Source organism: Nocardioides sp., from assembly GCF_047607185.1.
GTDB lineage: Bacteria > Actinomycetota > Actinomycetes > Propionibacteriales > Nocardioidaceae > Nocardioides.
The window spans coordinates 1-56,703 of record NZ_JASGDQ010000136.1 but is presented as its reverse complement, the minus strand read 5'-3'; the positions used below and the strand labels follow the sequence as shown (position 1 = coordinate 56,703).

Annotated in this window: 53 protein-coding genes (1 of these 53 only partly in view); 12 read left to right on the top strand and 41 right to left on the bottom strand. The window is 70.8% G+C overall.

The window, feature by feature from the left end:
* Positions 1-14, top strand: partial view of a putative protein N(5)-glutamine methyltransferase gene (locus QM595_RS16100; RefSeq protein ID WP_415172594.1) — the final stretch only. It extends 712 nt beyond the left edge of the window; the window shows 14 of its 726 coding nt (coding positions 713-726); its start codon lies beyond the left edge, outside the window; its stop codon occupies positions 12-14.
* Between the two features lie 99 nt (positions 15-113).
* Here the strand turns inward: QM595_RS16100 and QM595_RS16095 are convergent, their stop codons facing one another.
* Together QM595_RS16095 and QM595_RS16090 are read right to left on the bottom strand one after the other, a co-directional pair.
* Positions 114-1,208, bottom strand: a complete 1,095-nt coding sequence (locus QM595_RS16095; protein ID WP_415172593.1) for a PLP-dependent cysteine synthase family protein — start codon at positions 1,206-1,208, stop codon at positions 114-116.
* Between the two features lie 44 nt (positions 1,209-1,252).
* Entirely contained in the window at positions 1,253-2,167 is a 915-nt protein-coding gene (locus QM595_RS16090; protein WP_415172592.1) for a universal stress protein, read from the bottom strand.
* A gap of 151 nt (positions 2,168-2,318) precedes the next feature.
* On the opposite strand from QM595_RS16090, the gene QM595_RS16085 reads away from it, so the two are divergent.
* Complete coding sequence (locus tag QM595_RS16085; protein WP_415172591.1) at positions 2,319-3,830, top strand: malate:quinone oxidoreductase; 1,512 nt, start codon at positions 2,319-2,321, stop codon at positions 3,828-3,830.
* A gap of 264 nt (positions 3,831-4,094) precedes the next feature.
* Here the strand turns inward: QM595_RS16085 and QM595_RS16080 are convergent, their stop codons facing one another.
* The 8 genes from QM595_RS16080 to QM595_RS16045 all read right to left on the bottom strand — a co-directional run bounded on the left by QM595_RS16080 (position 4,095) and on the right by QM595_RS16045 (position 12,054).
* Positions 4,095-5,177 carry an acyl-CoA dehydrogenase family protein gene (locus QM595_RS16080; protein WP_415172590.1) on the bottom strand — a complete coding sequence of 361 codons (1,083 nt, stop codon included), beginning with the start codon at positions 5,175-5,177 and terminating at the stop codon, positions 4,095-4,097.
* A 4-nt stretch (positions 5,178-5,181) separates the two neighbouring features.
* Positions 5,182-6,333 carry an acyl-CoA dehydrogenase family protein gene (locus QM595_RS16075; RefSeq protein ID WP_415172589.1) on the bottom strand — a complete coding sequence of 384 codons (1,152 nt, stop codon included), beginning with the start codon at positions 6,331-6,333 and terminating at the stop codon, positions 5,182-5,184.
* Between the two features lie 39 nt (positions 6,334-6,372).
* On the bottom strand, positions 6,373-6,825 hold the full coding sequence (locus tag QM595_RS16070; protein WP_415172588.1) for a MaoC family dehydratase: 453 nt from the start codon (positions 6,823-6,825) through the stop codon (positions 6,373-6,375).
* 20 nt (positions 6,826-6,845) lie between these two features.
* A complete protein-coding gene (locus QM595_RS16065) occupies positions 6,846-7,328 on the bottom strand; it encodes a nuclear transport factor 2 family protein (protein WP_415172587.1) in 483 nt (160 codons plus the stop codon).
* Positions 7,325-8,530 (bottom strand): ABC transporter substrate-binding protein, encoded by a 1,206-nt coding sequence (locus QM595_RS16060; RefSeq protein WP_415172586.1) that lies wholly within the window; start codon positions 8,528-8,530, stop codon positions 7,325-7,327. The genes QM595_RS16065 and QM595_RS16060 overlap by 4 nt, the downstream gene beginning before the upstream one ends.
* A 172-nt stretch (positions 8,531-8,702) precedes the next feature.
* Positions 8,703-9,173 (bottom strand): Zn-ribbon domain-containing OB-fold protein, encoded by a 471-nt coding sequence (locus tag QM595_RS16055; protein ID WP_415172585.1) that lies wholly within the window; start codon positions 9,171-9,173, stop codon positions 8,703-8,705.
* Between the two features lie 5 nt (positions 9,174-9,178).
* Positions 9,179-10,348 (bottom strand): acetyl-CoA acetyltransferase, encoded by a 1,170-nt coding sequence (locus tag QM595_RS16050; protein WP_415172584.1) that lies wholly within the window; start codon positions 10,346-10,348, stop codon positions 9,179-9,181.
* Positions 10,349-10,443: 95 nt separating this feature from the next.
* Positions 10,444-12,054: a class I adenylate-forming enzyme family protein gene (locus QM595_RS16045; RefSeq protein WP_415172583.1), complete on the bottom strand. Its 1,611-nt coding sequence runs from the start codon at positions 12,052-12,054 to the stop codon at positions 10,444-10,446.
* Positions 12,055-12,273: 219 nt separating this feature from the next.
* Between QM595_RS16045 and QM595_RS16040 the strand changes: the two genes are divergently transcribed.
* A complete protein-coding gene (locus QM595_RS16040) occupies positions 12,274-13,182 on the top strand; it encodes an SDR family NAD(P)-dependent oxidoreductase (protein WP_415172582.1) in 909 nt (302 codons plus the stop codon).
* Positions 13,183-13,293: 111 nt separating this feature from the next.
* Here QM595_RS16040 and QM595_RS16035 read toward each other — a convergent pair whose 3' ends face one another.
* From QM595_RS16035 to QM595_RS16005, 7 genes are all read right to left on the bottom strand, one after another.
* Positions 13,294-14,502: a cytochrome P450 gene (locus tag QM595_RS16035; protein WP_415172581.1), complete on the bottom strand. Its 1,209-nt coding sequence runs from the start codon at positions 14,500-14,502 to the stop codon at positions 13,294-13,296.
* 29 nt (positions 14,503-14,531) lie between these two features.
* On the bottom strand, positions 14,532-14,882 hold the full coding sequence (gene fdxA, locus QM595_RS16030; RefSeq protein ID WP_415172580.1) for a ferredoxin: 351 nt from the start codon (positions 14,880-14,882) through the stop codon (positions 14,532-14,534).
* A 53-nt stretch (positions 14,883-14,935) separates the two neighbouring features.
* Complete coding sequence (locus QM595_RS16025) at positions 14,936-16,291, bottom strand: FAD-dependent oxidoreductase (protein WP_415172579.1); 1,356 nt, start codon at positions 16,289-16,291, stop codon at positions 14,936-14,938.
* A gap of 90 nt (positions 16,292-16,381) precedes the next feature.
* A complete protein-coding gene (locus QM595_RS16020) occupies positions 16,382-17,260 on the bottom strand; it encodes a sugar phosphate isomerase/epimerase family protein (protein ID WP_415172578.1) in 879 nt (292 codons plus the stop codon).
* An 8-nt stretch (positions 17,261-17,268) separates the two neighbouring features.
* On the bottom strand, positions 17,269-18,378 hold the full coding sequence (locus QM595_RS16015; RefSeq protein WP_415172577.1) for an NAD-dependent epimerase/dehydratase family protein: 1,110 nt from the start codon (positions 18,376-18,378) through the stop codon (positions 17,269-17,271).
* A 56-nt stretch (positions 18,379-18,434) separates the two neighbouring features.
* Entirely contained in the window at positions 18,435-18,908 is a 474-nt protein-coding gene (locus QM595_RS16010; RefSeq protein ID WP_415172576.1) for a nuclear transport factor 2 family protein, read from the bottom strand.
* A gap of 5 nt (positions 18,909-18,913) precedes the next feature.
* Positions 18,914-19,492: a hypothetical protein gene (locus QM595_RS16005; RefSeq protein ID WP_415172575.1), complete on the bottom strand. Its 579-nt coding sequence runs from the start codon at positions 19,490-19,492 to the stop codon at positions 18,914-18,916.
* 252 nt (positions 19,493-19,744) lie between these two features.
* Between QM595_RS16005 and QM595_RS16000 the strand changes: the two genes are divergently transcribed.
* Positions 19,745-20,221: a MarR family winged helix-turn-helix transcriptional regulator gene (locus QM595_RS16000; protein ID WP_415172574.1), complete on the top strand. Its 477-nt coding sequence runs from the start codon at positions 19,745-19,747 to the stop codon at positions 20,219-20,221.
* 23 nt (positions 20,222-20,244) lie between these two features.
* Here the strand turns inward: QM595_RS16000 and QM595_RS15995 are convergent, their stop codons facing one another.
* The 8 genes from QM595_RS15995 to QM595_RS15960 all read right to left on the bottom strand — a co-directional run bounded on the left by QM595_RS15995 (position 20,245) and on the right by QM595_RS15960 (position 29,977).
* Positions 20,245-21,105 carry an enoyl-CoA hydratase/isomerase family protein gene (locus QM595_RS15995; RefSeq protein ID WP_415172573.1) on the bottom strand — a complete coding sequence of 287 codons (861 nt, stop codon included), beginning with the start codon at positions 21,103-21,105 and terminating at the stop codon, positions 20,245-20,247.
* Positions 21,102-21,833, bottom strand: a complete 732-nt coding sequence (locus QM595_RS15990; protein WP_415172572.1) for an enoyl-CoA hydratase/isomerase family protein — start codon at positions 21,831-21,833, stop codon at positions 21,102-21,104. Before QM595_RS15990 ends, QM595_RS15995 begins: the two co-directional genes overlap by 4 nt.
* Before the next feature lie 73 nt (positions 21,834-21,906).
* Positions 21,907-22,812 (bottom strand): enoyl-CoA hydratase/isomerase family protein, encoded by a 906-nt coding sequence (locus tag QM595_RS15985; protein ID WP_415172571.1) that lies wholly within the window; start codon positions 22,810-22,812, stop codon positions 21,907-21,909.
* Complete coding sequence (locus QM595_RS15980) at positions 22,809-24,065, bottom strand: CaiB/BaiF CoA transferase family protein (protein WP_415172570.1); 1,257 nt, start codon at positions 24,063-24,065, stop codon at positions 22,809-22,811. Before QM595_RS15980 ends, QM595_RS15985 begins: the two co-directional genes overlap by 4 nt.
* The gene (locus tag QM595_RS15975) at positions 24,058-26,241 is read right to left on the bottom strand and encodes an acetate--CoA ligase family protein (RefSeq protein ID WP_415172569.1); all 2,184 of its coding nucleotides are present in this window, start codon (positions 26,239-26,241) and stop codon (positions 24,058-24,060) included. Before QM595_RS15975 ends, QM595_RS15980 begins: the two co-directional genes overlap by 8 nt.
* 255 nt (positions 26,242-26,496) lie before the next feature.
* Entirely contained in the window at positions 26,497-27,219 is a 723-nt protein-coding gene (locus QM595_RS15970; RefSeq protein WP_415172568.1) for an ABC transporter ATP-binding protein, read from the bottom strand.
* Complete coding sequence (locus QM595_RS15965) at positions 27,216-29,117, bottom strand: ABC transporter permease subunit (protein ID WP_415172567.1); 1,902 nt, start codon at positions 29,115-29,117, stop codon at positions 27,216-27,218. The genes QM595_RS15970 and QM595_RS15965 overlap by 4 nt, the downstream gene beginning before the upstream one ends.
* Complete coding sequence (locus QM595_RS15960; RefSeq protein WP_415172566.1) at positions 29,114-29,977, bottom strand: ABC transporter permease subunit; 864 nt, start codon at positions 29,975-29,977, stop codon at positions 29,114-29,116. The genes QM595_RS15965 and QM595_RS15960 overlap by 4 nt, the downstream gene beginning before the upstream one ends.
* A gap of 205 nt (positions 29,978-30,182) precedes the next feature.
* Here QM595_RS15960 and QM595_RS15955 point away from each other — a divergent pair, with 205 nt between their 5' ends.
* Together QM595_RS15955 and QM595_RS15950 are read left to right on the top strand one after the other, a co-directional pair.
* Positions 30,183-30,692, top strand: a complete 510-nt coding sequence (locus QM595_RS15955; protein ID WP_415172565.1) for a VOC family protein — start codon at positions 30,183-30,185, stop codon at positions 30,690-30,692.
* Between the two features lie 61 nt (positions 30,693-30,753).
* A complete protein-coding gene (locus QM595_RS15950; protein ID WP_415172564.1) occupies positions 30,754-31,536 on the top strand; it encodes a hypothetical protein in 783 nt (260 codons plus the stop codon).
* Here QM595_RS15950 and QM595_RS15945 read toward each other — a convergent pair.
* The 8 genes from QM595_RS15945 to QM595_RS15910 all read right to left on the bottom strand — a co-directional run bounded on the left by QM595_RS15945 (position 31,489) and on the right by QM595_RS15910 (position 41,007).
* Positions 31,489-32,910 carry an MFS transporter gene (locus QM595_RS15945; RefSeq protein WP_415172563.1) on the bottom strand — a complete coding sequence of 474 codons (1,422 nt, stop codon included), beginning with the start codon at positions 32,908-32,910 and terminating at the stop codon, positions 31,489-31,491. The two genes, QM595_RS15950 and QM595_RS15945, sit on opposite strands and share 48 nt — an antisense overlap.
* Positions 32,911-32,933: 23 nt before the next feature.
* On the bottom strand, positions 32,934-34,181 hold the full coding sequence (locus tag QM595_RS15940) for a cytochrome P450 (RefSeq protein WP_415172562.1): 1,248 nt from the start codon (positions 34,179-34,181) through the stop codon (positions 32,934-32,936).
* Complete coding sequence (locus tag QM595_RS15935; RefSeq protein WP_415172561.1) at positions 34,178-35,035, bottom strand: SDR family NAD(P)-dependent oxidoreductase; 858 nt, start codon at positions 35,033-35,035, stop codon at positions 34,178-34,180. The genes QM595_RS15940 and QM595_RS15935 overlap by 4 nt, the downstream gene beginning before the upstream one ends.
* Before the next feature lie 57 nt (positions 35,036-35,092).
* Positions 35,093-36,337: a cytochrome P450 gene (locus QM595_RS15930; protein WP_415172560.1), complete on the bottom strand. Its 1,245-nt coding sequence runs from the start codon at positions 36,335-36,337 to the stop codon at positions 35,093-35,095.
* Positions 36,334-37,326 (bottom strand): zinc-binding dehydrogenase, encoded by a 993-nt coding sequence (locus tag QM595_RS15925; protein ID WP_415172559.1) that lies wholly within the window; start codon positions 37,324-37,326, stop codon positions 36,334-36,336. The genes QM595_RS15930 and QM595_RS15925 overlap by 4 nt, the downstream gene beginning before the upstream one ends.
* A gap of 103 nt (positions 37,327-37,429) precedes the next feature.
* Positions 37,430-38,197 carry an SDR family NAD(P)-dependent oxidoreductase gene (locus tag QM595_RS15920; RefSeq protein ID WP_415172558.1) on the bottom strand — a complete coding sequence of 256 codons (768 nt, stop codon included), beginning with the start codon at positions 38,195-38,197 and terminating at the stop codon, positions 37,430-37,432.
* A gap of 170 nt (positions 38,198-38,367) precedes the next feature.
* Positions 38,368-40,371 carry an FAD-dependent oxidoreductase gene (locus QM595_RS15915; protein WP_415172557.1) on the bottom strand — a complete coding sequence of 668 codons (2,004 nt, stop codon included), beginning with the start codon at positions 40,369-40,371 and terminating at the stop codon, positions 38,368-38,370.
* 12 nt (positions 40,372-40,383) lie between these two features.
* Entirely contained in the window at positions 40,384-41,007 is a 624-nt protein-coding gene (locus QM595_RS15910) for a histidine phosphatase family protein (protein ID WP_415172556.1), read from the bottom strand.
* 279 nt (positions 41,008-41,286) lie between these two features.
* Between QM595_RS15910 and QM595_RS15905 the strand changes: the two genes are divergently transcribed.
* Both QM595_RS15905 and QM595_RS15900 read left to right on the top strand, forming a co-directional pair.
* A complete protein-coding gene (locus QM595_RS15905) occupies positions 41,287-42,819 on the top strand; it encodes an AMP-binding protein (RefSeq protein ID WP_415172555.1) in 1,533 nt (510 codons plus the stop codon).
* Between the two features lie 27 nt (positions 42,820-42,846).
* Positions 42,847-44,085: a MaoC family dehydratase N-terminal domain-containing protein gene (locus tag QM595_RS15900; protein WP_415172554.1), complete on the top strand. Its 1,239-nt coding sequence runs from the start codon at positions 42,847-42,849 to the stop codon at positions 44,083-44,085.
* A gap of 12 nt (positions 44,086-44,097) precedes the next feature.
* Here QM595_RS15900 and QM595_RS15895 read toward each other — a convergent pair whose 3' ends face one another.
* A complete protein-coding gene (locus tag QM595_RS15895) occupies positions 44,098-44,856 on the bottom strand; it encodes an enoyl-CoA hydratase/isomerase family protein (RefSeq protein WP_415172553.1) in 759 nt (252 codons plus the stop codon).
* 115 nt (positions 44,857-44,971) lie between these two features.
* Between QM595_RS15895 and QM595_RS15890 the strand changes: the two genes are divergently transcribed.
* The 4 genes from QM595_RS15890 to QM595_RS15875 are packed head-to-tail and all read left to right on the top strand — an operon-like array spanning position 44,972 to position 49,689.
* Positions 44,972-46,033, top strand: coding sequence for an acyl-CoA dehydrogenase family protein (locus tag QM595_RS15890; protein ID WP_415172552.1), 1,062 nt, complete (start codon positions 44,972-44,974; stop codon positions 46,031-46,033).
* A gap of 14 nt (positions 46,034-46,047) precedes the next feature.
* The gene (locus tag QM595_RS15885; protein WP_415172551.1) at positions 46,048-47,079 is read left to right on the top strand and encodes an enoyl-CoA hydratase/isomerase family protein; all 1,032 of its coding nucleotides are present in this window, start codon (positions 46,048-46,050) and stop codon (positions 47,077-47,079) included.
* Positions 47,066-48,301: a CoA transferase gene (locus QM595_RS15880; RefSeq protein ID WP_415172550.1), complete on the top strand. Its 1,236-nt coding sequence runs from the start codon at positions 47,066-47,068 to the stop codon at positions 48,299-48,301. Before QM595_RS15885 ends, QM595_RS15880 begins: the two co-directional genes overlap by 14 nt.
* Positions 48,298-49,689 carry an amidohydrolase family protein gene (locus QM595_RS15875; protein ID WP_415172549.1) on the top strand — a complete coding sequence of 464 codons (1,392 nt, stop codon included), beginning with the start codon at positions 48,298-48,300 and terminating at the stop codon, positions 49,687-49,689. The genes QM595_RS15880 and QM595_RS15875 overlap by 4 nt, the downstream gene beginning before the upstream one ends.
* Positions 49,690-49,693: 4 nt before the next feature.
* Here the strand turns inward: QM595_RS15875 and QM595_RS15870 are convergent, their stop codons facing one another.
* The 7 genes from QM595_RS15870 to QM595_RS15840 form a co-directional block, all read right to left on the bottom strand.
* The gene (locus tag QM595_RS15870; protein ID WP_415172548.1) at positions 49,694-51,190 is read right to left on the bottom strand and encodes a class I adenylate-forming enzyme family protein; all 1,497 of its coding nucleotides are present in this window, start codon (positions 51,188-51,190) and stop codon (positions 49,694-49,696) included.
* 12 nt (positions 51,191-51,202) lie between these two features.
* Positions 51,203-51,508, bottom strand: a complete 306-nt coding sequence (locus QM595_RS15865; protein ID WP_415172547.1) for a hypothetical protein — start codon at positions 51,506-51,508, stop codon at positions 51,203-51,205.
* Positions 51,509-51,630: 122 nt separating this feature from the next.
* Positions 51,631-52,395: a crotonase/enoyl-CoA hydratase family protein gene (locus QM595_RS15860; protein ID WP_415172546.1), complete on the bottom strand. Its 765-nt coding sequence runs from the start codon at positions 52,393-52,395 to the stop codon at positions 51,631-51,633.
* Positions 52,392-53,381, bottom strand: a complete 990-nt coding sequence (locus QM595_RS15855; RefSeq protein ID WP_415172545.1) for an NADPH:quinone oxidoreductase family protein — start codon at positions 53,379-53,381, stop codon at positions 52,392-52,394. Before QM595_RS15855 ends, QM595_RS15860 begins: the two co-directional genes overlap by 4 nt.
* Positions 53,382-53,412: 31 nt before the next feature.
* A complete protein-coding gene (locus tag QM595_RS15850; RefSeq protein ID WP_415172544.1) occupies positions 53,413-54,576 on the bottom strand; it encodes a thiolase family protein in 1,164 nt (387 codons plus the stop codon).
* A gap of 64 nt (positions 54,577-54,640) precedes the next feature.
* Positions 54,641-55,153, bottom strand: coding sequence for a DoxX family protein (locus tag QM595_RS15845; RefSeq protein WP_415172543.1), 513 nt, complete (start codon positions 55,151-55,153; stop codon positions 54,641-54,643).
* A 36-nt stretch (positions 55,154-55,189) separates the two neighbouring features.
* A complete protein-coding gene (locus QM595_RS15840; protein WP_415172542.1) occupies positions 55,190-56,368 on the bottom strand; it encodes a thiolase family protein in 1,179 nt (392 codons plus the stop codon).
* Between the last annotated feature and the right edge of the window lie 335 nt (positions 56,369-56,703).

Genomic DNA, 56,703 nt, shown 5'->3' with positions numbered 1-56,703 from the left:
TGGGGAGGAAGTGAGAAGGTCGTCCACCCCCCACCGGTGGACGACCTTCGGTGAGGGGACGTAGGTCCTAGGACCCCATGACGCGGTTTCCCGAGAAACTTTTTTCTCGCCGCTCAGAGCGGGAGCTCGCCCGTCTCGTCGTACGTCGCCAGCGCGGCCAGGTAGGGCGCCAGGTCGATGCCCTGGTCGGCGACCCAGGCGTCGGAGTAGTAGGTGGTCGTGTAGCGGTCACCGCCGTCGCACAGCAGCGTCACGATGCTGCCCGACTCACCGGCGGCCCGCATCTGCTCGATGGCGCCCAGCGCCGCCCACACGTTGGTGCCGGTGGAGGCGCCGACGTCGCGACCGAGCCGGGCCGAGACCCACCGCATGGTCGCGATCGAGGCGGCGTCGGGGACCCGGGTCATCTCGTCGACGACCCCGCCGACGAACGACGGCTCGATCCGGGGCCGGCCGATGCCCTCGATCCGGGAGCCCGGGCCGGTCGCGGTGGAGGTGTCCGCCTCCCAGCCGTCGTAGAAGGCCGAGCCCTCGGGGTCGGCGACCAGCAGACGGGTGGGGTGGCGACGGTAGTGGAGGTAGCGGCCGATGGTGGCCGAGGTGCCGCCGGTGCCGGCGCTGACCACGATCCAGGACGGGATCGGGTGGGGCTCGGCCGCCATCTGGGCGAAGATCGCCTCGGCGATGTTGTTGTTGCCGCGCCAGTCGGTGGCCCGCTCGGCATAGGTGAACTGGTCCAGGTAGTGGCCGCCGCACTCGGCGGCGAGCCGCCGCGCCTCGTCGTAGACCTGGCCGGCGGAGTCGACGAAGTGGCAGCGCCCGCCGTACCACTCGATGAGCGCGACCTTCTCCGGCGACGTCGAGCGCGGCATCACCGCGACGAAGGGCAAGCCCAGCAGCCGAGCGAAGTAGGCCTCGGAGACCGCCGTGGAGCCCGAGGACGCCTCCACCACGGTGGCTCCGGCGTGCAGCCAGCCGTTGCAGAGCGCGTAGAGGAACAGCGAGCGGGCCAGCCGGTGCTTGAGCGAGCCGGTGGGGTGCACCGACTCGTCCTTGAGGTAGAGCTCCACCTCCGGGCCGGAGGAGCGGGCAGCCTCCGGCAGCGGCAGGACGTGGAGGTGGGTGTCGGCGCTGCGGTTGGAGTCGGCCTCGACGCGGCGGACCGCCTCGTCGATCCAGGCGCGGTGTTCGGGCGTGAGTCGGGGCACGCGACCAGGCTATGGGAGCGAACGGGGCCGCGGGCCGGCCTTGCCTAGCTGACTGTCGCCAGCTCGGTGAGCGCCGGCTCCGAGGTCGGCGGCAGCACCTCGACCGGGCACCTGCTTTCCCGCAGCAGGGTGCGGCCGGTGGAGCCGAAGTGACCGAGCGGGAAGGCGTGCGGCCGCCGGGCCAGCAGCAGCAGGTCGGCCTCGGCCGAGGCCGACGTGAGGATGCGGGCCGGCTGCCCGTGGACCACCTTGATCTCGACCTGCACGCCGGGGTGGTCGCGGCCGACCTGGGCGACGACGTCGTCGAGCTCGTGCCTGGCCCGGTCGCTCCAGGCCAGCTCGTCGATCTGCGCGAGCATCAGGTCGTCGTACCCTCCCGGGAGCTCCCAGGCGTGCAGCAGCACCAGCCGGGCGCCCCGTTCGGCGGCGAGCTCGCAGGCGCGACGGACCAGTAGTTCGGCGCGCTCGGTGTTCTTCACCCCGACGACGATCTGGCCGCGGCCCGAGCCGGGCGCCCAATCACCTGGGACGGCGACGACGGGGCAGGTGGCCCGGGCCGCGACGGCCTGGGTGGTCGCGCCGACGACGATGCGCTCCAGGGTGGAGCGGCGCTCGTGGCCGACGACCAGCAGCCGGGCGCTGCGGGCGGCCTTCACCAGGCCGCCGGCGCGCGGGCCGTCGAGGAGCTGGACGGTGACCTGGCGGGCGTCGAGGACCGTGCGGGCGAGGGCGGCGGCGTCGTGGAGGACCGCATGGCCGGCGCTGCGCAGCGCCGCCGGCTCGACCGGCATGACCGGGACCATGGCGGTGTAGGGCGCCACCTCGGGCATGACGTGGACGATGCGCAGACCCGCGCCGAGCCGACGGGCCTCGTGAGAGGCGTAGCGGACGGCGGCGTCGGAGGCGGGTGAGCCGTCGACGCCGACCAGGAGCCAGTTGCTCTGCTGGGGGTTCGTCATGTCTCCAGCACACCCGGCGAGTGCCGAGGCGAGCAGGGCCGAAGACAACGAGCCCCCGGGACCTTCGTCACACCATCCGGCGGGCCGAAGGTATGACCTGAGCCACAAATTCGCCCCGCCGCCGGGACCCGATTTGCGGCACGGGGAGCCGATGCCTCATACAAGTGGGGTGGAGACTCCCTTGGACGTGGTCCTCATCGGCGGCGGAATCATGAGTGCCACTCTCGGCACCCTGCTGCAGGAGCTCGAGCCGACCTGGCGCATCCGCGTGCTGGAGCGCCTCGACGAGCTCGCCCAGGAGTCCTCGGGCCCCTGGAACAACGCCGGCACCGGACACGCGGCGCTCTGCGAGCTCAACTACACCCCGCAGCGCGGCGACGGCGACGTCGACATCTCCAAGGCGATCGTGGTCAACGAGCAGTTCCAGATCTCCCGGCAGCTGTGGTCGGCGCTGGTCGAGAACGGCCGCATCCCCGACCCCGAGGCGTTCATCCACGCCACCCCGCACATGAGCTTCGTCTGGGGCGCCGACAACGTCGCCTACCTGCGCGCCCGCTACGACGCCCTCAAGGACCACCCGCTCTTCACCGGCATGGAGTTCAGCGATGACCCGGCGGTCATCGAGAGCTGGGCGCCGCTGCTGCGCGACGGCCGGGTCGGCGAGGAGCCCATCGCGGCGACCTTCCACGCCGGCGGCACCGACGTCGACTTCGGCGCGCTGACCTCGATCCTCACCGACAGCCTGGTCGAGCGCGGCGCCACGATCGAGTACGGCGCCGACGTACGCGACGTGCACCGCACCATGGACGGCGTCTGGCACGTCATGGGCAAGAACCACCACTCCGGCGAGCGCTTCCACTACACCGCCGACTTCGTCTTCGTCGGCGCCGGCGGCCGGGCGCTGCCGCTGCTGCAGAAGTCGCGCATCCCGGAGGTCCGCGGCTTCGGCGGCTTCCCGGTCTCCGGGGAGTTCCTGCGCACCACCAAGCCCGAGCTCGTCGCCCGCCACCACGCCAAGGTCTACGGCAAGGCGGCGGTCGGCGCGCCGCCGATGTCGGTGCCGCACCTCGACACCCGGATCGTGGGCGGCTCGCCCGCACTGATGTTCGGGCCGTACGCCGGCTGGAGCCCGCGGTTCTTGAAGTTCGGCTCGATCTTCGACCTGTTCACCTCGATCAGGCTCCACAACCTCTGGCCGATGCTCAAGGCCGGCCTGACCAATGTCGGCCTGACGATCTACCTCATCCAGCAGCTCATCTCGCTGCCGCGCACCAAGTTCAAGGACCTGCAGGACTTCTTCCCCGGGGCGAGCCCGAAGGACTGGGAGAAGATCACCGCCGGCCAGCGGGTGCAGGTCATCCGGCCCAACGGCGTACTCCAGTTCGGTACCGAGGTCATCACCGGCTCCGACGGCACCATTGCCGGCCTGCTGGGTGCCTCCCCGGGCGCCTCCACCGCCGCGCCGATCATGCTCGAGGTGCTGGAGCGCTGCTTCCCCGACCGCTGGTCGGCCTGGCAGCCGACCCTCCGGGAACTGGTGCCGAGCTTCGGCACCGACCTGGCCGACGACCCGGCGACCGCGCACGACTCCTTCGTCCGGACCGCCAAGATCCTCGCCCTGCCGCTTCCCGAGGGCGCGCTGAGCGAGGCCGCCACCGCCTGATCAGCGGCGCCACCACCCCCCGGCGCTCGGCCGCTCGCTGAGCCTCGAAGGCGGTGATCGCGCCACGCCACGCCTCGTCGGCGGACAGCGCGAGTCGGCAGAAGTGCAGGTCTGGGAGGGGCCGAGTCGGCACAAGTGCAGGTCTGGTAAGGGCCGAGTCGGCACAAGTGCAGGAAGCCGGCCAGCACTTCTGCCGACTCGGCGGGTCTGAGACCAGCACTTCTGCCGACTCGGCGGGTTCGATCGGATGGGAGGCTCTACTAGCTAGTGGAGCGGGTCGACGGTGCGATGATCGCCGACCGTGGCCGCGAGGCGCGCGACCTGGTGACGTCGATCGCCCAGCAGGCGCTCGATGGCGGTGAGGCGAGTCGCGTAGTGACCAACCTGATACTCCATCGTCATGCCGATCCCGCCGTGGAGCTGGATCGCCTCCTGGGCGATGTGTCGGCCGGACTCCGCGACGCGGAGCTTGGCGCGGCTCGCCGCCTCGATCCCCGCGGCGGTGTCGCCCTCGGCCAGCACCATCGACGCCCAGGAGGCCGTGCTGCGGGCGAGCTCGAGCGAGACGTACATGTCCGCGGCTCGGAACGTCAGGCTCTGGAAATCCTTGAGGGGCCGGCCGAACTGGCGCCGACTGCGTAGGTAGTCGCAGGTCGTCTCGAGGGCTCGCTCCATGGCCCCCAGCGCCTCGTGGGCGTAGGCGACCTGTGCCCCCGCCCTCGCATACGCGACCGTCTCGCCAGCATCGGCAGCCGGATCGCCCACCGGCTCGGCCGGCGACGCGGCGAAGCCGATCCGGGCGGCGCGACCACCGTCATAGGTGGCGAAGGATGTCGGCTCGTGCTGGGTCGTGGTGAACAGGGCGGGGGTTCCATCGACGTCGGCCACGACGACCAGGAGATCGGCCCGGGCGCCGTTGAGCACCGGTGCCGCGCTCCCGTCCAACGCCCAGGTCGCGCCTGTCCGCCGGGCGGAGACACCCGGTGCGTCGACGAAGGCCGGGATCACCGTGCCGTCGGCGATCGCCGACACGTCCGCGCCAGCGCGGGCGAGCATCCCGCCACAGAGGACGACCGCCTCCACGAAGGGCTCGGGCGCGAGGACGCGCCCGATCTCCTCGGCCACCAGCCCCACCTCGACCGGCCCTGCGCCCACGCCGCCGGCCTCCTCGGGGAAGGGGAGGCCGAGCACGCCCATCTCGGCGAGCCGGGTCCACACGACCTCGTCGAAGCCGGGGTCCACCGCAGTGACCTCACGGCGTCGGTCGATCGTGGCGTAGGTCCTGCCCAGCAGTGCGCGAACCGCCTCACGGAGGGCGCGCTGCTCGGCGGTGTAGTCGAAGTCCATGTCCTCACAGCCCCAGAATCGAGCTGGCGATGATCTGCCGCTGTATCTCGTTGGAGCCGCCGTAGATGCTGGCCGCTCGCAGATGGAGGTACGACGAGGCGGCCGGACGCGTCCACGCCGGCGCCCCTGCGGCCGGGTCCGAGGAGAGTCCCCGCTCGCCCGCGAGGTCGAGCACCAGCTCGGACACCTTCTGCTGCATCTCGGATCCGGCCAGCTTCAGGACCGAGGACGCCGGCTGCGGCCGCCCGTCGGAGGAATCGGCGGCGACGCGGATCGAGGTGAGCTCGATCGCGAGCAGGTCGTTCTCCAGCCTCGCGATCTCCGCCGCCAGCAGCGGGTCCTGTCTCAGCCGCTCCCCCGCCCACGACTTGGCCTCGCCCAGCAGCCACTTGGTGCCGCCGACGCCGGCGATGCCGACCCGTTCGTTGCCGAGGAGGAACTTCGCGTAGTCCCAGCCGTGGTTCTCCTCGCCGACGAGGTTCTCGATCGGGACACGGACGTCCTCGAAGAAGACCTCGTTGACGAGGCTTCCGCCGTCGATGAGCCGGATCGGCCGCACGGTGACTCCGGGCGTCTTCATGTCGATGAGGAGGAAGGAGATGCCGGCCTGCTTTCGCGGCGCGTCGGGATCGGTGCGGACCAGGGTGAAGATCCAGTCGCCGTACTGTGCGTACGAGGTCCAGATCTTCTGGCCGTTGACGACGTAGTGGTCGCCGTCGCGCACCGCAGAAGTGCGCAGGCTCGCCAGGTCCGACCCGGCGTCCGGCTCCGAGAAGCCCTGCGACCACCAGATGTCCACCCGCCTGGTCGCCGGCAGGAACCGCTCCTTGAGTTCGGGAGAGCCGAAGGCCGCGATGACCGGTCCGACCATCGAAGCGTTGAAGGGGATGGGTGCCGGCACGCAGGCCGCCTGCATCTCCTCGTGCCAGAGGTGGCGCCGGAGCGGCGACCAGTCCCTCCCGCCCCACTCGACGGGCCAGTTCGGGACCGCGATGCCGCCGTCGTCGAGTGCGCGCATCGACTCGACCATCTGCTCCTTGGTGAGCTCTTCCCGGGCCGCGACCGCGTCGCGGATGTGCTGCGGTACCCGCGTGGTGAAGAACTCGCGCAACTCGGCGCGGAAGGCCGCGTCCTCCGGTGACAACCGCAGTCTCATGCTGCTCCTTCAAGGCTCTCGACGTCGAGGGATGGGAAATCAGGCGAAGTAGCGGGCGAGCGACGTCACGACCGCGGCCGGTCGATCCTGACCCTCGATCTCGATCCTGCTCTCGAGCCTCAACTGGACGGCACCCTCCAGGCGGTCCACCTCGGCGAGCCGTGCCGTGGCCCGGATCCGCGATCCTTCGAGAACCGGGGTGATGAACCGGACTCGGTCCAGGCCGTAGTTCACCGCGAACGACACCCCGTCGACGCGGTACAGCCTGGTGGTCAGCTCGGCCAGCAGCGACAGCGTGAGGTAGCCGTGGGCGATCGTCCGTCCGAACGGGCCCGAGGCGGCGCGGGCCGGATCGACATGGATCCACTGGTGGTCGCCCGTCACCTCGGCGAACCCGTCGATCCGTCTCTGGTCGACCAGGATCCAGTCGCTCGCACCGAGGTCCTCCCCCTGGGAGTCGGCCAGGTCCGTCAGGCCCTCGAAGATCCGCACGTGCCGCTTCCTCTCTTCTCTCACGACCCGGCCGGCGGCCGGCGCCGATGCCAGGAGTCGTCTCCAGGTAGACGTCGGGTGATGGCCCGGGAGCCGAACCGCCACGACCCGTTCACGCGACGGAACCGGTCCGCATAGGTGTTGTGGGTGACGAGCAGCGCCGGCCCGCCCGGCAGCTGCTGCGTCACGTGGATGGCACAGGTGCCCGTCACCTCGTCGGCGGAGCTGCCACGGGTCAGCGTGATCGTGTGTAGGCGGTGGTGTGTGTGGGTCGCACCGTCGTAGGTGAGGAGGTTGCGTCGCAGCCAGTCCTCGACCTGCGAGCCCGGCATCCCCAGCCAGGTGCCGCCCCGGAACAGCCACGCGAACCGCGCAAAGTCGGCACCGTCGACGCTCGCGCAGTAGTCCATCTGGAGCGCGGTGATCTGCCGCACCGCCTCCTCGTCGAGCGCTGGGCCCGGAAGGACCGGACCCAGCGCGTCGGAGAGGAGGTGACGGCTCACGAGGCGGGCTGCTGCTCGAGCTCTTGAGGCGTGCCGTCGATGAACTGGAAGGCGACCAGCGACTTGCTGAAGCCGTCGCGGCCGTCGCCGAAGTTGATCAGGGCGCCCTCCTTGCCCGCCGCGCCCACGAAGGGCGTGATGTCGTCGAGCGCCTTGGCGAGCTTGTCGCCGTCGGTGTCACCCTCGGTGGCGTCGAGCCCCTTCTTCAGGACCGTGAAGGCATCCCAGGTGGCGCCGGCCTGCTCGGCCAGGCCGAGCGCGAGGTCGTCGGGGTCGCCGCCGTACTCGTCGGCGTAGGCCTTGATGAACGCCTGGTACTCCGGCTTGGAGGGCTGCTGGTTGGCGAGGGTGTAGATGGCCGGCAGCTTGGTGTAGGCGTCGCCGCCGATCTTCAGGGCGTCGGGGGCGATGAGCGATCCGAAGCCGACGACCGGCACGTTGACGCCCGCCTCCGCCATCGTCTTGAGCATCAGGCCGGCGTCCGCCGCCGCCGAGCCGATGTGGACCACGGCGTCCGGTTTCTCGCTCTTCAGCTGGGAGACCGCCGAGGTCAGGTCGGTCGCGCCCAGGGTGTAGTGGACGGTCTCGCCCGGGTCCATGCCGGCCTGCTTCGCCTGGTCCTCGATGGGCTGCCACAGCGTCGAGCCGGTCGGCCCGTCGTCGGCGGTGACCACCACGTGGCTGTAGCCGAGCGACTTGAGCAGCGCGATCATCTGCGCCGGGTAGTCGCTCTGGTCCACCGTGGTGCGGAAGGTGTACGTCGCGCCGTCCATCAGCGCGGGCGAGATCGTCGAGGAGTTGATGAAGACGATCTTGCGCGGCTCCACGACCTGGCGGATGGCGAGGCCCTCGATGCTGGTGTAGCCACCCATCATCACCTCGGCCTTGTCGACCGTGATCGCGCGCTGCGCCACCTTGGCCGACTCGTCGGCGGTGAGCTTGTCGTCGTAGACCTTGAGGGAGAGCTGGCGGCCGCCGGCGCCGCCCTCGGCATTGATCGTCTTCACGGCCAGTTGAGCGGTGTTGACCATCTGCTCGGCCACGGCGGCATTGCCGCTGGTGAGCGGGGCGGCGAAACCGACGACCAGCGCCTTGCCGTCGCTGCCCGAGGCGTCGCTGTCACCGTCGGAGCCGCAAGCGGCGAGTGACATCGAGGCGGCGAGCGCCAGGGCGCCGGCGCCGATGAGGGACTTGAACTGCACGAGAGACTCCTTGGCTGTGAATGGCTCAGACGCTGGATTGGTTAACATGTCTAAGTGATACGAGACTTACGTCACACGAGGCCGCTGTCAAGAGGTTGCGACCGATTCGTTAACTAAGTTAAGAAATAGGTGCTCAGCAACGTCCCCGAGCCGTCGCCGAGAGCCCAGCAGCTCAGTCCGACGAGGGCTCCGGTCGCCACTGGGGCAGCCCCACGCCGTCGGCGATTCGGAGGCAGTAGGCACGCACGCGCTGGCCGATGCGCACCTGATCGACCGGACAGTCGGTGATATTCCCCATCAGCCGCGGACCCTCCTCCAGGTCGACGAGGGCGATCACGTACGGCGCCTCCTCGTCGAAGCCGGGCATGCCCGCCTGCCGGATGACGGTGAAGGTGTAGATCGTTCCTCTCCCGCTGGCGGCCTCCCACTCGGGCGTCGCCGCGCAACGGGCGCACAGCAGGCGGGGGTAGTGCTGGGCCGCGCCGCAGGCCGGACACCGCTGGATCAGCAGGGTGCCGTCGTAGGCGGCGCGGAAGTAGACCTCGTTGACGGGGTCCAGCCCGGGAACCGGCTTGACCCATCGGTCGGCGACGTCGACGACCTCGAGGGTCCCCTGCTCGCCACGGATGCTCTCCGATGCCATCTGTCTCACTTGCCCTTCCCGAGGATGGTGACCCCGATCGTGGAGAACCAGCCTCCGGACCCGGCGGCCAGGGCCACCTCGCAGTCCGGCACCTGCACCTCTCCGGCCTGGCCGCGGAGCTGTCGAACGGCCTCGATCAGCAGGAAGATCCCGCGCAGGCCCGGATGGCAGGCCGAGAGGCCGCCGCCGTCGGTGTTGATCGGCAGCCGTCCTCCCAGCCGGAGGTTGCCCTCCTCGGCGAAGGGCCCGCCCTCGCCCGGTCGGCAGAACCCGAGACTCTCCAGCAGGAGGATCACGGTGATGGTGAAGCTGTCGTACAGCATCGCCATGTCCACGTCGTCGGGGGTCAGGCCGGCCCGAGCGAACGCATCCGGGCCGGAGCGGGCGCCGGCGGTCGTCGTCACGTCCGGCGACTGCGAGACGTTCCAGTGGTTCTGGCGCGCCGCCGTGCCGAGGATCGAGACGAACGGCTGCCGCAGGTCGCGAGCGCGCTCCTCGGTGGTCACGATGACCGCACCGCCGCCATCGGTGATCGCGCAGCAGTCGAACAGGTGCAGCGGGTCGGCGATCATCCGAGACCCGAGGACGTCCTCGACCGTCAGCGGCTTGCGGTAGATGGCCTGCGGGTTGTGCGCGGCGTACTCCCGGACCGCGACGGCGACGCTGGCGAGCTGCTCGGGCGTGGTGCCGTACTCGTGCATATGTCGCTGGGCGGCCATCGCATAGGCGGCCACGGTGGTCTTGCCGTACGGCTCCTCGTAGGCGGCACCGCCGACGGGCGTGCGCCCGTATCCCGTTCCGAGGCTGCGTCCCATCCGGGTCAGCAGGTCGCTCCCGTAGGTGAGCAGGATGGTGTTGGCCATCCCGGACCGGATCGCCGCCTCGGCGTGCTGGATCTGGAACTCGTAGGCCGATCCGCCGGTGTAGGTGCCCTCGATCCACTGTGGATCGAGCCCGAGGTACTCCGCCGTCTCGGGCAGGTCGACGCCGGGCACCCCGGGAATCCACGCCTCGGCGCAGCCGAATCCGTCGATGTCATCCTTGGTGAGACCCGAGTCCGCCAGGGCCCGCTGCAGGGCCTGGGCCTGATGGCCAAGGGCATCGAGATGAGGGGCCTTCGGACCGTCGGACAATCCGATGGCCGCGATGACCGGAGTTCGGTCAGGACGTGTCACAGCTCAGCTCCTCTGGTGGTTACGATGAGGACGGCAGCAGATGCCGCCGTCCTGGAGCCGGCGCCATGTCCCGGGCTCCCAGGTGGTCGCGGGGGTCAGGGCAGGTTGCGGAGCTCGTGCTTCTGGATCTTTCCCGAGGCGGTCCGGGGCAACTCGGCCAGCACGCGCCATGAGGTCGGGATCTTCTGCTTCGCCAGCCTCGCCCGGTCGAGGTAGGCCGCCAGTTCGGCGTCACCGGGCCAGGCCTGGCCCTCGGCCAGGGTGACGAACGCTCCAACGACCTCGCCGAGTCGCTCGTCCGGGAGCCCCACGACGGCCGCCATGTCGATGGCCGGGTGGCGCTGGATCAGCTCCTCGATGTCGCGGGCCGAGAACTTCTCCCCCGCGCGATTGATGATGTCCTTGGTCCGGCCGGTGATCCGCACCAGGCCACGCTCGTCGACCCGGCCGAGATCGCCGGTGTAGAACCAGCCGTCGTCGTCCAGCTGCTGGCGAGTGAGCTCGGGGCTCGTGTAGCCGATCAGGGCCTGGGGTCCGCGGATCCGCAGTTCGCCCTCCTCCCCCGGTGCGAGGACCCGGCGGTCCGCGTCGACCGCCTGGATCTCGCTGCCGGGGACGATCGCGCCGTCGTACTCCGCCCTGATGTCGAGGGGCTCGGTCGGCGCGAGCCAGGAGACCCCGCCGCCGGTCTCGGTCATCCCATAGCCACGCAGGGCGGTGATGCCCACCTCCTCGGCCTCCCGGATCAGGTCGGGCGCGGTCTGGGCACCGCCGGACATGAAGACCGTGATGGGGTGACTCGTCCCGATGCCTGCTCGATGAGCCGCCACCAGGTCGTGGAGGAAGACCGACGCGGCGGTGGTGAAGGTGCATCTCTCCCGCTCGATGATGCGTGCCGCCTCCTCGCCGTCCCACGTCGGCATCACGACGATCTTCGCGCCCATGGAGGCGGGCCACACCACCCCCGCGGCGAACCCCGCGAGGTGTGAGAGCGGGGAGGCGCAGAAGAACACGTCCTTGGCGCTCAGCGACATCGTGTGACGGATGCTGCGAGCGTTCGACACGAACGCCTGACCGGTGAGCTCCACGCCCTTCGGCGCCGACGTCGTACCGGAGGTGTAGAGCATGAGCGCGCACTTGTCGGGCTCGAGCGGGTCCGGCAGTGACACCGCCGGCCGGGGATCGTGGCGGCCCGGGAAGGGTCGCCACCCCGGACGCGGCTCGGTCGGGCCGACGCAGAAGCGCGCGACCGGCCCCCACGACGCGCTCTCCAGGATGCCGTCGAGCTCCTCGGCGGGGTGACGGCCCCGGCTCTCCCCGATCGAGATGACAGCCCGCGGCCGACAGTCCTCGACGATGTGCGCCATCTCGTGCTCGCGGTAGATCGGGACCACGGGCACGTTCACCGCGCCGATCCGGAAGGCGGCGACCTGGCCCAGCAACGCCTCGGCGAGGTTCGGCAGCTGGATGAGGACGCGGTCCCCCCGCACGACCCCCGCGTCGACGAGGTGAGCGGCGAGCACGTCCGCCCAGGCGGCGAACTCCCCGTAGGTCAGCCGCAGGTCGCCGATCACCAGGAATTCGCGATCCGGCGTCCGCTCGGCGACGTCGAACACCCACCAGCCCAGGCGCTCCGACGTCCAGTAGCCGTGGTCGCGGTAGTAGGTCTCGCGGTCGCTCTTCGTCGTCGGCGAAGGAGCAGTCATGCTCGTTCCTCTCGTCGCGCACGGACCAGGGCCCGGCGGAGCCAGCACGTTCAGGAGTGATGCCCATCACTCATTAGTTAGCCATGTATAACATCTGGCATCGATCGGAGCAATGGGCTATCCAAGACCCTTTACCTAGCTAAGCAAATGTGCTTCAGTGCCGATCAACGGACCGTGTGCGCGGTCCGGGGCACAGCATCGAGGGACAGAAGGAGCGTCATGGACGAGCTGAGGGGCAAGGTCGCCGTGGTCACCGGCGCCGGGCAGGGCATCGGGCGGGCCGAGGCCAGGGCGCTCGCACTGGCTGGCGCCCACGTCATCGTGAACGACGTAGACCGAGCCTCGGCCGAGGAGGCGGTGACGGAGATCGTCGCGGCGGGCGGGAGCGCCGAGCCCAACACCGACGACATCTCGACCTGGGACGGCGCCGAGCGCCTGATCGGGCAGGCCGTCGGGGTCGACAGCAGGCTGGACGTGCTCGTGTGCAACGCCGGCATCATCCGCGACCGGACCATCGTCAACCTCTCGGAAGCCGAGTGGGACGCCGTGATGGCGGTCCATCTCAAGGGCCATGCCGGCCCGCTCCACTTCGCCGCGGCGCACTGGAAGAGCCGGTGGCAGGAGACTGGTGATCCGGTGGACGCGGCCGTGGTCACGACCTCCTCGGAGGCCGGGCTGTACGGCAACTTCGGGCAGGTCAACTACTCCGCGGCCAAGGCCGGCATCGTCGCGCTCACCCAGGTGGCCGCGCGCGAGCTGGCGCGGTACGGCGTGCGGGCGAACTCGATCTGTCCTCGCGCCCGCACGGGAATGACGGAGGGCGTCGTCCAGGGCATGGAGCCGGCGGAGGGCGAGGTCGACGAATGGGATCCCGAGAGCGTCGCCGCGCTGACGACCTTTCTCGGCTCCGCGCACTCCCGCGGGATGACCGGGCAGGTCTTCGTCGTGCACGGGCCGACCGTGTCCCGGATGAGGGAGTGGACGCCGGTCGACGAAATCACCGGCGGCACGGCCCTGCGCCTGGAGGACATCATCGCCCAGCGCGAGCTGCTCGGCTCGGAGACCGACACTGTGATCGTCGACTTCGCCGAGGCGAGCGCGCGGTCGGGCCGCGTCACCCAAGGCTGACCTGGAGCCGCCGGCTACCGCCAGGACTTTCCCAACGCGTTCTCAACGACGACGGCGGCCGCCGGGCACCCGGCGGCCGCCGCGAGGGCGGCCTCGCGGTCGGCACCCCGGTCAGGGCACGGCCTCCAGGGCAGGCTCGAGGATCGCGTTCAGCGGGCTGAACGAACGCGGCATATAGCCGCGGTAGCGAGCAGGCTCGGCGTCGGTGTCCCAGCGCAGCGAGCCGTAGCGCTCGAGCAGCTGCGAGATCACCTCGAGCTCCTCGCCACGCGAGAGCGCGGCGCCCACGCAATAGCGAGGACCCACATTGAACGCGACGTGCGTCTTGAGGTTCCCTCGCTCCAGGTCGACCTTGTCCGGGTCGTGGAACTGATGGGGGTCGCGGTTCGCCGCGCCGTTGACGGGGTGCACCCGGTCACCCTTGCGAATCAGCTGACCTGCCACCTCGACGTCCTGGGTCGCGACGCGCACGCGGAACTGCACGGGCGCCAGGTAGCGCAGCACCTCCTCGCCGAAGGCAGCGATCTGGCGCTCGTCCCCACGGATCCGGTCCTGGAGCTCCGGGTAGTTCAGCAGCGTGTAGATCGCGTTCTTGAGGAAGTGTGCCGTCGTGTCGGTGCCGGCGAAGAACAGCACCCGGGCCTGGGCCAGGATCTCCTCCTCCCCCCACTCCTCCAGCACTCCCTGACCCTGCTCCCACAGCACGGAGATCAGGTCGCCGCGAGGCTCGTCGCGGCGGGCTCGGATGACCGGGAGGAGCACCTCGTTGAGGGACGCCGCCGCGCTGGCGGCGGCCGTGTAAGCCTCCTCGTCCTCGCCGAAGGTCTCGGTCCACCGGAACATGGTCGAGTTCCAGCGCCGACACTTCGCCATCAGCTCCTCGTCGTGCCAGTCGAGGCCGAGCAGAGCGGCGATCACGTCGCTGGGGACGACGGAGGCGAACTCGGCAGCCAGGTCGACGCGCGAGCGACCCTGGATCGCGTCGAGTCGCGCGCTCACCAGCTCGGCGATGAAGTCCGTGCGGTACTTGCGCACCGTCACCGGCGTGAAGTGCTGGAGCAGGAAGTTGTGGACCGAGTGGTGCTGCTCGCCCTGGAGCAGCAGCACGCCCTTGGGGCCGCCGTAGACGTCCGCCGCGCCCTTCAGCTCGAAGTAGGGGTGGGCGAAGAGATCCTCGTTGAGCTGGACGAATCGGCACTCCTCGTAGCCGACGACGATCCAGGCGTTCATGCCCTCGTCCCAGTGCACGGGACCACGCGAGAGTCGGTCGGCGAAGAAGGGGTAAGGATCTTGGTCGCGTGCTTCCTTCAGGCTTTTCATCGTGGGCGTGCCTTCCAGGTGGATGGGACTCAGACGTCGCCCGGCGACGCCGGGCGACGTGACACCAGGGCGGTGTCGACACCGGTGGGCCCGACGTCGGTCGAGCCGCCGGGGTGACCCAGCGGCTCGTCCCGACCCGGGAGGGGCTCGAGGAAGAAGCGAGCGTTGTCCTCGACGAACTCCGTCTGGCTCTCCGGAACCTCGTCGCGGTACTTGATGGCCGTGACCGGGCAGACCGGCTCACAGGCACCGCAGTCCACGCACTCGTCGGGATGGATATAGGCCTTGCGAGCACCTTCATAGATGCAGTCGACCGGACAGACCTCGACGCAGCTGCGGTCGAGGACGTCGATGCAGTTGCCGTAGATGACGTAGGCCATGGGGATGCTGACTTCCTTCTCGAAGGGAGGTGGTGGGAGAGCGGCTACCGAGCTCAGGCGGTGTTCTGGACGGGCTCGCGTCCGGCTGCCGACCCGATCCGACGCAGGGTCTCCCAATCGGGGATCTTGGTGCGGACGCGACCCAGTCCTCGGCCGCGGTCGAGCTCCTCCGCGTCGATCGAGAGCCAGCCGTCGTAGGTCACCGGCACGATGCCGCGCTCGGCGAGCGCTCGATCGACATCCGCCGCCGATGCGCCGCGGGCCGGCCGGCCGGCCAGATCCGCGAGCAGGCCGGCGACCGTGCCGGCCGCACAGGCCCGGTTCGTCCCGACGACCCCGGACGGCCCGCGCTTGACCCAGCCGGCGACGTAGCGGCCCTCGATCGGACGTCCGTCCGGCCCGGTCACGCGCCCCTCGTCGTTCGGGATGCGACCGAGGCCCTCGTCGAACGGCAGCGTCCCGACGGGCGTGCTGTGGTAGCCGACCGACCTGACGACCATGCCGGCCTCGAGCTCGACGACCTCGCCGGTCGGACGCACCACGCCCTCGACCTCGCGCATCCTCTCCAGGCGGAGCGCCGCCACCCCGTCACCGTCTCCGAGGAGCTCGATCGGCCGGGACCAGAAGTGGAAGTGCAGGGTCCGCTGGCCGTTCACGACCTCCCGCACGGCGAGCTCCGCGAAGGCCTTGAGGTTGGCCGCCACCATCGGATCCGCCGCATCGGCGGGCAGCAGGTCGGCGTCGAGGCGAGTCGCGAGGTCCTCGAGCTCCAGCAGCTCGCGCAGCTCCTTCGCGGTGAACTTGGCGTGCTCCGGCCCGCGGCGGCAGACGAGGTGGACATCGCGGACCCCGCTGCTCGCGAGACGCTCCAGAACGTGCGGCGGCATGTCGGTGTGCGCCAGATCTGCCGCCGACTTCGCCAGGAGGCGGGCCACGTCGAGTGCCACATTTCCGGCGCCGATCACGACGACCGACTCCGCGTCGAGAGCGAAGGACTCTCCCGCCCCCGCATGGTCGGGATGCCCGCTGTACCAGGCGACGAAGTCCGTGGCGGAGCAGACGCCGGGGAGGTCCTCGCCCGGGATGGCGAGCCGGCGCCCGGCCGACGCCCCGGTGGCGAAGACGACGGCGTCGTAGAACTCCCCCAGGTCGTCGATCGAGACGTCGACGCCCACGTTGACGTCGCCCAGGAAGCGGACCTGCTCGCGCTCGAGGACCCTCTGGAGCGCGACGATGATCGACTTGATCCGAGGGTGGTCGGGCGCGACGCCGTAGCGGACCAGGCCGTAGGGCGTGGGGAGCCGGTCGTAGATGTCGACGGACACCTCGACGTCGCTGCGCACGAGCGCCTCAGTCGCGTAGACGCCCGCGGGCCCGGATCCGACGACCGCGACACGGTACGGGTTCATCTGCTCCTCGCTCCCCCGATTGCTTAGCGATGTAAAACTTAACGTAGTGTAATAATGTGTGTCAACGGTCACATCGAGGTCACCACGAAGTCACACCGGGGACGGCCCGGACGCCCGGGCCGCGGCCCACACGGTGCGCGTGGCCTCGGCCGCACGTCGTGCCGCCTCACTGGTCGGCCGGCGCCAGAGCTCGTCGGAGTAGACCTCGATCGAGACGACCGGCTCGACCCCCGGCCTGTCGAGGGCCGCCACGAAGGAGCCGAGGTCGAAGTCCCCCTCGCCGGGCAGGACGCGATGGTGCACCGCGTCGACCATGCGATCCGGATCGACCGGCGGGACCGGGCCGTCGTTGACCTGGATCATGAACACTCGCTCGGCCGGCACGGACCCCAACAGGTCCCAATCCGGCCGACCGCGGAAGAAATGCCAGCTGTCGATGCACAGTCCGCCGTTGTCCCGGTCCGCCTCGGTCACCACGGCCAGGCCCGCCTCGAGGTCCGGGATGCTGCTGTAGGGGACGAACTCCAGCGCCACCCGCAGGCCGTACGTCGCCGCGCGGTCGCACAGCGCGCCGAACGCCTCGGCCACCTCCGGCCCGATCGGCCCGGTGTCGAAGGTGCCGACCGTCTGCGCGAACGGCACCTCGAAGGTCTCCGCCAGATGGAACGCCGTCCGCTCGACCTCGGGATCGGCATAGACCAGACCGGGACGGCTGGCGATGCCGGCCGGCCCGGGCACGCCGTGGAATCCGAACAGCACCTCCACCTCGTTGACGCGGACGTCCCACTCGGCCAGCACGGCTGCCAGTTCGCGGTCGGTCCAGCCCTCGGCGCGCAATGCTCGGTAGTAGGGGATGGCGAGGCCGATCGCGTCGTAGCCGGCCCCTCGAGCCGCGGCAACCCGGTCGGGGAAGGTGGCACCCCGGACGGTGCCCCAGGCCAGCACCAGCCGCGGGTCCGGGACAGGCATCGTCCCACTCATCCGGCCGAGCCCGTCAGATCGGGCAGCACCCGACGCCGTACCAGGGTCCTCAGCGCGTCGCGGAAGGTCGCTTCCGTGTCGTGGACGCGCGTGTATCCGGCTTGCTTGACCTTGACGGTGCTGACCAGCGCCGGAGGCGGCATCGTGGTCAGGCCGTGACCGAAGGTGTAGTCGGCGTACTGGTGGGACCGGCCCAGGACATCGAGCAGCGCGAGCGGCCGCAGCCGGTGCTTGGCGACGATCTCCTCCCAGGCGGGAGCCAGCCGAGGAAGCGTCTCGGCGAGGCTCAGCGGCCGCGGCTCCGCGCACGGCACCCCCATCGCATCGGCCAGGGCGGGCCACAGCTCCACCCAGGAGAAGACCTCGCCGTTGGTCAGGTTGAAGTGCTCGCCCCAGGCCGCCGGAGAGCTGGCCGCCCAGACGAGCGCACCGGCCACCACCCGCGCGTCCACCACCTGGCGGACCGGGTGGATCGTGCCCCCGGGGAAGCCGAACGGGATGCTCGCCGCGACACCGAGCGCGGCGAATGCACCGATCACCGCAGGGGTGCAGTAGGACACGCCGTAGGCCGGGCCCACGACCTGCACCGGACGGAAGATCGTCCAGTCGAAGCCGTGCCGGTCGGCCAGCTCCCGGAGCAGGTCCTCCTGGTGCCAGTAGAAGTTCTCGTGCTCGTCGCGCGGCGCTCGCTCCCGCGCCGGGATCGGGATCGGGTGCAGGTGGACGCCGTAGGCCTTGGTCCCCTGCATCACCGCGACGTGTCGCAGCCCGCCGGCGGCGGCGAGCGGGGTCAGCACGTGATCGAGCATGGCCCGGTTGGTCGCCATCTGCTCGGGGTCGGACCACCCCGCGACGAGGTCCGGCTTCTCGTACGCCGCCGCGTAGACCAGGTGCGTCGGCCCCGGGGTCAGCCCGGCGATGGCCGCCCGGGTCGCCGCCGCATCGGTGAGATCCACGGACACGTGCTCGAACCGCACCGTGTCGTCGACCTCCGGGGCTCGCCGCGAGAAGGCGACGACGTCCCATCCCTCGGCGGCGAACGCCTCGACCGCCGCGGCCCCGATCAGCCCGCTCGCTCCGGCGACCAGCATCCGTCCAGCGCTCATCTCGGCTCTCCTGCCACGAAGACGCCGCGGTTCGCGGATGTCATCGAGTCGCCGACTCAGAAGGGAGGAAGCAGCTCGACGTCCTGTGGAGCACTCACGAAGTAGCGCTCGACTAGGCGCCGGGCGAGCTTCCACACGCCGGAGCGGCGCTCGTAGACGTCGTGATAGGTGCAGCTGACCCAGCTGACCCTGCCGTCCGGGTGCACGCACACGGCGAAAGCGTCACTGCGGCCGGTCGCACGGTCCGGGCTCTCGAAGTGCGCGGTGTGATTGGTCGTCCAGTGGTAGGTCTCCTTCCACACCTTGCCGATGACCTCCTGCGAGCGACGGATCTCCTCGGTGCCGTGGAAGTCGCCACGGCCGCCGGGGATGAGGTACTCGGCGTCGTCGTGCCAGATGCCCATGAACCGATCGAGGTCGCGTCGATCCGTGCCCTCGCAGTAGCCGGCGATGATGTCCGCGATCGCCGCCCGGCTCTCCATCTCGTCGATCCGCTCCTCGAGGGAGCGCGTGCCGATGCTGGTCGTCATGGCGCTCAGGCCTCGACCCGCGGCTTGGTCCGGAACTGGTCGGGATAGTTGTCCGGCAGGTCCTCCTCCGCGAGCGGGACGATGTGGTGGTCGAGGACATAGCGGTCCTCGCCGGTGGCCAAGTCGTCCTCGTTGAACTCCCAGAAGACGACCGTTCGGGCCGACAGCACGTAGAACGGGCTGGCCGGGGAGCTGTCGTCCACGAAGCCCATCTTCCGGGCCACCTCAGCCGTCAGGATCTGCCGGAAGGTCCCCTCGGTGACGATGTCGTAGTCGCTGACGACCACGCGGGTCTTCTTCGACTCGATGACGTAGGAGCCGTTGTTGACCATCTCGGTGTAGTTGGCGCGAACCTCGGCCATGCCCTTCGGCCCGGTATCGCCCTTGACGTTCCCGAGAACTCCGTACTCGTGGTATTGCGGGTCATCCGACAGCGTCGGCAGGACCATGTCCAGGTCCGCCAGCACCTCGCCCTTGGAGTGGTGGACGACCGTCTCGAGATGCTTGAGCTGCAGCGGCGTCTTGGCCTTGTGCATGTGCTCCTCGAAGCTGGTGTAGGTCAGCTCCGGCCTGAAGTCCTTCACTATCTCTCCTCCGCGGTAGAGGTCGCCGTGTGACGACCGCAACAATTTATCTAGCCATGTAAACTAATCTGTGATCGCATCATCTGCAAGGGAGCTCACCGAATCGGCTCCGATGTCGTGAGCCCAGCAGGATGCACGACAGCCAGCGCCCGATGAGCCGGCCAGGAGTGGGCCGTGGCGTGCGGAAGTCCGCTAGCGCATACTTAGCACGGCGAAACTTAATTGAGGCGAAGGCTCAGATTCGGGGTAAGGATGACCACTACCACCCGCGGCTCCAGCGGTGCCGCCAAGCACGAGCACACCGTCCGGCGCGAGGATCTGACACGGCTCCGGATGACGCTCGGCCGCCTCGGCCGGGTGCTGCGCCAACAGAACGACGACGGCCTGAGCTATGCGCTCATCTCGCTGCTGTTCAACATCGGACGCAGTCAGCCCGTCTCCGCCGGCGAGCTGGCGGCGTCCGAGGGAGTCTCCCCGCCGTCGGTGACACGATCGCTCAATCGCCTGATCGAGCTCGGCTTCGTCTCCCGTACGGCGGACCCCGCCGACCGGCGCGCCGCGCTGATCGAGCTGACCCCGAGCGGGGAGCGGGAGCGCGAGCAGGTGTTGAAGAGCCGTGAAGTCTGGCTAGAGGAGCATCTGGGGCGGCTCAACGCGAAGGAGCTGAAGACCCTGCTCGCCGCGTTGCCGGCGCTCGAGCGACTGTGCGACCCGGAGCTGCCCCGGTAGTCGCGCTGACCCGCCCTCGACGATCAGCGAACCTCGAGGCGCGCGCGAGAGCGATCCAGCGCGGCCGCCGCGCCCTCCTGACGCACCTCCCGCAGGAAGTTGAACTCCCCGGGCTGGAAGTGGATGTTGCTCAGCGAGGCGCCGACGACGGTGGTGGCCGCGAACGAGAGCCCGATGCCGAGCTTCTCCAGCGAGGCGAAGACCGCGTACTTCTCCGTCACGATCCCGTCGCGCATGATCGATGCGCACATCGCCGCCAGCTCGGTCGCCCCTTGGACGGCATCCCCGGCGACCCGGTCGACCAGACCGTAGGAGAGCGCCGTCGCCGCCGTCCAGGCGACATTGCAGTACATGAGCTCCTTGGCACGCCGGAGCCCGACAGTGGCGAACAGCAGCGACATGTCGCCGTCGACACCCAGGTTCTGCCAGCGCGGGGATCCGAAGGTGGCGTCCTCCGCGGCGACCACCAGGTCGGCGCACAGCACCAGGTAGAGCCCGGTGTCCCAGCAGCGGCCGCGGGCCTCGACGATCGTCACCTTCCGGCAGTGCAGCAGCCGCTGGTAGAGGCCCCTGGTCCCCCACCAGGCGTCGTCCAGCGCGATCAGCCGCGCCCGCTGGCTGGGGTGCTTACGGATCGAGCCCCCGGGCGCGTCGGTGTACTGGCTCCACGCGTCGACAGGGTCCCAGCCCGCGCACAGGTCGTCGCCCTCGCCGCGGACGAGGACGACCTTCACATCGTCGTCCTCGTCGATGTCGGCAAGATGGTCCACGAACTGCGCGGCCATGGCGCGCGTCATCAGGTTGCCGTCCGCCGGTCGGCGGATGGTGATGGTGGCGGTATAGATCTCGTGGTCCTTGCTGAGCTCGACCCTGCCCTTGCTCATTCGCCCTCCTCCGTGAGACCGGACCCGACCGCCGAGCGGTGGATCGCGTAGTGGTCGGCCAGGTCGAACTCCCGGCCCACGCCATGGGCGTCGTAGACGGCCTGCTGCAGCATCTTCGACATCGTCACGCCGTCCAGCGGCATGCGGAGGACCGGGTCGGTCATCCGCGCCACCTCCGCCGGGAGCTCCGAGGCCGGCACCACCCGGTTGACGAGGCCGATCCGGACCGCCGTGGCGGCGTCGAAGGTCGACCCGCGCAGCAACCACGACTTGGCCCGGTTGAGCCGGATAGTGAGCGCAGCCAGGACGAAGTTCGATTCGGGCACGTCCAGGAAAGGCGATCCGAACTCAGCGTCGTCGCTCGCCACGGCCAGGTCGGCGCACAGCAGCAGCGCGCTGCCGGCGCCATGGCAGGCGCCGGCCACCTCGGCGATGACGACCTTCTTGGCGAAGCAGGTCGCCTGGTACGCCGCGTTCGAGGCGGCGAAGGCCCGGTGCCAGGCGGTCGGCACCTCGGCGGCGGAGGGGAGATCGGTCGGGGCCGTCGGCGCGAAGTCCGGTCCGCTGGCCCGCAGCACGATCGCCTTGACGCGATCGTCGTCCGACGCGTCGATGACGGCGGCGGCGAGCTCGCCGGCGAAGACGGGGTCGTGGGAGGTCAGCGGCGCGTAGCTCTCCACCTCGACGTAGGCGCGGCCGTCGACGACGCGCAACTCGACGCTCCTCATCCGCGACCTCGCTTCGCTCGGTGGGGGCATGAGCACCGCGCGCTAGCTTGAATGACTCGCTCGCTCCACTCACTCATGCCGTCACCCCCGCGCGCGGGTCCGCCGCGCCCTTGCGCTGCTTGTCCGCGTCGAGCGCGCCACCGACGCCGACCTCCTTGGCGGTCTTCCAGAAGTCCATCTCCTCCGGACCGGCCTGCAGGAAGTGCGACACCAGCAGGCCGGTGATCGACGGGACGCTGGTGTCCATCGCGGCCTCGGCCGCGCGGAGCCTCGACTTCAGGTAGAGCAGGTGGCCGGGCGGGCGGGCGGCCATGTCGGACGCGATCGCGAACGTCGTCCCAGCGAGCTCCGCGGCGGGCGCGACGGTGTCCACGAGCCCGAGGTGATGGGCCTCGGTGCCGCTCATCGGCATCGCGGTGAATCCGGTACGACGAGCGGCCTTCATGCCCAGGATCCGGTTGATGTGGACGCTGGCGACCGCGCCGGCGGGACCGAGGAACCGCGCTTCGAGCGCGCCGATCCGGGTGTCCTCGGCCGCCGTGACCACGTCGACCTTGCAGGCGATCATGAAGTAGGCGGCCGCCGCGCAGTAGCCGTGCAGCTGCGCGACGGTGATCTTCGGCGAGCGGGAGATCGCCTGGCTGAACCCCAGCCTGCCCCAGGCCATGTCAGCGCCGTACCGGTAGCCGACCGTCAGCGTACGACGCCGCTCGTGCGGCCGCTTCTGCCCCCACTGCTCGTTGATCTCGTTGCCGCTGCAGAAGGAGATGCCGTTGCCGCGGATCACGACGACACGGACCTGCGGGTCGTCGCCGGCCCGCGCCATGAGCTCGATGATGCGATCGCGCATCGGAACGCTCATGGCGTTGTGCTTCTCCGGCCGGTTCAGCGTCAGGTAGGCGACCCCGGAGGCCGCGTCGGCCTCGTACAGCACCTGGCTGGCCGCGGCCTCGATGCTCTCCGGTGTTCCGTATCTCATGCCGTGTCCACCCTCTCCGCTACGAGCGACGGCGCCGATGGGGCCGTCGCGGACCCCGCCTGCTCGACGATGCCCTCAGCGAGCAGCTCGTCGATGCGCTCCGGGGCCATGCCGAGGTGCTCGAGCACCGCACGGGTGTCGGCACCGAGCTCCGGCGTCCACCCACCGACCCGCGCGGGCGTCGCGCTGAGCAGGAACGGGTTGCCGACGGTGCGGACCGTCCCCCAGGTCTCGTCCGGCTGCTCGACGACGAAGCCATTGGCCAGGACGTCGGGGTCTCGGGCGGCCTCGACGAAGGTGTTGACCGGAGCCACCGGGACGCCGTTCTCCCGCATCCGCTCGACCCAGGTGTCCCGGTCGGCCGTCAGGAACGTCTCCTCCAGGATCGGCTCGAGGATGTCGCGATGCCGCTCACGAACCCGGCTCTTGGCGAACCTCGGGTCGTCGCGCAGGTCCACCCGGTCCAGGGCCGCGGTCAGCCCGCTCCAGACCTTCTGGTCCGTGGCGCCGACGACGACCCACTTGTCGTCGCGGCAGCGGAACGCGCCCGAGGTCGACGTCACCCGCCCCTGTGTCCTCTTCACCTCGTCTCCGTGCAGGGCGATGGTGACCTCCGCGGTGTGCATGGCCAGGCAGGAGCCGACGAGCGAGCCGTCGACCCGCTGGCCGAGCCCGGTCCTCTCCCGGGCCAGGAGGGCGGTCAGGATGCCCATGGCCAGGAAGACGGCGCCCGCCGAGTCCGCCATGCCGCGGCTGGCCAGGCGTGGCGTCCCGTCCGCGGTGCGCACGAAGTCGGAGAGCCCGGAGACCGCCTGGGCCACCATGTCGAACATGGGCTCCTTGCGGCGCGGCCCCAGCGGTCCGTAGCCGGACGCGGCGGCGTAGACGAGCCGCGGATTCTCCTCGCGCAGGGTGTCATAGCCCAGGCCCAGCTTCTCCATGACGCCGAGCCGGAAGTTCTCCACGACGACGTCGCACTCCCGGGCCAGCGTCTTCACGATCTCCCGGCCCTCGGAGGTGGTGATGTCGACGGCGATCGCCCTCTTGCCACGGTTGAGGCCCAGGAAGAAGCCCGCATATCCGTCGGGTGCCTGCCGGAGCCTCCGGTCCCACTCGCCGCCCGGACGCTCGACCTTGACGACCTCCGCGCCGAGGTCGGCGAGGATGCGGGTCGCATAGGGCCCCTGCAGGAAGCGGGTCAGGTCCAGGACCTTGATGCCGTCGAGCGCGCCGGGCGGCGCCTCGTCACTCATGAGCAGCCTCCGCGGTCGTGGCGACCAGCACGTCGAGGGCCTCGACCCTGCTTCCGCTGACACGCAGCGGGTTGACCTCCAGGGTGTCCAGGCCGGGACCGACCGACAGGGCGGCACGGCTGATCGCCACGATCGCCTCGCTGAGCGCGTCGAGGTCGGCCGGCAGGCTCCCCCGGGCCCCTTGCAGCAGCGCCGCGCCCTTGAGCTCCTCGAGCATCCGTCGTACGTCGTGGGCGTTGACCGGCAGCACCCGCAGGCTGGTGTCCTTCATGACCTCGACCCAGACGCCTCCGAGGCCGACCGCCAGCACCGGGCCGAAGGTCGGGTCGACGGTGATCCCGACCAGGAGCTCCTGTCCCGGCTCCCGCATCGGCGACACCAGGACGCCACGGAGGTCGGCGTCGGGCACACGATGCGTCACCGTCGCCATGATCGACTCGTACGTCGTCGCCGCGGCCTCGGCGCCCTCGACGCCGAGGACGACCCCGCCGACGTCCGACTTGTGGGCGATGGCTCGCGAGCAGATCTTCATCGCCACCGGACCGCCGAGCTTCATCGCGGCATCGGCCGCCTCGGCGGCGGAGGTGACCAGGCACGCCGGGACGACCGGGACACCGGCGGCCTCGAGAAGGGCACGGCCCTCGTCCTCGGCCCAGGTCCGCGCGTCCGGGACCTCGCCGACCGGGGCCGGCGTCAGCTCCTCGGTCGCGCCGGTCCCGAGGTGGTCCCGCTGCTCGACCCACCGCACCACGTGGCCGAGCGAGGTGATCGCCAGGTCCACGCCGGGGAGGAGGAAGAGGTCGTTCTCGGCGAGCAGCGACTGCGCGTACGGCGAGACGTCGAGGCAGGTGTTGGAGCAGAGGAAGATCGGCACCGGCGCCGCCGCGACGATGTCCCCGATGATCTTCATCCGACTCTCGATGAACGTCGGGTCCTCGGGGCGCTCGTCGGGCAGCGGCGTCATCATGGAGAACATCAGGTCGATCCCGGCGTCCTCGACCGCGATCTCCATCAGGTCGTCCTCGGCCTTGGTCGGCCGCGGTCTGGCCCGCGCATGTCCGAAGCCCGTCGTGTCGAGCGGGTTGAGGATCGAGGCGAACTCGGGCAGGCGCTCGGCGAGCCTGGTCCGGGTGTCCTCCTGCCACGCCGGCAGCGAGATGCTGTTGAGCGAGGCGAGGTCGGCGATGATGTTGCAGCCGCCGCCCGACGACGTCACCACGCCCATCCGGCGACCTTGCGGCAGCCGGGGGCTGTAGCCGAAGACGCCGGCAGTCGCCACCAGCTCCTCGATGCTCTCGACGCGGACCATGCCTGCCTGCCGGAACGCCGCGTCGACGACGGCGTCGTCGGTGGCCATCGCACCGGTATGGGCCATGGCCGAGCGCATGCCCTCCTCGCTGCGGCCGGCCTTGTAGACGACGATCGGCTTGCCGGCGGCGAGCGCCTTCGCGCCCAGCTCGAAGAGGCGGTCCGGCTCGCGCACCGTCTCGAGGAACAGGGCGATCGCGCGGGTGGCCTCGTCCTCGATCAGGTAGTCCAGGACGTCGAGGCTGGTCAGGACGGCCGAGTTGCCCACCGACGCCCACAGCGTGCAGCCCACGCCGTGCGCCTCGGCGAACTGGTAGGTCGCGCGCGCCATCGACCCGCTCTCGAACACGGCGCCGACCGGGCCGGACACCGGCGTGGACTGCGTGGCGACCGCCCAGGGCGCCACCCCGTCGACCGCGTTGATGAACCCGATGGTGTTCGGGCCCATGATCGTCAGGTCGAGCTCGACCGCGCGCTCGGCCAGCCGGCGCTGTCGATCGCGACCGCCGGCGCCGGCCTCGCCGTAGCCGGCGGCCAGCACGACGGCGTTCTTGATCCCCGCCGCCGCCGCGTCCTCGATGATCGGGTCCACCCGGTTCGGCCCGACCATGATGTAGGCCATGTCGACGGCCTCGTCCAGGTCGCGGAGGGTCGGGACCGTGCGCTGACCGAAGAGCTCGTCGTACTTGGGATGGACGAAGCGGACCTCCTTCACCCCACCGCCGAGCTCGAGCGCGTTGAGGAGGTTCTGTGCCCAGCTCGAGCTCGGGGACGCTCCGACGACCGCGATGCTGCGGGCGCCGAAGAAGCGGCGCAGCCGGTTCGGCTCGACGACCGAGCGTCGTGCGGCGTAATCAACGGTGAGCATGGATGTGACTCCTCGAGCATCGGCGAGATTGTTTAGCCTTGTGAAGTATTCTACATATCTTGAGGTCGAGCAAGTGCCGGGGTCCGACCACAGGCCGCTCACCCGGCGCCCGCCACGAGCCCGTGCCGGGCGACCTCATCAGGACGGGCGCCGGCGGCAAGGGTGCAGGACGTCCTCGGTACGCGGATCGAGCGGTGGGTGGACGTCGACGCTCAGCACGCCGATGCCCCCGGGGGTGGGAGCGGTCGACCCGGGCTATCCGAAGTACGCGGCATTGAGCTCCGCCCCCTGGAGCGCGGACGGTGCTCCAGTGGCAGCGATCCGCCCGTCCCGCAGGACGATCATCCGCTCACAGGCCCGAGCCACGCGGTCGCTGTTCTGCTCCACGACCAGCATCGAGATGCCCTCCTGCTGGAGCGAGCGAAGCGACGAGTAGATCTTCTCCACCACGACCGGCGCGAGTCCGAGAGAAGGCTCGTCGAGGAGCAGCAGCTTCGGCCGCTGGATGATGGCGCGCGCCAGCGAGAGCATCTGCTGCTCTCCACCAGAGAGCAGCCCAGCAAGCTGATTGCGCCGGTCGGCCAGGATCGGGAACAGTCCGTACACCAGCTCTTGGACCTCCGCGATCCGGCGGCGCACGGCCCGTCGGCTCAGCCGCATCGCCGAGATCTGGAGGTTCTCCTCCACCGTGAGCGGGCGGAGCACCCGATGCCCCTCGGGCAGGATCACGATGCCCTTGCGGACGCTGGCGGCCGTCGAGTGCCCGTTCATCCGGGCGCCCCGGAAGGTGACCTCCCCCGCCCGGGGCTTGAGCCCTCCGCTGAGCGCACGCATCAAGGTCGTCTTTCCCGCGCCGTTCATCCCGACCAGGCCGAGCAGCTCTCCCTCTCCGAGAGTGAAGGAGATGTCGTGCAGGACCGGCTGGTGGTCGCCATAGCCCACCGTCAGATTGCGTACGTCGAGGAGTGGCGTGCTCATCCGGGAACCCCCAGGTAGGCGGAGATGACCTCTTGCTGCGCGAAGACCTCGCCGGGCGGGCCGTCGGCGATGACCTGACCGTGGTCCAGGACGTAGATGCGATCGCAGGCGCTGGTGATGAGCGGGAGGTTGTGGTCGACCAGCACCACGCCGAGATCGCGCGCGCCGAGCGCTCGAACGGTGGCCGCGACCTCCTCGCGCTCGAACTCCGTGAGCCCCGCGCCGGGCTCGTCGAGGAGCAGGAAGGCCGGGTCGAGCATCAGGTTACGAGCGATCTCGACGAGCCGCAGCACGCCGTACGGCTGGTCCCCGGCCAGGCTCTGAGCGCGGTCCGCGAGGGCGAGGTCGGCGAGCAACGTCATTGCTCTGTCCCGACCGGCGAGCGCCTGCCGGCGAGCCGCCGGGCTCAGCAGCGACTGACGGAGCCACCCGACCCGGCCGATGCCGTCGCCGGCCAGCATGACGTTCTCCAGCAGCGTCAGCTCCGGGATGATCTTCGGGCTCTGGAAGGTCCGACCGATCCCCGACCGAACCAGGCTCTCCGGGGGTGCGCCGAGGATCTCCTCCTCACCGAGCCGGATCGAGCCGGACGCCCGAACGTCGCCGGTGATCGCATTGAGGAGAGTGGTCTTGCCGGCCCCGTTCGGGCCGATCAGGCCGACTACTTCGCCGGTCGCGAACGAGATCGAGACATCGTTGACCGCGGTGTTGCCACCGAAGGCGACGGAGACTCCGCGCACCTCGACCCGCAGGTCGCGGCTCACGGCGTTGACCGAGTCGGCCAGCGTGCGCGTCACCGCCTCGACGACCTCCTCGCCGCCTCCGCCCGGATCGTCGGCGGACAGCTCGTCGACGGCCTCGTCCGAGCCTGGCCGCCGACGACCGACGATCCACCCCATCAGGCTGCTCAGACCACCCGCGATGCCGCCGCGGGTGAGCACGACGAGCACCAGGATGCCGACGCCGTAGATGAGGTCCTGTGCCTGGCTGGTGGCCAGCGAGAGCTCGTCCATCACCAGGATGGCGACGACTCCGAACACGGGACCGAGGAAGTAGCCGGCACCGCCCAGGATCGCGGCGAGCAGCAGCGCGACCAGGCGGGTGAAGCTGAAGGTGTCGAGGTCGATCACAAGCTGGAAATGGGCGAAGAGGGCGCCGGCCAGTCCGGCGAGCGCACCCGAGAGCGCGAAGGCGACCAGCCGGGTCGAGTCGGGCGAGACGCCGACGGAAGCGAGGACTCGGGGACCCTCCCGCAGCGCCGTCAGCTTGCGTCGCATGGCCGAGAGATGGATGCGCAGGACGAGCTCGTAGGTGAGCCAGGTGAAGAAGGCGGCAAGCCAGTAGTACGACAGGTAGCCGCCGACGAACTCGTGACCGAACAGCGTCGGCATCGGGATCGAGTAGATGCCGATCGTGCCTCCGCTGAACTTCTCCCAGTTCACCATGATCTCGGCGAGCGCGAGCGCGAAAGCCAGTGTCTGGATGGCGAGGAAGAGCTCGTCGAGCCCCCGGGTAGGGACCGCGACCAGGACCGACAGGGCCGCGGTGACCGCGATGGAGATCAGCAGCGCGGGCCAGAACGGGAGTCCGAACTGGACCTCGAGGTAGACGCTCGTGAACGCACCGAGGCCGTAGGTGATGACGAGGGAGAGATTGAAGATGCCGGCATAGCCGTAGACCAGGTTGAAGGCCGCCGTGAGGATGTAGGCGATGACGCCAGCCGTCGCGAGGTGGACGTAGTAGTCGTTGCCGCTGGCCACGAGTCCGATGACCACCAGCGCCAGCGGCCCCGCGACGTGCTTGGCCCAGGAGGAGGTCAGCACGCTGCGAAGTCCCGCGGCCTTCGCGGTGCCGCTCGTCCGGCCGGTGACGGCCTTGTCCAGTCCGATGATGCTCATACGCGCTCTGCCGTTCCGCGGAAGGTGAACAGCCCTGTCGGCCGCACCAGCAGCACCAGGGACAGGATCACGAAGAGTGAGGTCAGGTGATAGCTGGCGGCGATGTGCTGGTCGGCGAACGTCATCACGAATCCGGCGACGACCGCCCCGCCCACGGCCCCGAAGAGGCTGCCGAGGCCTCCGATGACGGCACCGACCAGGCTCAGCACGAGAAGGGTCGGCGCCACGTCGACCGAGACGCTGCCCAGCGAGGCCTGGAAGACGCCTCCCAGGACCAGGCACATGCCCGAGACCACCCAGGCGAGCAGTTCGAAGCGCATCGTCCGCACGCCGTAGACCTGCGCCAGCTCGTGGTCGAAGGAGACCGCCGCCAGGTTGTGTCCGATCAGCGTCCTGTCGAACAGGAACCACATCAGCAGCAGCAGGATGATCGACAGGCCGATGACCAGGAGCCGCTGCTTGGAGGTCTCGTAGCCGCCCATCGACACCGAGCCACGCAGCCAGGGCTGCACGATCGAGGGCTCACCGCCGAACCAGGTGCGGGTCAGGAAGCTGAGGAGCAGGCCGAAGCCGAGGGTGGCCAGGGTGAGGCCGATGACGGGAACGCCCTTGCGCTGCGCCGGCACGATCGCGATGCCATAGCACAGCGCCCCCAAGACACCACCGACCACGACGGTGAGGACCACACCGACGGCGCTGTTGCTCGCCCCCCACGAGGCGCAGGCCGCACCCGCGAAGACGCAGAAATTCCCCGCCCCGAAGTTGACGACTCCGCTCACGCGGAAGACCAGACTGACCGCCAGGACCAGCGGGATCAGCACCGCCGCCTGCGACAGGCTGGTCACGACCAGCGAGATCATGCGCTCTCCTCTTGCCTCGCACCGTGCCTCGGGAGTGACCCGGAACCTTAAATCTTTCACATCGCTAACTGGTATGAGACTGAGGTCACAGGAGCGCCCGTGTCAAGGGCTCGACAGGAACCTCCCGGATCAACGGCGCGAGAGCTGCCGGATTTATTTAGCGTAGTGTAATGTCTGTCACTCGACCACAGAGAGGGGCCTTGTCATGACCACCGAACCGCTGCTGCGGCTTTACCACACCGGCATCATCGTGGACAGCCTCGACAACGCCATGGCGGCCATGGGAGACGCCCTGCGCCTCGATTGGGCCCCGCCCCTGAGCTCCACGGTCCCGCTCGAGTGCCCGGACGGCATCGTCGGCCGCGAGGTCAGGTTCACCTACTCGCTGCAGGGCCCGCACTTCATCGAGTTGCTCGAGCAGATCGACCCGGCCCCCTATCTCAACGTGACGGGCGGACGGCGGGTCCACCACCTCGGCTACTACACCGACGACCTGCGGGCGGCCGCGGCGATGCTCGAGGCCAAGGGCTACCGACGCGAGCTGAACGGCGTCGACGAGGACGGCGGAATCGGCCGCGCGACCTTCCACTACAACCCCGAGTCGCCCGGCATGTGGATCGAGCTGGTCTCGCACGAGATCGCCGGCCAGATCGACGGGTGGATCGCCGAGGCGGCTGCCGCCAAGGGCATCACCTACCTCTCGCCCTTCGCATGAGCGAGCCTGCGAGCGAATCACCGGCAGCAGGCCGGCCACGAGCGCAACGAGAGGCAGCGGCATGAACACCGAGCGCCTCTTCCTCACCTTCACCTACCTCACGGACCCGACCCGGCACGCCGAGTACAACGCCTGGCACCAGCTCGACCACCTGCCGGAGAACCAGCTGCTGCCCGGCGTCGCCTGGGGCGACCGATGGGTCCGCACCCCTGCCTGTGCGGCCGCCAGCCATGTCGGCGACGCCGGCCTCACCCCGATCGAGTACGCCGTGGCCTACGGGTTCGGTGCCCCCGTGGAGCCCGCCCTGCAGGCGTGGACCGACCTCAACCAGCGCGCCCTGTGGTGGGGACGACGCCCCGAGCTGGCCTGGACCGAGCGCCGCCCGGTCGGCTTCTTCCACCCCGTCAAGGAGTACGCCGCCGCGCGCGTCCTGCTCGCTCCCGCCGCCGTTCCCCATCGGCCCCACCGGGGGATCCACCTCACCCTGTCGCGCACGGCCGTCGCCTCGGAGCCGGCGGGTGCCGCCTTCTTCGCCTCGCTGGACCGCGAGATGGTGCCGGAGGTCCTGGGGGTTCCCGGGGTGGCGGGTGCCGCGACGTACCGCTTAGCGGCCGTGGCGGGCGGGTTCGGATCGTCGACGACGGCCGGGGCGGACGACCTGGTGGTCCGCCTGCTCTACCTCGACGGGGAGGTGCTCGAGACGAGCGCACGCCTCGAGGAGGCGCTCCCGAGCTGGGTCGGACGCACCACCGCTCCCGGCGACGCCGAGCACGTCCTGCTCAGCACGCCGATGCTCTCAATCCGCCCGTGGGAGTGGGACTGGTTCGACCGCGACGACGGCTAGCCGGCCGCTCTGCCCGTGGCGGGTGGGCACGCAGCAGCTGACCACTACCGAGGCCAGGCAGGTCGCCGTACAGGCCAGCGCCGCCCACGTCAGCCCGGTCGACGTCGCCTCCCCGTCGGGTGCGAGAGCCGCGCCCACCAGCGCGGCGGTGACCGCGCTCCCGACAGCGCCGCCGACCGCGCGGAGCAGGATGTTCACGCTGGTGGCGCTCCCCGTCTCCGACGGCTCGACCGCGTCGACGATCAGGCCTGGCAGGGTTCCGAAGGTCGCCCCCGCCCCGCAGGAGGTCAGCACGACGGCCAGCACCAGCCACGCCAGGCGCCCGTCCATCGCGGTCAGCGCCAGCGGTCCCAGCGCTCCGAGGACTCCGCCGGCCGCGAGGGCCACCCGGCGGCCCCACCGCCGGGCGAGGACCGTGGCGGCGCGACTGCTCAGGTAGTTGCAGATCGCGATCGGGATCATGACCACGCCGATGGCGCTGAGCGTGAGCCCCAGGCCGAACCCCGTGGACCTGGGCGCCAGGCCGATCCGGGTGATCAGGACCGGCGTGTTGTAGAGGCTCACTCCCATCAGCAGGCCGGTGAGGTGCGCCGCGAGCACGTTGCGGCGGGCGAAGAGCCGCAGCTCGACCAGCGGATGCGCCGCCCGGAACTCGAGCCGGACCCACCAGGCCAGCAGCGCGAGCGCGAGGCCGCCGAGGAGCAGGACGCTGGCGCTGGACCACCCCCACGAGTTGCCCTGGCTGATGGCGAGCAGGGACAGCGAGGTGGCCACGACGAGCACCACCGCACCAGGCACGTCCAGCTGCGATGCGCGGTCCACCGGCACCCAGCCGGGCAGGCCAAGCGTCACCGCCACGGTCACGAGCAGTGCCAGAGCCGCGGCGCCACCGTAGGCGGCCCGCAGTCCGAGGTGATCGGCCACGAAGGTCGTCACCGGGTACGCCGCGCCGGCCCCGAGGGCTGTGGTGATCGACAGGAGCGCGACGAGCCGCGCCGCGGCCGGCCCCGCGACCAGATCCCTCGCGCAGGCGATCGTCATGGCCACGAGCGCCACCGCGGTGCCCTGGAGCGCCCGCCCGGCCAGGAAGACTCCGAAGCTCGTCCCGACCGCGGAGATGGCGCATCCGAGGGTGACCAGCGCACAGACCACCAGCATCGCGGGCCGCCTGCGCCGCCCGTCGGCCAGCCTGCCGAGCAGGGGCGTCAGGGTGGCCCCGACGAGTAGGGTGATCGTGTAGGACCACTGGGAGGCCTCCGTGCCGACGCCGAACGACTTCTGCACGTGCGGGACCAGCGGCGCGCCCAGCGTGACGACGGCGGCGGACACGAGGGCCGCGCACACCAGCAGCGTGGCCAGCGCGCGCCCGCGCACTCCGGGGCCGAGCGCAGGATCGCTCAGAGCGTCACCATCAGGCTGCCGACCGAGCGCATCTTCAGCCCCGCCCACCGGGGCTCGAAGCCGTTGGCCAGCCGCATGTCGGGGAAGCGGTCCATGAGCACGTTCGAGGCCATCTCGAGCTCGGACTTCGCCAGCATCGCGCCCAGGCAGAAGTGCCGGCCGGAGCCGAAGGCGAAGGTGTCGCCGGCAGCGGTGAAGGTCTTCTCGTGCTGGAGGTCGGTGCGGTGGTAGTCGAACGTGTCCGGATCGGCGAACCGGTCCTCGTCGCGGTTCGCCGAGGCCATGAGCAGCATCACCAGCGTCCCGGCCGGAAGGAGCCTCCCGCCGATCTCGACCTCCTGGGTGACCTTACGACCGTTCATCTGCGACGGCGGGCTGATCCGCAGGGTCTCGCTGATCGCGGGGATGACCAGCGAGCGGTCGTCCCGCACCTCCTCGAAGAGCTCACGTCGACGCAGGAGGTAGGCGAACATGCTCGCCAGCGCCTTGCCGGTGGTCTCCGAGCCGGCGTTGAGCAGTTGCGTGATATGGGTGAGGATCTCGGCGTCCTCCAGGCTTTCGCCGTCGATCTCGGCGGTGATGAGACCGGAGATGAGGTCCTCGCCGAGGTGGGAGCGTCGGTCCTCGACCACCGGCGCGAGGTACTCCCACAGCTCCTTGGTCGCCTCCCGGCCGCTCTCGTCGATCTCGGGGTCGCGGGCCAGGTTCCCGAGGAAGGCGACATGACGGCTGTACCAGTCGAAGAACCTGTCGTAGTCGCGGTGCGGCAGCCCGAGCATGTCGGTGATGACGTAGACCGGCAGGTAGTAGCCGAAGTCGGCCAGCAGGTCGACGGTGTCCCCGGGCCGGAAGCCGCGGGTGATGTGCTCGGCCGCGGAGGTGACGGAGCGGTCCAGGATCGTCGCGATATTGCGGGCGATGACCGGCGCCCACTTCTCCAGGCCCTTGCCGCGGAAGTACGGCGTCACCAGGGCCTTCTTGCGGCTGTGCTCCGCGCCGTCCATCTGCAGCATCGACCGGCCGAAGACCGGCTGGAGGCTGACCTCGTAGTTCTGAGTGGAGAAGAGGGGATTGCGATAGGCGAGCCCGACGTCGGCGTGCTTGCTGATCAGGTAGCCCTGGTAGCCGTCGTCCCAGTGGACCGGGTCCTCGGCCCGGAGCCGCCGGTAGAAGGCGTCGGGGTCGGCGGCGACCTCCGGTGAGAGGAAGCCGGGAAGCGTCACGGCGGGGGTGTCGGTCATCATGACACGGCCTCCTGAGCGATCTGGTCGAGCCGGTATCCGGGCGTGCCCCCGGTCAGCGGCATGACCGTGAGCGAGAGGCCACCATCGACGGGGAGGTCGACGCCCGTGATGTGGCCGGCGTGGGGGCCCGCCAGGAAGAGCACCGCCTGCGCGATGTCCTCCGCCCGGGCGATCTTCCGCATCGGCGAGACGGCCTCCCGATAGCGGCGGTTCTCCCTAGCCTCGGCGTCCTCGGCGTCACCGAACGACTTGCGGGTCAGGCCGGTGTCCGTCGGGCCGGGCGAGACGCAGTTGGCGCGGACGCCGTACCGGCCCCACTCCACCGCCATCTGCTGGATCATCATCTTCAGCGCTGCCTTGCTGGCGCTGTACATCCCCAGTGGCGGCGTCGGATGCGTCGCGGAGATCGAGGCGGTGGCGACGATCGAGCCGCGCGACTCGCGAAGCGCGGGGAAGGCCGCCCGTGCCAGCAGGAAGGTGGCGCGGGTGTTGACGTCGAAGGTCTGCTGGAAGCTCTCCAGATCGAGGTCCTCCAGGGGACCGGCCGCGCTGATGCCGGCATTGCTCACGAGCACGTCGAGACCGCCGAAGACCGAGACCGCCTCCTCGACCGCCTTGCCCGCCGACGCGTGATCGCCCAGGTCGACGACCAGCGGCAGGCACTCGGCGCCGGTCTCCCGCAGTTCGGCGGCCACCGCCTCGACCGCCGTCGCGTCACGATCCAGCAGCGCCAGCCGCGGCTGCCCGGCGTCGTCGTCGCCCCCGGCGCGCGCGGCCAGCGTCGCCACCGCGCGTCCGATACCGCTGCCTGCACCCGTGATGACGTACCGCACCGGAACCTCCAGATCATTCACTTAGCAATGTGAAATAATACCATAGGAGTGATCTCAGCCACAGTCAAGGCATGTCGCTCAACGGAGCCGGATCGGCATCGCGAGCGGGGTGCGCAGCGAGCGGCCAGCCCAGCGAAGGTCGGCCTCGACCAGGCTCACCTCGGGGAACATGCGGACCATAGCGCCGAACAGCGCACTCGCCTCCATGCGTGCCAGCCCGGCACCGAGGCAGAAGTGCGGCCCGAGCCCCAGCGAGACGTGGGCCCGACCGTCCGAGCGCTCGATGTCCAGCTCGTCGGGTCGCTCGAAGACCCCGGGATCGCGGTTCGCCGCGGCGAGAACGCCGATCACCGTGTCCCCTGCCTCGATGGTCACGCCCTCGACCTGCCGGGTCTCCTTCGCGACGTACGGGAGGAAATGGGCCGGGGTGACGAACCTGAGAAGCTCCTCGACCGCCGCGGGGACCCGGTCCGGCTCCGCCACGAGCCGCGCCCACTGCTCCGGGTGGCGCAACAGCTCGAGGAGGCCGATGGCGAGCAGGTTGCTGGTCGTCTCGTGCCCGGCGAAGATCATCAGCGCCATCATCGCCATCGCCTCCTCGTGGGAGACGACGCCGTTCCGCTCCGAGTCCAGCAGCGCGGCGACCAGGCCGGTCTCGGAGGCGCTCGCCTGCTGGCGCGCGACGAGCACGTCGATATAGGCCATCAGTCGCTGGTACGCCTCGTCGGCCTCGATCGCCGCCTGCTCCGAGTCGGCGTTGAACTTGTTCTCGGCGATCTTCTGGGCCCAGGAGTGCACCATGTCGAGGTCGTCGATCGGAATGCCGAGGAGGTCGCCGAGGACCTGGAGCGGGAGCGAGTAGGCGAACTTCTTGAAGTCGGCCTCGCTGCCGCCCTCGGCCATCGCCACCAGACTGCGCTCGACCCGCTCGTCGACCTTGTCCTGCATCTCGCGCGCCAGGTTGCGCGCAGAGAAGGGAGGCTGGACCGCCCGGCGGACCCGGGGATGGTCCGGCGGGTCCATCCGGACCAGCTGCCGGAACTCCTGGTCGAGCACCCGGCCGAAGGCGGCGCGCCCGTGCGGACTGAACTCCTGCTTCGCGCGCTCGTAGCGCGCGGAGGTCTTGGTGCCCTGGCGGCCGTAGAGGATGTTGTTGTCCCCGAGCAACTCCCGCACCTGCGCATGCCGGCTCAGGACCACCACGTCGCCCTGCTTCCAGACCGGGATCTCCTCCCGGAGCCTGTTCCAGATCGGATACGGGTCCGAGAGCCTGCGACCGTCCCCCGCCAGGAGCGCGAGCACGTCCTCCTGCAGCGTGCTCACGACCGCACCTCGACGACGAGCTTCCCGGCGATGCCGCCGACGAGCGACTCGGCGAAGGCCGGGCCCGCCGCCGCCCAGCCGGGCACCAGGTGAGTCTCCTGATCGAGCGCGCCCGAGACGACCAGGTCGCCGAGCGCACGGCGCGCCTCCGCGTTCTCCGCGGCGTAGTCGGCGGCGCGGAAGCCCTGGATGGTCAGCGAGCGGGTGACCAGCCTGAACCAGTTGTCCAGCGGCAGCGGCTCGGTCACGGCCGCGCCGATCCCGGACATCTGGCCACACAGTGCCACCCGACCGAGCGGTCGCAGCCGCTCGACCAGCCGCGCCGAGGCCGCGCCCCAGACGTTGTCGAACACGCCGTGCAGTCCGTCCGGCGCCCAGCGGTCGACCTCGTCCAGCCAGTCCGCGGAGCGGTGGTCGACGCCGACGACGCCGAGTCGGCGCAGGCCCTCCACCTTCTCCGCACCGCCCGCCACGCCGAGCACCTCCGCCCCGCTCGCCGCGATGAGCTGGGCAGCCACCTGGCCGACGCCGCCGAAGGCGCCGGTCACGGCGATCCTCTCGCCGGCGAGCGGGCGGAGCACCCGCGTCACACCGAAGTAGGCGGTCAGCCCGGTCAGCCCCAGCAGGCCGACGGCGTGATGGAGCGCCACGCCCTCCGGGGCGTCGTACCGCTCCGCCGCCGCGGCCGGTACTCGCACCGTGGTCGCCCAGGAGCCCGGAGCCACCACGATGTCGCCCACCGAGAACCGATCGCTCGCCGAGCGCGCGACGGTGCCGACGATCCCCGCCGGCGGGACGAAGCCGGGGCCCTCGGGCCGGAGCCGGATCCGTTGCGAGGGATCCAGCGAGGCATACCGGACGTCGACGACGAGCTCGCCGTCGGCGGCATCCTCCAGCTCTCGTTCGACCACGTCGAACGAGTCGGCCGTGATCGGCTCCGCACCGTCGTGGGCGAGCCTGGCTTCGAGGATCGTGACAGAGGCGGCCATGGGAGCTCCTTCACATTCCGCTTTGAGAGTCCGCGCCGGTAGGGAGCGTCGATCGCGCGAGGGCTAACTTAGCATAGTTAAGGAAATGGTGCTGCGCCGGAGTTCAGCAGGCAAGCCGGCCTCCGTCGACGTTGATCACCTCGCCGACGACGTACGACGCCAGGTCGCTCACCAGGAACAGCGCCACCTTGGCGACCTCGACCGGCTGCCCCAGCCGCCCGAGCGGCGCGGGCACGGCGTCTTGGAAGATCGCGTGCGAGCGCCTGCTCATCGGCGTGTCGATCACGCCCGGCGCGATCGCGTTCACTCGGATGCCCTGTGGGGCCAGTTCCTTGGCCGCCGACCGCATCAGGGCGTGCACACCGCCCTTGGAGGCGCTGTAGTGGGGCAGCCCGGCGAGCCCGTGGACGGCGGCCTCGGATCCGATCAGCACGATGGCACCACGCTGTCGCGGCACCATCAGCTCGGTCGCGGCCTGGAGCACGAAGAACGTGCCGTCCAGGTTGACCGCCTGCATCCGGCGCCACTGTTCGCCACCGATCGCGGGCAGGGTGAGCACCGGTCGCCGGCTCGAGGTCTGCTCGAAGGCGAGGTCCTTGATGACCGGATCGTCGACGCCGGCGGCGTGCACGACGATGTCGATCGAGCCCAGCTCCCGCTCCGCCTCGGCGAAGGCGGCGCGAACGCCGTCCGGATCAGCCACGTCGGCACGCAGCCGCAGCGACGCCACGTCCGCGTCGTCCCCGCCGCCGGTCCACGGTGAGTGGTCGAGCGCCACGACCCGCGCTCCCTGCTGGGCGAAGAGCGCGCAGACGGCGGCGCCGATCCCCGAGGCCGCCCCGGTGACGAACGCGGTCTTGTCCTCGATCATGCACTCGCCTCATCCCTGGGGCAGCGGACTGCGGAGACATTAGTTAGCGTGATGTAACAGCCGGCATTCTCGCGACGCCGCGCGCAGCACGTCAAGGACCGGACAGGCCCGGCGCTCGTCCGATCCCACGTCGTCGGTTCGGTCGTCAGCACCGAGCCTGGGTGCCGGCCTCACAGGGTCGCGGCAAGGCGGGTGCCCTGGTCGATGGCGCGCTTGGCGTCCAGTTCCCCCGCGACCTCCGCCCCGCCGATCAGGTGCGCCGCCACGCCGGCGGCCGTGAGGTCGTCGTACAGCGAGCGGACCGACTCCTGGCCCGCGCAGACCACGACGGTGTCGACCGGGAGCAACCGGGACTCCCCGGCCACGGTGTAGCGCAGGCCGTCGTCGTCGATCCCCTCGTACGTCGCTCCGAGGACCTGCCTGACCTTCGCCTGTCGCAGCACGAGGCGGTGGGCCCATCCCGACGTCCGGCCGAGCCCGATGCCGATCGGGGTCTCCTTGCGCTGCAGCAGCGTCACCTCGCGCACCGGCGCGTGCTCGGCCGGCTCGGTGATGCCGCCCGGCCTGGTGAAGGTGGCGTCGACACCCCAGCGCGCCTTCCAGCCGTCCAGCCCCTCGGCCGGGTCGTGGGTGAGCCAGTGGCACAGGTCGACGCCGATTCCGCCCGCGCCGACGACGGCGACGCGCTTGCCCGGCTCGACGCGACCGCCGAGGACGTCGGCATAGCTGGCGACGACGGGGTGGTCGATGCCCGGGATCGCGGGCATCCGCGGAGCGACTCCGGTCGCCACCACGATCTCGTCGTAGGCCGACAGCTCCGCGACCGTCGGCTCGCACTCCAGGCGCACCGCCACGCCGAGCACCTCGAGACGGCGGGCGAAGTAGCGCAGCGAATCCCGGAAGTCCTCCTTGCCGGGGATCTCCATGGCGAGGCGGAACTGGCCGCCGATATTGCCACTGCGCTCGAAGAGGGTGACCGCGAAGCCGCGCTCAGCCAGGGTGACCGCGGCACTGAGGCCGGCCGGACCGGCGCCGACGACGGCGGCGGTACGACGGGTCGCGATCGCGGTCGCGACCAGGGTGGTCTCGTGGCAGGCGCGCGGGTTGACCAGGCAGGTCACCTTCCGGCCGGAGAAGCTGTGATCCAGGCACGCCTGATTGCAGGCGATGCAGGTGTTGATCTCGTCCGCCCTTCCTGCCGCCGCCTTGGCGACGAAGAACGGGTCGGCGAGCAGGGGACGGGCCATCGAGACCAGGTCGGCGGCACCGGTCGAGACGATCTCCTCGGCGAGCTCGGGGGTGTTGATCCGGTTCGAGGCGACGACGGGTACGTCCACGGTGGCCTTGAGCCGCCGGGTGTGCTCCACCCAGGCGCCCCGCGGGACCTGGGTGATGATGGTCGGCACCCGGGACTCGTGCCAGCCCACCCCGGTGTTGAACGCGGTCACGCCGGCCTCCACGAGCCTCGCGGCCAGAGCGAGGGTGTCCGCCCAGGTCTGGCCGTCCTCGACGAGGTCGGCCAGCGAGATCCGGTAGACGACCGGGAAGTCTGCGCCGACGGCCACCCGGATCCGCCGGACCACCTCGATCGGCAGCCGCATCCGGTTCTCCGGCGACCCTCCCCATTCGTCGAGGCGGTTGTTGGTCCGCGGCGCGAGGAACTGGTTGAGCAGATAGCCCTCCGAGCCCATGATCTCGATCGCGTCGTACCCCGCCTGGACCGCGAGCGCTGCCGAGCGGGCGAAGTCGTCGGCCACCTGGTGCACCTCGGCGGTGGTCAGCGCGCGGGGCTGCCAGGGGCTGATGACGCTCTTGATGTCCGAGGCACCCACGCAGCGCTCGTGCTTGCCGTAGCGGCCCGCATGCAGCAGCTGGCAGGCGATCCGGCCGCCGGCGTCATGGGTGGCCTCGGTGATCCGGCGGTGACCGGGGACGTGCTCCGCGGCACTGAAGTGGGCGCCGTGCTCCTTCAGCCGGCCCTCGACGCTGACCGCGTAGGCGCCCGTGACGATCAGCCCGGCTCCCCCGCGGGCCCGCTCGGCGAAGTAGGCCGCCTGCGCGCCCAGATCGCCGGGATCGTCCTCCAAGCCCGTGTGCATCGAGCCCATCACGATGCGGTTGGGCAACGTGAGGCTTCCCAGCCGAAGCGGGGTGAACAGGGATTCGTAGGCCATCGGAGTCTCCGTCTACCGGTACGTCGTCGAGTGCGGGTCCAGGTGCAGGTGCTCGTTGTAGGACACCAAGGTCCGACCACGGCGACCGACCACGATCCGGGTGACCCCGGTGTTGACCGCAACCCGGTTGAGGGCGCGCCATTGCGGCTCGCCGCCCGCGGTCAGCATCGCCGCGATCCAGGCGATCGCCCCAGCGCTGGTGAACACCGCCACGACTCCACGGGCCTGCGTCACCAGGCGATCGAAGCCTCGGCCGACACGGTCGGTGAAGGCCGAGAACGACTCCGCGTAGTCCTCGTCGTGGAGGCCGGAGGACCAGCGCGGGATCGCCTGATCGAGAGGGTCCGCGGCGCCGGGCCGCAGGCCGGCGGAGGCGATCACGCCACCATGGTCGAACTCGTTCCACGACTCGTCGACCTCGACGGGCGCCGTCCAGCCACCTCCCTTCGCGGCCAGCAGCGCGGTGTCGCGCTGCCGGTTCAGGGATCCGCTCAGCAGCCGCGTCGGCTCCATCCCCAGCTTGCGCAGTTCGGCACCGACCAGCTCGGCCTGGCGCCTGCCCCGCTCGGAGAGGACGTCGTAGTCCTCCGCGCCGGCCGAGGCCTGGCCATGCCGGATCAGCAGGACGACGCTCATGACGCCGCGCTCGCCGTACGGAGCGCGGGGGCGACCTGCGCCGCCCTCACCGAGACCTCGACAAGGTCGTGCCCGGCGAACGCCCAGTATCCGATCCGCACCGCCATGGTGCCCTACCTCTCTGCTCCGGCCAGTGACCGGGCCGTGCCACCGAAGCGGCAGACATTATTGTTTAGTTAGTTGATTGCACCTTATACTCACCAGGGCGTCGTCCCACCAGCCGCACCACCGACAGCTCGATGGCGGCCGCGGGCCGGCGGGGACCACTGGAAGGGAAATATGAGCAGCTACAACGCCGGCGCGAATGCGGGTCCGGATCGCCTGCTGTCCCAGCGGATCCGGGAGATGCTCGCCATCGATCCGTCGGCGACCGCGCTGTCCTTCGACGGCGAGAGCTACCCGTGGTCCTACTACGGCGAGGCGCTCACCGACCTGGATCGGCTGCTCGCCGCCTACCCGGGCGCCGCCCGCGTCGGGGTGGTGCTCCGCAACCGCCCCGGCACCATGGCCGCCGTGGTCGCGACCATCGGCACCGGCCGAGAGCTCGTCACCCTCAGTCCGCACCTGGGCGACATCGGACTCGCCAAGGACATCGCCGATCTTCACCCCGACGTCATCGTGGCCGACGAGGAGGACTGGGCCCGCGCCGCCGTCGTCATCGCGGCGGAGAAGGTGGGGGCCGTCGCCGTCACCTCCGGGCCGGACCACGCCCTGGTCGCCCGGCCGGTCTCCTGGGAGCCCGAGCCGGCGCTCGAGCCGGCCGGGGACGTCGCCGTTCTCATGATGACCAGCGGGACCACCGGTCGCCCGAAGCGGGTCGAGCTCACCTACGAGCGGATGACGGCATCGTTCCGCTCCGCCGGCATCCTCCTCGACGAGGGGCACGTTCCCCATCTCCGGTCCGGGGCAGCGATCCTGTGGGCCTCACTGGCACACATCAGCGGCCTCTACTTCGTCATCTCGCACGTCCTCGAAGGCCGTGCCGTCGCGCTGCTGGAGAAGTTCACCGTCGACGGCTGGGTCGACCTCGTTCGAGAGCATCGGCCCGGCTACGTCCGACTGGCACCGACCGCCCTGCGGATGGTCCTGCAGGCGGAGGTGCCCGCGGCGATCTTCGCGAGCATCCGGGCAGTCGGCTCGGGTACGGCGCCCCTGCCTCCGGATCTCGCGGAGGCCTTCGAGGACCGCTACGGCGTCCCCGTGCTCGGCACCTACGGTGCGACCGAGTTCGCCGGCGCGATCGCGGGGTGGAACCTGAAGGACAAGAAGGAGTGGGGAGCCAGGAAGCGGGGCAGCGTCGGCCGGGCCTTCCACGGCATCGAGCTACGCATCGTGGACCGGGAGACGCGCGAGGTCCTTGCTCCCGGCGCGATCGGGCTGCTCGAGGCGCGCGGCGGACAACTGCCCGGCGCGGACGGCGCCTGGCTACAGACCACCGACCTCGCGAGCATCGACGCCGACGGCTTCCTGTTCATCCACGGCAGATCCGACGACGCCATCAACCGTGGCGGTTTCAAGATCCCTCCCAGCGTCATCGAGGAGGCCCTGTGCGAGCACCCGGCCGTCGACGAGGCGTCCGTGGTCGGTTTGCCGGACCCGAGGCTGGGAGAGGTTCCGGCGGCGGCCGTGACCCTGCTCAGTCCGGCCACCGAGGCGGAGCTGATGGAGTTCCTCACCGACAAGCTCACCAGATATCAGCGACCTGTCGCGCTCAAGGTCGTCGACGAGCTACCGCGAACGCCGTCGCTGAAGGTCAGCCGGCCGCTGGTGCGGGAGACCTACTTCAGCGACCCGCAACTGTCGGCCAGGTAGCTCGCCGATCTCACCCAGGAGAACCGCATGACATCAGAGCAGGACAACGCCTTCGGCGTCCTCACCGACGAGGCCTTCGAGCGGTCCCGGCGCCGGATCGGCATCCCCCAGCGCACCCACCCCGCTCACATCACCGAGGTCTCCGCGGACGCCACCCGGCACTTCGCCTTCGGTTACGGCGACGCGAACCCGCTCTACTGCGACGCCGACTACGCGAAGAACACGCGCTGGGGCTCGCTCATCGCGCCGCCCAACTTCACCTACTGCATGGGCGAGAACGCCGCCCCCGAGATCACCGCCGAGCAGAAGGCCGCCCTCAAGGGTGACCCGTTCGCCGGCCTCGGTGCCTACCAGGCCGCGATGGAGTTCGAGTACTACCGGCCACTGCGCCTGGACGACCAGTGCCAGGTGTTGCGCGCCCAGGTCGGCGTACAGGAGAAGCCGAGCAGCTTCGGCGGCCGCACCGCGCACGTCACGAGCGACTTCCTCTACACCAACGGCCACGGCGAGGTCGTCACCATTCAGCGAGGCACCTGGATCCACGCCGAGCGGCACACCTCACGGGAGCGGGCGAGCACGAAGGAGCCGATCACCTTCGACCCCTACAGCGACGAGCAGCTCGCCGAGATCGACGCGGCCTACGACGCCGAGACCCGCCGGGGTTCGCAGCCCCGCTTCTTCGAGGACGTCGCCATCGGCGACGAGCTCCAGCCTCGGGTCAAGGGACCACTGACGGTCACCGACCTGGTCGTCTGGCACATCGGCTGGGGCATGCAGCTCACCCCGCCGGGAGCCTTCGGCATCGCTCGCCAAATCCGCCGGAAGGCGCCCGGCCTCTACCCCCCCAACGCGCGGAACATCCCCGACACGGTGCAGCGCCTGCACTGGGATCCGGAGCGCGCCCGGGAGCTCGGGATCCCGATGAGCTACGACTACGGCGCCATGCGGGAGACCTGGCTCACCCACGCGATCACCGACTGGATGGGCGACGACGCCTGGCTGTTCAAGCTGCGCTGCCAGCACCGCAAGTTCAACTACATCGGCGACACCACCTGGGTCCGCGGCACGGTCGTCGACAAGGTCCAGACCCACGGGCGCAACGAGGTGCACCTCGAGGTCAGCTGCTGGAACCAGCGCGGCGAGGAGACCACGCCGGGCTCGGCCGTGGTGCTGCTCCCCTCCAGGACCGGCCCGGTCGAGCTCCCCAAGCCGCCGGCCGACGACCTCGCGGCGCTGCTGGAGCTGGAGATCGCCCGCTACGCCTGACGCGGTTCCCGCTCAGCGCAGCGTCCAGGCCGGCTTGACGAAGGTCTCCCGCGACACCTCAGGCATGCCGATCGGATTGCCGATGGTCGTGTAGTTGAATCCGACCGCCGCAGCGGTCTCACGCTCCAGGTCGAGAGTCTCCCAGATCGCCTTCACCGTGCCCTGGATGGCGGCGGGCGGCTTGGCGGCGATGATCGCGGCCAGCTCGCCGGCCCGTTGCCAGAGGTGCTCGCGCGAGACGATCTCCGAGACCAGGCCGATCTCCCGGGCGCGCTCGGCCGACATCCGCTCGTCCAGCCCGATCAGCGCCCAGCGCAGCGCCTCTCCCAGCGGGATGCGCCGGGCCAGGCCGATCGGCTCCAGTGCCGAGGTCATGCCGTAGGAGACATGCGGGTCGAAGAAGGTGGCGTCGTCGGCGCCGATCACGATGTCGCTCTCGTTGATCCAGTAGAACGCACCGCCGGCGACCATGCCGTGCACCGCGGTGATCACGGGCTTCCAGACCTTGTTCTGTTTGGGTCCCAGGCCGGTGCCGGGATCCTCCCGGCTCCACACGTTGTCGGACTTGGCGAGGCCCTCGGCCACGTCGACGCCGGTGCAGAAGGCCCGCTCTCCGGCAGCGCGCAGCACGACCACGCGGATGTCGTCGTCGGCGCGCACCCTCGCCCACAGCTCGCGGAACTCCTCGACCATGAGCTGGTTGAAGGCGTTGAGCCGCTCGGGACGGTTGAGCGTGACGGTGGCGATGTGGCTCTCGACGTCGAACAACACGGTTTCGTAGCTTGCCTGCATTGCCTCTCCTCGACCGCCTGAAACAGTTAGATAATCTTCCTGCATTGGGTATCATAGCCTCCTACGAGTTTGCCCCTGGGAAGGTCTGGCCGCGATGGACTTCGAGCTCTCCGAAGAGCAGGCCATGCTTCGCGACGTCTCGCGCAGCATGCTGGCGTCGAGCTGCCCGGCCGAGCTGGTCCGCGAGATCGCCGCTGCCGAAGGCGATCTCGACGAGAAGCTCTGGCGGCTGGCCAGCGAGATCGGCTGGCCTGGCCTGGCCGTTCCGGAGGAGTACGACGGCGCCGGGCAGGGGATCACCGAGCTGGCCCTGGTCGCGGAGGAGCTCGGCCGGGCCGCCGCGCCCGGGCCGTTCGTCGAGACGGCACTGACGGCGGCCACGCTGGCGAGGTCCGCAGGCGTGAGCCTGCCGATCGACGGACTCCTCGACGGCAGCCTGAAGGCCACTCTGGCCCATCACGGCGCAGCGACCCTGACCGAGGCGGGTGCCGACCTGGTGCTGAGCGGACGGCTGCGGGCCGTCCAGGCCGCGGCCGGCGCGGACTGGCTCCTGGTCACCGCGTCGAGGGCCGGCGGGGGCCGCGCTCTCGCCGTCGTCGAGGCGCACCGGACGACCCGCACCCGTCGTCGTACCCTGGACCAGACCCGCGGCTGGTACGACGTGGAGCTGGACGACCTCCGGCTGCCGGCCGGTCACCTGGTGAGCGCCGACGCCGCCGAGATCGACCGACTGGTCGACGCGGCGACGGTGCTCACCGCGGCCGACGCCCTCGGTGTCGGCGAACGTCTGCTCGAGATGTCGGTCGACTACGTCAAGGTCCGCGAGCAGTTCGACCGCCCGCTCGGCACCTTCCAGTCGGTCAAGCACAAGGTCTCCGACATGCTCACCACCCTCAAGGGCGCCCGGGCAGCCGTCTACCACGCGGCGATGAGCCTCGACGCCGGGGTGAGGACCGCACCGTTGGCCACGAGTGTGGCGAAGGCCTTCACCGGCGGCATCAGCCGCCTGGCCGGCGAGGCCCTGCAGACCCACGGCGGCATCGGCTTCACCTGGGAGCACGACCTCCACCTCTATCTGAGGCGCGCCAAGGTGGACGAGGTGCTGTTCGGAGCACCGAGCGAGCATCACGAGCGCATCGTCGCGCTCCTGGAATGAGGCCCGCCTGGGGCATGCTGAGCCTCGTGGACGTGGTCACCCCTACCGACCTGCTCGACGGTGCCGCCGCGCTGCGCTGCGAGTCCGGCGATCCCCGGCCCGCACTGGTGGTGGTCGACCTCGACGAAGCCGACTGGGACCAGGCCGGCGCTGTCGCCGAGGCTCTGCGCCAGCGCCGCTCGACGGTGCTGGTCGGCAGGTCGACGGCACCGCTGCCCGCCGAGTCCGCGCCGCTCCTCGAGCAGCTCACCTGCACCCTCGCCCCCGGCGGGCCCGGGCGGTTGACGATCGCCGCCGGCGACGACGACCTCACCCGGATCGGCGCCGTCGTCTCCCAGGCACCGCGCGCGGCCACGATCCTGGCCGGGATCCTGCCGCTGACCGACCGGTCCGGCGTTGCCGACGGTCTCGTCGTGGAGTCCCTGGCCTACTCGACGCTGCTGGCCGGCGCCGAGTTCGCGGCCTGGCGCGCGCAGGCCCCGCGCCGGGCCGTCCCGGAGCCGGTGGAGCCGGTCCTGCTGGAGCGCACCGACGACGTACTCACCGTGACGCTGAACCGGCCCGAGCGTCACAACGCGTTCGGCCGTGCGGTGCGCGACGGCCTGATCGCCGGCCTCGAGCTCGCCCGGCTCGACCCGTCCATCCGCGAGACCGTCGTACGCGGCCGGGGCCGGTCGTTCTGCAGCGGCGGCGACCTCGACGAGTTCGGCACCACGGCCGACAGCTCGTGGAGCCACCTGCTCCGACTCCAGCTCAGCGCGGGGTACGCCGTCCACCTGCTCGCCGAGCGCGTCCGGTTCGTGGTCCACGGGGCCTGCATCGGCGCCGGCGTCGAGGTGCCGAGCTTCGCCCGTCGGGTGGAGGCCGCCGCGGATGCCTACTTCCAGTTGCCGGAGCTGTCGATGGGCCTGGTCCCTGGCGCCGGCGGCACCGTCAGCCTGTCCCGCCGGATCGGCCGATGGCGCACCGCGTTCCTGGCGCTGACGAATCGGCCGATCGACGCCGCCCGGGCACTGGAGTGGGGTCTGGTCGATGCGATCCGCTGACCCGGCGGCACTGCGGGACTGGGCCGCGTCGGGGGCGATGGCCCTGACCGGCCGCCGGGACGGCCCGCCGCTGGCCGCCCCGGGCGACCCTGCCGGGCAGGTACGACGCCAGCTCGACGAGTTCGCGGACCTGACCCGGCAGCGCACCGGCGAGCGCCCGGCTCTGCCCGGGGTCGCGCTGCTGGGCGAGCGTGCCGCGATCGCGCGGCTGGCACGGAATGCGCCCTACTCGTGCGGCGGGGCGTTTCGCGCCATCGGCACGATGGACGGCTGGCTGGGCCTCTCGCTGCCCAGAGACAGCGACCGACAGCTCGTGCCGGCCCTGATCGAGACCGAGCCGGCCGCCGGCAGCTGGGAGGCAGTGGCCGCCTGGGCGGCCCGGCGCACGAGCGCTGTCGCCGCGGCACGCGCCCGGCTGCTGGGCCTGGCCTGTGCCCCGATCCCCGACGGCTCCCCGGTCTCGACCAGGGCGCCGGTGCTGGTCACCCCAGGGGGTCCTCGCCGACGCCGGCCGGACCGGCCACGCGTCGTCGATCTCACCTCCTTGTGGGCCGGACCGCTGTGTGCGCACCTGCTCGGCCTGACCGGAGCCGAGGTGGTCAAGGTCGAGTCGGCCCAGCGACCGGACGGTGCGCGCTTCGGCCCGCCGGCGTTCTTCGATCTGCTCCACGCCGGCCACCGCGCGGTGGCGCTCGATCTCACCTCGGCAGCCGACCTCGCGGCCCTGCGGAGGTTGATCGACTCCGCCGATCTGGTGCTGGAGTCGTCCCGCACCCGCGCTCTGCGGCAGGCCGGGATCGAGGCCGAGGAGGTGATCGAGCACGGCACCTCCTGGCTCTCGATCACCGGCTACGGCCGGGCATCGGACTGGATCGGATTCGGCGACGACGTCGCCGCCGGCGCGGGACTCGTCGTACCCGAAGACGACGGGCCGCTGCCGTGTGGCGACGCGCTCGCCGACCCACTGACCGGCGTCGCGGCGGCCGCGGCCGCGGCCGCCGCCCTCCTCGACCGACGGGCCCGGCTGATCGACGTCTCCATGCACGATGTCGCCCTCGCGGCGGCCGGGGGACGGCCACCGCCGCATCGGGTCGTCAGGAGCGGCACAACCTGGTGGGTCGAGACCGAGGACGGCGAGTTCCCCGTGGCCGAGCCGGTTGGCCGGCCGGTCACGGATCGGGCACCCGCCGTGGGCGCCGACACCGCGGAGCTGCTCCGATGAGACCGACGCTGCTCCTCGCCGACGTCGAGGTCGACGGGCGCCGTACCGACGTCGAGATCGACGACGGCGTCGTCAGTGCGGTCGCACCGGGACTGCCGCGCTCTGGCCGGGAGCAGGTCGTGCACGGACGCGGCGGCGCCCTGATCCCGGGACTGCACGACCACCATGTCCACCTCCTCGCCGCCGCGGCTGCCCACAGCTCGATCGACTGCGGCCCGGCGGCGGTCGTGGACCTCGCCGGCCTGGGCCGGGCTCTCCGGGGAGCGGCGACCCGCGGAGACCGGACGCTGCGCGGGGTGGGCTATCACGAGTCGGTCGCGGGACCGCTGGACCGCCATCTGCTCGACGGACTGGTCCGCGACCGGCCGGTGCGGATCCAGCACCGTAGCGGGGCGCTCTGGATGCTCAACTCCCTCGCGCTCGCCCACGTGGCGCGGCTGCTCGATCACTCCCCCGACGTCGAGCGCGACGAGCGAGGCGCACCCACCGGCCGGCTGTGGCGCTACGACGCCCGGCTCGGGCCGGCCTGGGCCGACCGGCCTCCCGACCTGGCGGCGCTGGGGCGCCGGCTGACTCGGCTCGGGATCACCGGCGTCACCGATGCCACCCCGGATCTGACCCCGGCCTCGGCCGAGCTGATCGCCCGAGCGGTCGGCGCCGACGAGCTGCCGGTCCGGGTCATGCTACTCGGCACGAACCGCACCGAAGACCTCCTCCTCGGACCGCGCAAGCTGCTACTGCGCGATCACGACCTGCCCGGCTACGACGAGCTGCGAGACGCCGTCGCCGAGGCGCACGGGGCGGGTCGGCCGGTCGCCGTCCACTGCGTCACCAGGCAGTCACTGCTGCTCACGCTCGCCGTGCTCGACGAGGTCGGCGCGCTCCCCGGCGACCGCCTCGAACATGCCGCCGTGGTCCCGGAGGGCATCGCGCCCCGGATCGCCCGGCTGGGCCTGTCCGTCGTCACCCAGCCGGACTTCCTGAGAACCAGGGGCGATACCTATCTCGACGAGGTCGATCCGCGAGACCGGCAGCTGCTGTACCCCTATGCCAGCCTGGCGGCTGCCGGCGTCCGGGTCACCGCGTCGAGCGACGCGCCCTTCGGCGAGCTCGACCCGTGGCGCGTGATCAGGTCCGCGACCAGACGGACCACTGCCGGCGGCCGGCTGATCGGCCCGGCGGAGTCGGTGACCGCGGCGGCAGCGCTGGCCGGCTACCTGAGCGACCCCGAGAGTCCCGGGGGCCGGCCGCGGACCGTCCGGCCCGGCGCACCCGCCGAGCTCTGCCTGCTGCACACGCCGCTGGCCCGGGCCCTGGCAGAGCCGTCGGCCGACCTCGTCCGCGCAGTCGTCTCCCGAGGCGGCTACCGCCCAGCGGCGGCGGAGTAGAGGATCAGGCGGAGACGCCCTGAGAGGTGGCCAGCGCGTCCGGCACCCGCCGCCGCAGCAGCTTGCCGGTCTCGGTGCGAGGCAGCTCGGTGAGGAACCAGAACCGGTCGGGAGTCTTGCTGGACCGCAGCGTCTCGCGCGCGAAGCCTCGAAGCAGGTCCTCGTCGGGCCGCGCGCCCTCGCGCAGCACCACGGCGGCCTCGATCCGCTGGCCCCACTCCTCGTCCGGGACCCCGAAGACCACGGCATCGACCACGTCGGGGTGACGCAGCAGCACGTCCTCGATCTCGGCGGGCGCGATGTTCTCCGCGCCCCGGATGATGGTGTCGTCGGTCCGCCCGCCGATGAACAGGTAGCCGTCCTCGTCGAGATAGCCCTCGTCCCGGGTGTCGAAGAAGCCGCTCTCGTCGACGACACTGCCGACGCCGGCGTACTCGGCCGAGACCTGCGGGCCCCGCACGCAGATGCGCCCCGGCACTCCGGGCGGCAGCGGCGAGCCGTCCGCCCCCCGGATCTCCAGCTCGATGCCGGGCAGCGGGCGTCCCACCGAGGAGAGCCTGGCGCGCACGCGCGGGTCGTCGGAGGCCAGCGCGGCCCGATGGTCCTCGGGCCCGAGCAGCGCAACGGTCGAGCTGGTCTCGGTGAGCCCGTAGGCGTTGACGAAGCCGACCTGCGGCCACTCGACGAGCGCACGCTCGATCAGGGCGGAGGGCATCGGCGCGCCTCCGTAGGACAGCGAGCGGAGCGAGGGGACCGACTTGTCCACGTCGCTCTCGACGATGCGCGACAGCATCGTCGGAACGACCATCGCCCCGGTGACGCCCTCCTCGCGCACCGTACGCAGCCACTCCTCGGGGGAGAAGGACTCCAGCACGAGCGAGCGGCGCCCGGCGTAGAGGTTCGTGATCACGTTCGCGACCGCCGCGATGTGGTACGGCGGGACGCTGACCAAGGCCGCCTCGTCCTCGCCCGCACCCGCGAACTCAACCGACCCGAGCACATAGGAGACCAGGTTGCCGTGACGTAGCAGGACCCCCTTGGGGGCCGAGGTCGTCCCGCTGGTGTAGATCACGACCGCGGTCTCGTCGGCGGAGCCCTCCGCCGCCTCACCGCGGTCGACCGCGACCTGCTCCAGCCACTCGGCGCTGCTCATCGCCCGGAGGCCCGCCCGCTCGAGGGTGGGGACCAGATCCGGGTCGGCGACGCCCAGCGCGCCGGGGTGCTTGGCCAGCAGCTCGCTCAGCTGCCGTCCGCCGAGTCGATAGTTCAGGGGCACCAGCGGTACGCCGGCACGTGCCGCCGCGAACAGCGCGGCCGGGAACGCCGGGCCGTTGACGCCGAGGTAGACGATGGCGTCCGCCCCCTGCTCCCGGACCAGCGCGGCACCGGAATGCGACCTGGCGGCCAACTCCCTCGCGGTCAGGCCCCCGGCCCGCGGCCCGATCACGACGCGGTCGCCGAAGCCGTCGGCCGCCATGTCCAGCAGCAGGGTGAGGCGCATCCGACTCGACCCTCAGTCCGAGGCCGGCAGCGGCTTCGCGCCCTGGACCACCAAGGGCTGGCCCCCCAGTGCCAGCGTCCCCTGCCCCGGCTTGGTGACCAGGAGCTCGATCGTGGCCGCATCGTCCACATAGCGCTTGCCCAGCAGCGTCCCGGACTGCTGGTCCGGGTCGGCCGTCGCGTCCGCGACCGTCGCACCGGGCGCCGCCATCTCGACGCCGCCGCAGGTCACGCTGACCTCGTCGTCGGGGGCACGGGTCACGATGACCGTGGTCGCGTCGACCGCGCTGGCGAGCGTCTGACCAACTGCAAGCTTCACTTCTGGACTCCCTGGTCTTCCTCTTCACGTCGTGTGTCCGAGGACACATCGACCGTAGCGTGACGGTATCAGCCTCTGCTCGAACTGGCTAGATCAGTTTACTATTTGTCTTGTATCGGGGATCACCGGCCCTGCCAGACCGGGGGTCGCTTCTCGGCGAACGCCGTGGCGCCCTCGCGGGCGTCCTCGGAGGCGAAGACCGGCCCGTAGATCTCGGCCTGCCGCGCCCACCCCTCCTCGACGGTCCAGTCAGCCGCCGAGCGCGCGATGCTCTTGGTCGCGGCGACCGCGAGCGGGCCGTTGGCGGCGATGGTCGCGGCAAGATCCAACGCGCCGACGAGTGCCTCGCCGGTGCCGGTGAGCCGGTTGACCAGACCGAGCTCGTGGGCCCGCTGGGCACTGATCGGATCGCCGGTGAGCAGCAGTTCCATCGCTGTCGCGAACGGGATCCGCCGAGGCAGCAGCAGGGCGGCACCGCCTCCGGCGACGAGGGAGCGCTTCACCTCCGGCACACCGAACCTGCTCGTCTCCGCGGCGACCACGAGATCGCAGGCGAGCATCAGCTCGAAGCCTCCGGCCAGCGCCCAGCCCTCCACCGCGGCGATCAGCGGCTTGCGCGGAGGGGTGATGGTGATCCCGGCGAAGCCGCGGCCCTCGATCACCGGCCGGTCGCCTTGCAGGTAGCCCTTCAGGTCCATCCCGGCACAGAAGGTGCCGCCCGCGCCGGTCAGCACACCGACGCGCAGCCCGTCGTCCGCGTCGAGCTCGTCCACGGCCGCCGCGACCCCGCGCGCCGTCGCGCCGTCGACGGCGTTCTTCGCCTCCGGCCGGTTGATGGTGATGATCTGGACGCCGTCTCGGCGCTCGACCAGAACGGGGTCGCTCACTGCTTCTCCTCTGCTCCGATGCTGATGACGACCTTCGCCGTCGGTATCCGTTCGGCCACCCGCCGCAGCGCAGTCGCCACGTCGTCGAGCTCGTGCACCTCCGAGACCAGCGGCCGCATCCCGTCCGCCACCAGCTGAGCCAGGCCCTCCCTGGCCCGGGCGTTCTCCTCCGGGAGTCGCTCGACCCAGGTCCGCAGCTCGAGTCCCCGCACGGTCACGTTCTTGAGGAGGACGAGATTGAGCGGAATCCGGGGAATCTCCCCGCCGGCGAACCCGATGGTGACGAACCGGCCACCCCATCGGATGGCCCGCAGTGCGGGCTCCGCCCATCGATCGCCGACCGGATCGACGACCAGGTCCGCGCCCGCTCCCCCGGTGATCTCCTTGATGCGGGTCTTGAGATCCTCCGCGACGTAGTCGATGCCGGCCTCGGCCCCGAGCTTCGTCGCCACCTGCAACCGCTCGGGGGACGACGCGGCGGCGATGACCCGCGCACCGAGCCGGGTGGCCACGTCGACGCACGCCGTGCCGACCCCCCCGGCCGCGCCGAGCACCACGACCCACTGTCCCGGCTCGACCGCACCGGCGGTCACCAGCGCGTGGTAGGCCGTCAGGTAGGTGACTCGGAAGGCTGCTGCCTCCACCATGCTCAGGCCGGCAGGGACCGGCGCGATCGAGCGGGCCGGCGCCAGCACCTGCTCGGCCATCGCCCCGGTGACGACCGACCCGTGGACCCGGTCGCCGGGGGCGAAGCCGACCACGCCCTCGCCGACGGCGGCGACGGTTCCGGAGAACTCGCTTCCGGGCGTGAACGGGAGACCCACCGAGACCTGGTAGCGGTCTGCGATGAAGAGCAGGTCGGGGAAGTTGACCGCGGCCGCGGCCACGTCGACGAGAACGTGCCCGGGGGTCACCTCGGGAGCCGGCACCTCTCGTACGACGACCTGCTCCGGTCCGCCGTACTCCTCGCATCGAGCTGCTCTCATCAGGTGCGCTCCGTCCTCGTCGTCAGCCCGGTCATGCCTCGATCACCACCGCCCCGCCCTGGCCGCCCGCCGCGCACATCGCCGCGACGGCGACCCCACCCCCGCGACGGCGCAGCTCGTGGGCGAGCGTGGTGAGCATGCGCGCGCCCGAGGCCGCCACCGGATGGCCGAGACTGCAGCCACTGCCGTAGACGTTGACCAGCCCGTCGTCGATGCCCAGCAGCCTGCACGCGGCGATCGGCACCGATGCGAAGGCCTCGTTGATCTCCCACAGGTCCACGTCGGCGATGTCGAGCCCTGCTCGCTTCAAGACCACCGGGATCACCTCCACCGCGCCCATCCCCGTCCGGTGCGGCTCGACCCCGACGGCCGCCCACGCCCGGACCGTGGCCAGCGGCCTCAGGCCCCGCTCGGCGGCCAGGTCGTCGCCGACCAGGGCGAGGGCGGAGGCCGCGTCGTTGATGCCGCTGGCGTTACCGGCGGTGATGCTGAATCCCTCGATCTCGGGATGCAGCGGCTTCAGGGTGGCGAGCTTCTCCAGGGTCGAGCCTCGACGTGGATGCTCGTCGACCCCGAAGACGATCTGCTCGCCCTCGACCAGGGTGGTGACCGGCACGATCTCGTCGTCGAACACCCCGGCGTCGATGGCAGCGACGGCGCGATCGTGCGACCGCTTCGCCCACGCGTCGAGCTCCTCCCGGGTGATCCCGGCCTCCAGAGCGGTGTTCCAGCCGACGCTGAGCGTGACGTCGTCGGTCGCGCCGTCGTAGTAGGGGAAGGTCGGCCCGAAGCCGAGCCGGGGCTCCGCCGAGCCCGGCACCCGCCACGACAGCCGGGGGTTCATCGAGGCCGCGTGGGTGCCGCCGGCGATCACCGCACGGTCCATGCCGGCCCGGATCGAGGCAGCCGCATTGCCGACCGCCGCCAGGCTCGCCGCGCAGTGACGGTTGACCGCCTGGCCGGGAACGTGGGTCAGCCCCGCTGCCACGGCGGCGTATCGGGCGATGTCACCGCCGCCGGCGAGCTCCTCGGCCAAAATCACGTCGTCGACGTCCTGGGCAGCGAGCCCGCTCCGCTCCAGTGCGGCACTCAGCACCGCCGTGGCGAGGTGCTCGGCGGGAGTGTCCCTCAGCGCCCCCTTGAACGCCGTGCCGATGGGCGTGCGCACCGCACTGACGATGACTGCCTCGGTCATGATTCACCTTCCTGACGACACCGCACGGGACCGCGCGGGGCCAACTCGACGGACCTTGCGATGCTCACGACGCCACGGACTCGTCCTGGGCGTCTCCCGGGCGGTTCCGCGGAGCCGGGCGATAGCTGGTGGCGAGCAGCACTGCGGCGCCGGCGACCCCCAGCGCTGCCGCGCCGAGCGCCCACCAGGCGCCCGAGACGTCCAGGTCGAGCAGGCCGTCGAGCGACCACTCGCCCGGCCCGACCGACGCGATCCCGACGGCGACCATGGCCACCAGGACGACGTACTCCCAGCCGCCCTTGAAGACGAAGTAGCCCTTGCCGCGGTGGTCGGTGACGGCGGCGACGAGCATCAGGCCCACGAAGGCGGCACAGGCCAGGCCGGTGAGGAGCCCGAGCGACAGCAGCAGGCCCGCGGCGATCTCCGTCGCGGCCGCGACCCGGGCGTGCAGCCAGCCGGGGCGCAGTCCGATCGCCTCGAACCACCCCGTCGTGCCCGCGATGCCGCCGGGTCCGAAGGCCTTGTTCGCGCCGTGGACGACGAGCATCGGACCGAGCGCCAGACGGACGATCAGCATGCCCAGATCGATATCCATGCTGTCCTCAGCCGCGGTTCACAGCCGCTCGATCACGGTGGCGTTGGCCAGGCCGCCGCCCTCGCACATCGTCTGCAGCCCGAGGCGGCCACCGGTCGCCTCCAGATGGTTGAGCAGGGTCGCCATCAGGCGCACGCCCGAGCCGCCGAGCGGATGACCGAGCGCGATCGCCCCGCCCCGCGGGTTGAGCTTGTCCGGGTCGGCGTTGAACTCGGCGGCCCACGCGAGCGGGACCGACGCGAACGCCTCGTTGACCTCGTAGGCGTCGATCTCCTCGATCGAGAGACCGGAGCGCCGCAGGATCTGGTGGGTCACCGGGATCGGCGCGGTGAGCATGAGCAGCGGGTCGCTCCCACCGACGGCGAAGCTGTGGAAGCGCGCCCGCGGGGTCAGCCCCAGCTCTGCGGCCTTCTGCTCGCTCATGATGAGGGCGGCCGAGGCGCCGTCGGTCAGCGGCGAGGAGTTGCCGGCGGTGATGTGCCACTCGATCTCCGGGAAGCGGCGGCCGTAGCCCTCGTCGAAGTAGGCGGGCTTCAGCGCCGCCAGCCCCTCCAGCGTGGTGCCCGGCCGGACGGTCTCGTCACGCAGGTGCTGGCCACCACCGGGCAGGTCGATCGGGACGATCTCGTTGTCGAATCCGCCGGCGGCCGCCGTCTGCGCCGCACGACGGTGAGACTGCTCGGCGTAGGAGTCGAGGGCGTTCCTGTCGAGCTTCCAGCGCGCCGCGATCAGCTCCGCCCCGATCCCCTGGTTGGCCAGCCCCTCGGGGTAGCGGGCGCGCAGCGGCGCGTTGGGATCGCCGAGCGATCGCGACGTACCGATCGGCACCCGGCTCATCGACTCGACCCCACCGGCGATGACGATGTCGTACGCACCGGCCATGACGCCCTGGGCCGCGAAGTGGACGGCCTGCTGGCTCGAGCCGCACTGGCGGTCGACGCTCGTCCCGGGCACGCTCTCGGGGAAGCCGGCCACCAGCAGCGCGGTGCGCGCGATGTTCTGCGCCTGGTCGCCGACCTGGCCGACACAGCCCGCGATCACGTCGTCGACCAGCTCCGGGTCGAGATCCTGACGCTCGACGAGCGCCCGCAGCGTCTGGGCCAGCAGGTCGGCCGGATGCACGGCCGAGAGCGCCCCACCGGGCTTCCCCCTGCCCGACGCCGTCCGGATGATGTCGACGATGACCGCAGCCGTCATGGTTACCTCGCGTCCGCGCGAGTGAGCCGTGTGCCCACCAACAGTTAGTTTATTGAACGTTATCCTGGCACGGTTCCGGTGCCGCGACAAGGCCGCGAGGCGCGATCGCTCGCGGGCACGTGGTCCGCAAGACATCCGAGGCCACCTGACCGTCATTTTCCGGTTAGTGCGGTGGATCCGGGTCACTATCCGGCACGGATCCACCGCGCTAAGAGATTCCGCAGGTAGGGGCTGTCGAGTGAGGCGTCGTTCCAGGGCGTGGCTGAGTGCCGCCGACGAGGGAGCCGTGGCGGAGCCACGGCGACTGAGGAGAAGGTGCTCAGGCACGTGCTGGG

Bases quoted from the DNA above. Each gene is read 5' to 3' on its own strand.
- QM595_RS16090 (WP_415172592.1), bottom strand. From the start codon at position 2,167: ATGACGAACCCCCAGCAGAGCAACTGGCTCCTGGTCGGCGTCGACGGC.
- QM595_RS16085 (WP_415172591.1), top strand. From the start codon at position 2,319: ATGCCTCATACAAGTGGGGTGGAGACTCCCTTGGACGTGGTCCTCATC.
- QM595_RS16080 (WP_415172590.1), bottom strand. From the start codon at position 5,177: ATGGACTTCGACTACACCGCCGAGCAGCGCGCCCTCCGTGAGGCGGTT.
- QM595_RS16075 (WP_415172589.1), bottom strand. From the start codon at position 6,333: ATGAGACTGCGGTTGTCACCGGAGGACGCGGCCTTCCGCGCCGAGTTG.
- QM595_RS16055 (WP_415172585.1), bottom strand. From the start codon at position 9,173: ATGGCATCGGAGAGCATCCGTGGCGAGCAGGGGACCCTCGAGGTCGTC.
- QM595_RS16045 (WP_415172583.1), bottom strand. From the start codon at position 12,054: ATGACTGCTCCTTCGCCGACGACGAAGAGCGACCGCGAGACCTACTAC.
- QM595_RS16040 (WP_415172582.1), top strand. From the start codon at position 12,274: ATGGACGAGCTGAGGGGCAAGGTCGCCGTGGTCACCGGCGCCGGGCAG.
- QM595_RS16035 (WP_415172581.1), bottom strand. From the start codon at position 14,502: ATGAAAAGCCTGAAGGAAGCACGCGACCAAGATCCTTACCCCTTCTTC.
- fdxA (WP_415172580.1), bottom strand. From the start codon at position 14,882: ATGGCCTACGTCATCTACGGCAACTGCATCGACGTCCTCGACCGCAGC.
- QM595_RS16025 (WP_415172579.1), bottom strand. From the start codon at position 16,291: ATGAACCCGTACCGTGTCGCGGTCGTCGGATCCGGGCCCGCGGGCGTC.
- QM595_RS16020 (WP_415172578.1), bottom strand. From the start codon at position 17,260: ATGCCTGTCCCGGACCCGCGGCTGGTGCTGGCCTGGGGCACCGTCCGG.
- QM595_RS16015 (WP_415172577.1), bottom strand. From the start codon at position 18,378: ATGAGCGCTGGACGGATGCTGGTCGCCGGAGCGAGCGGGCTGATCGGG.
- QM595_RS16010 (WP_415172576.1), bottom strand. From the start codon at position 18,908: ATGACGACCAGCATCGGCACGCGCTCCCTCGAGGAGCGGATCGACGAG.
- QM595_RS16000 (WP_415172574.1), top strand. From the start codon at position 19,745: ATGACCACTACCACCCGCGGCTCCAGCGGTGCCGCCAAGCACGAGCAC.
- QM595_RS15995 (WP_415172573.1), bottom strand. From the start codon at position 21,105: ATGAGCAAGGGCAGGGTCGAGCTCAGCAAGGACCACGAGATCTATACC.
- QM595_RS15990 (WP_415172572.1), bottom strand. From the start codon at position 21,833: ATGAGGAGCGTCGAGTTGCGCGTCGTCGACGGCCGCGCCTACGTCGAG.
- QM595_RS15985 (WP_415172571.1), bottom strand. From the start codon at position 22,812: ATGAGATACGGAACACCGGAGAGCATCGAGGCCGCGGCCAGCCAGGTG.
- QM595_RS15980 (WP_415172570.1), bottom strand. From the start codon at position 24,065: ATGAGTGACGAGGCGCCGCCCGGCGCGCTCGACGGCATCAAGGTCCTG.
- QM595_RS15975 (WP_415172569.1), bottom strand. From the start codon at position 26,241: ATGCTCACCGTTGATTACGCCGCACGACGCTCGGTCGTCGAGCCGAAC.
- QM595_RS15970 (WP_415172568.1), bottom strand. From the start codon at position 27,219: ATGAGCACGCCACTCCTCGACGTACGCAATCTGACGGTGGGCTATGGC.
- QM595_RS15965 (WP_415172567.1), bottom strand. From the start codon at position 29,117: ATGAGCATCATCGGACTGGACAAGGCCGTCACCGGCCGGACGAGCGGC.
- QM595_RS15960 (WP_415172566.1), bottom strand. From the start codon at position 29,977: ATGATCTCGCTGGTCGTGACCAGCCTGTCGCAGGCGGCGGTGCTGATC.
- QM595_RS15955 (WP_415172565.1), top strand. From the start codon at position 30,183: ATGACCACCGAACCGCTGCTGCGGCTTTACCACACCGGCATCATCGTG.
- QM595_RS15950 (WP_415172564.1), top strand. From the start codon at position 30,754: ATGAACACCGAGCGCCTCTTCCTCACCTTCACCTACCTCACGGACCCG.
- QM595_RS15940 (WP_415172562.1), bottom strand. From the start codon at position 34,181: ATGATGACCGACACCCCCGCCGTGACGCTTCCCGGCTTCCTCTCACCG.
- QM595_RS15925 (WP_415172559.1), bottom strand. From the start codon at position 37,326: ATGGCCGCCTCTGTCACGATCCTCGAAGCCAGGCTCGCCCACGACGGT.
- QM595_RS15920 (WP_415172558.1), bottom strand. From the start codon at position 38,197: ATGATCGAGGACAAGACCGCGTTCGTCACCGGGGCGGCCTCGGGGATC.
- QM595_RS15915 (WP_415172557.1), bottom strand. From the start codon at position 40,371: ATGGCCTACGAATCCCTGTTCACCCCGCTTCGGCTGGGAAGCCTCACG.
- QM595_RS15910 (WP_415172556.1), bottom strand. From the start codon at position 41,007: ATGAGCGTCGTCCTGCTGATCCGGCATGGCCAGGCCTCGGCCGGCGCG.
- QM595_RS15905 (WP_415172555.1), top strand. From the start codon at position 41,287: ATGAGCAGCTACAACGCCGGCGCGAATGCGGGTCCGGATCGCCTGCTG.
- QM595_RS15900 (WP_415172554.1), top strand. From the start codon at position 42,847: ATGACATCAGAGCAGGACAACGCCTTCGGCGTCCTCACCGACGAGGCC.
- QM595_RS15890 (WP_415172552.1), top strand. From the start codon at position 44,972: ATGGACTTCGAGCTCTCCGAAGAGCAGGCCATGCTTCGCGACGTCTCG.
- QM595_RS15885 (WP_415172551.1), top strand. From the start codon at position 46,048: ATGCTGAGCCTCGTGGACGTGGTCACCCCTACCGACCTGCTCGACGGT.
- QM595_RS15880 (WP_415172550.1), top strand. From the start codon at position 47,066: ATGCGATCCGCTGACCCGGCGGCACTGCGGGACTGGGCCGCGTCGGGG.
- QM595_RS15875 (WP_415172549.1), top strand. From the start codon at position 48,298: ATGAGACCGACGCTGCTCCTCGCCGACGTCGAGGTCGACGGGCGCCGT.
- QM595_RS15870 (WP_415172548.1), bottom strand. From the start codon at position 51,190: ATGCGCCTCACCCTGCTGCTGGACATGGCGGCCGACGGCTTCGGCGAC.
- QM595_RS15855 (WP_415172545.1), bottom strand. From the start codon at position 53,381: ATGAGAGCAGCTCGATGCGAGGAGTACGGCGGACCGGAGCAGGTCGTC.
- QM595_RS15850 (WP_415172544.1), bottom strand. From the start codon at position 54,576: ATGACCGAGGCAGTCATCGTCAGTGCGGTGCGCACGCCCATCGGCACG.
- QM595_RS15845 (WP_415172543.1), bottom strand. From the start codon at position 55,153: ATGCTGATCGTCCGTCTGGCGCTCGGTCCGATGCTCGTCGTCCACGGC.
- QM595_RS15840 (WP_415172542.1), bottom strand. From the start codon at position 56,368: ATGACGGCTGCGGTCATCGTCGACATCATCCGGACGGCGTCGGGCAGG.